Origin of the sequence: Streptomyces coryli, from assembly GCF_011044975.1 — a bacterium.
Lineage (GTDB): Bacteria > Actinomycetota > Actinomycetes > Streptomycetales > Streptomycetaceae > Streptomyces > Streptomyces coryli.
On sequence record NZ_JAAKZV010000016.1, the window covers coordinates 1 to 53983 of the forward strand.

The window sequence follows — 53983 nt, forward strand, 5'->3', positions numbered from 1 at the left end:
CGCCGCTGCCATGTCCCCTGCCCCCCTGCTCCCTCTCCCTCTCTGTTCTCTGTTCTCTCCCCACCACCAAAGCCGCCGCCCGGCAGCGCGAACGTGACCATCCGATGCCAAATCGCCCGCCCGGAACGCAGAAATGCCGCATCCGGAGCACTCAATGAGCGCTCCGGATGCGGCAGTGCCGAGAGCCGTCCCCTCCCGGCAGGTCTCTCAGGCCGTCAGGCCTTCAGCGGGAGGATCGCCGTCGGGGCGTGGCCCGGCTCGGTGGCGATCTCCTCGAACTCCGTGACGTCGGAGATGTCGGCGGTCTTGCTCATCGCGATGTTGGTGATCCGCTCCAGAATCGCCTCGACCACGACCGGCACCTGGTGCTCCTCCGCCAGCTTCTTGGCGTGCTCCAGGGCCTCACCGAGCTGGCTCGGGTCGGTCACCCGCACCGCCTTGCAGCCCAGCCCCTCGGCCACCTTGATGTGGTCGACGCCGTACACACCCAGCTCAGGAGCATTGATGTTCTCGAACTCGAGGTTCACCTCGAAGTTGATGTCGAGAGCGATCTGCGCCTGGCGGATCAGGCCGAGGTAGGCGTTGTTCACCAGCACGTGCACGTACGGGATCTTGTGCTGCGCACCCACCGCCAGCTCCTCGATGAGGAATTGGAAGTCGTAGTCACCCGACAGCGCGACCACCGGCGTCTCCGGGTCGGCCTTCGCCGCACCCAGCGCGGCCGGGATGGTCCAGCCGAGCGGGCCGGCCTGGCCGCAGTTGATCCAGTGCCGCGGCTTGTAGACGTGCAGCATCTGGGCGGCGGCGATCTGCGAGAGGCCGATGGTGGAGACGTAGCGGGCGTCCCGCCCGAACGCCTTGTTCATCTCCTCGTAGACGCGCTGCGGCTTGATCGGGATGTTGTCGAAGTGCGTGCGGCGCTGCAGCGTCGCCTTGCGCTCCAGGTGCGAGGCGACCCACGCCGAGCGGTCCGGCAGCTCGCCCTTGGCCTTGAGCTCCTTGGCGACCTCGACGAACAGCTGCAGCGCGGCCTTGGCGTCGGAGGTGATGCCGTAGTCCGGGGCGAAGATCTTGCCGATCTGGGTCGGCTCGACGTCGACGTGGACGAACTTGCGGCCCTCGCGGTACACGTCCAGCTTGTAGCCGGTGTGGCGGTTGGCCCAGCGGTTGCCGATGCCGAGGACGAAGTCCGACTCCAGGAAGGTGGCGTTGCCGTAGCGGTGGCCGGTCTGCTGGCCGACCATGCCGGCGTTCAGCTCGTGGTCGTCCGGGATGGCGCCCCAGCCCATCAGGGTCGGCACGACGGGGGTGTTGGTGATCTCGGCGAACTCGACCAGCAGGTCGGTGGCGTCGGCGTTGATGATGCCGCCGCCCGCGATGATCAGCGGACGCTCCGACTCGACCAGGAACTTGATCGCCTTCTCGATCTGAGCGCGGGTCGCGGCGGGCTTGTAGACCGGCAGCGGCTCGTACGTCTCCGGGTCGAACTCGATCTCGGTGAGCTGCACGTCGATCGGCAGGTCGATGAGGACCGGACCGGGACGGCCGGAGCGCATCAGGTGGAAGGCCTCGGCGAAGACGCCGGGCACCTGGGCGGCCTCCAGGACGGTCGTCGCCTTCTTGGCCACCGGCTTGGCGATGGAGGCGATGTCGACGGCCTGGAAGTCCTCCTTGTGGAGCTTGTCGGTCGGCGCCTGGCCGGTGATGCACAGGATCGGGATCGAGTCACCGATCGCCGAGTAGAGACCCGTGATCATGTCGGTGCCGGCCGGGCCCGACGTGCCGATGCAGACGCCGATGTTCCCGGCCTTGGCGCGGGTGTACCCCTCGGCCATGTGCGAGGCGCCCTCGACGTGGCGGGCGAGGGTGTGGTCGACGCCGCCGGACTCCTTGAGGGCCTTGTAGAAGGGGTTGATCGCGGCGCCGGGCACGCCGAACGCGTTCGTCACGCCTTCGCGCTTGAGGATCTCCACTGCCGCACGGGCGGCTGTCATACGAGGCATGTGAGTACTCCTGCTGTGTGGTGCGCCTGCACTGCGATTTCCGCCGTACTTTCACGATGCGGAAAGTAGCTTCTACGATATGAAAGCAATGTAGGGCGGAGCTCCGGAGGGCGTCAAGAGTTTTGGGATGCAAAACGGGGCCGGTCCCGTACGCGACGTGCGTACGGGACCGGCCCCGCCGACCTCTCCCGCTAACGGATCAATGGGCCGCCGCCGCCAGCGCCGGCTCCTCCTCCACGGCCTCCTCAGAGCTCTTCCTACGCCCAAGGTGGTTGAAGGCCAGATTCAGCACGATCGCCGTCAGGCACCCCGTGCTGATCCCCGAGTCCAGCACCACCAGCAGGTCCTCCGGCATGTTGTGGTAGAACTCCGGCGCGGCCACCGGGATCATGCCGACGCCGATCGAGACCGCCACGATGATCGCGTTCTCGCCCTTCTCCAGCGCCGCCGAGGCCAGCGTCTGGATGCCGCTCGACGCCACCGAGCCGAAGAGCACGATGCCCGCGCCACCCAGCACCGGCATCGGCACCAGCGACACCACCGACGCCGCCACCGGGAACAGCCCCAGTACGACCAGGATCAACCCACCCGCGGCGACCACAAACCGGCTCCGCACCTTGGTCATGGCCACCAGGCCCACGTTCTGCGCGAACGCAGACGCCATGAAGCCGTTGAACAGCGGGCTCAGCGCGCTGCCGAGGGTGTCCGCCCGCAGGCCGCCCGCGATCGTCTTCTCGTCCGCCGGCTTGTCCACGATCTTGCCGAGCGCCAGCATGTCGGCCGTCGACTCGGTCATGCAGACCAGCATCACGATGCACATCGAGATGATCGCGCCGATCTCGAACTGCGGGGCGCCGAAGTGGAACGGCGTCGGGAAGCCGATGACATCCGCGTCCGAGATCGCGGAGAAGTCCGTAATGCCGACGGGGATGGCGATGAGCGTGCCGATCACCAGCCCGATCAGGATCGCGATCTGCTGCAGGAAGCCGCTCAGCAGGCGCCTCAGCACCAGCACGATGACCATCGTCACCGCGGCCATCGCGATGTTCTCGGTGGAGCCGTAATCCGGCGCCTTGGCATTGCCGCCCTGGGCCCAGTTGAAAGCAACGGGCAACAGTGACAGACCGATCAGGACGATGACCGTCCCGGTGACCAAGGGCGGGAAGAAACGCAGCAATTTACAGAAAACGCCGGAAAATGCGAATCCAAGCAAACCGGCCACGATAATCGCGCCGAAGATGACGGCTATGCCCTCATCGCCCCGGCCCGCGCCTATCGCCACCATGGGCGTTACGGCGGCGAAGGTGACGCCGTTGACGAACGGCAGCCTGGCCCCGATCTTCCAGACCCCGAGCGTCTGGAGGAGAGTGGCAAGACCGGCCGTAAACAAGCTGGCGCCTATCAGGAACGCGGTTTCCTTCGCGTTCAGTCCCACGGCAGGACCGACGATCATCGGCGGGGCGACGACCCCGGCGTACATCGCGGCCACATGTTGCAGGCCATTGGTAAAGAGTTTCCAGGGCGGAAGCACCTCGTCAACAGGGTGCGTCTCGAGAGGCTTCTCGCTCTGGTCTTGCGGGTCTTGCGCAGTGCTTTCGGCGGCCACGAGGCGCCTCCTGTCGATGTACACGTCGTCCTTGACGGCTTTCAGGGAGGTATTGCTGGTGGTGCTTCGGTTGTGCTGCGACTTGCTATTCAGTTGTTGAGCCCGGCCGGGAGCCGTCCCTCCCGGCCGGAGTCTGTGGGATTTCTCTGGATCAGGACTGGGCCGCGATCCGCGCCAGGCGCTGGGCCTGTTCGCGGGCGTCGCGGGCGACGGAGTCCTCGTCGACGGTGGTCAGATGCGAGTCGGTGACGATCTGCCGGCCGTTCACGAACGACGCCGTCACCGGCGCCGCGGCCCCGAAGACCAGCGCCGCCACCGGGTCGGCGATCGTCGAGTGCCCGAGCCCGTCGAGCTTCCAGAGCACGACGTCGGCGAGCTTCCCGGCCTCCAGCGACCCGATCGAGTCGGCCCGGCCGAGCACCTGCGCCCCGCCGTAGGTGCCGAGGCGCAGCGCCTGACGGGCGTTGAGCGCCTTCTCCTTGTGCGGGCCGAGCCGGTTGACCAGCAGCGCGTTACGGAGCTCGGTGTGCAGCTCGCCGGTCTCGTTCGACGCGGTGCCGTCCACGCCGAGGCCGACCGGGACGCCCGCCGCGAGCATGTCCGGCACCCGGGCGATGCCCGCCGCAAGACGCGCGTTGGAGGACGGGCAGTGCGCGACGCCGGTCTTCGTACGGGCGAAGGCGGCGATGTCGGAGTCGTTCATGTGGACGGAGTGCGCCATCCACACGTCCTCGCCCAGCCAGCCCGCCGACTCGAAGTAGTCGGTGGGGCCCATGCCGAAGAGCTCATGGCAGAACTTCTCCTCCTCCACCGTCTCGCTGCCGTGGGTGTGCATGCGCACGCCCTTGCGCCGCGCCAGCTCGGCGCCCTGCTTCAGCAGTTCCGTAGAGATGGAGAAGGGCGAGCACGGCGCGGCCGCGACCTGCGTCATCGAGTCGAAGGAGGCGTCGTGGTACGTGTCGATGGCCGACTCCGTGCCCGCCAGCGCACCCTCCAGCGTCTCCACCGCGAAGTCCGGCGGCAGCCCGCCGTCCTTCTCGCTGCGGTCCATGGAGCCGCGGGCGAGCGTGAAGCGCACGCCCATGTCGCGCGCCGCACCAACGATCGCTCCGGACAGGTCGCCGGAGCCGACCGGATACACGTAGTGGTGGTCCATCGCCGTGGTCACGCCGCCGCGCGCCATCATCGCCAACGACCCTTGCGCGGCCGCCCGTACCATCGGCTCGTCGATCCGCGCCCAGGTCGGGTAGAGGGCGACGAGCCAGTTGAAGAGGTTGTGGTCCTGGGCCAGGCCGCGGGTGATCCACTGGTAGAAGTGGTGATGGGTGTTGACCAGCCCTGGCGTGGCCAGGTGGCCGTCGGCGTCGATGCGCCGGACCACGTTCTCCAGATCGTCGGGGGCCTTGCCGGGGCCCACCGACTCGATCCGGTTGTCCGCGATCACGAGATAACCCGACGCGTACTCGGTGTCGTTCGCGTCCACGGTCGCGATCGCGCAGTTCTCGATGACGATGCGCTGGGGGGTTGCCGAAGGTGCCATGGTGCTTCCTTCTCGGGTTCCGGCGTGGTGGCGGGCACGGCAGGGCCCTACGGAGATTTGAGTGCCGCAGCCGCGGTGACGCCGCTGCGGGTGCCGAGATGGTGGAAGAACAGATTCAGCGATACGGCGACCAGCGCGCCCGCGCTGATCCCGGAGCCGAGCACGGTCTGCGCCCAGGCCGGGAAGTCGGCGTAGAACGTGGGCGCGGCGAGCGGGATGATGCCCGCGCCGAGCGAGATGGCGACCAGGATGATGTTGGAGCTGTCGTCGAGCCCGGCCTCGGAGAGCGTACGGATCCCGCTCACCGCGATCGAGCCGAAGAGGACGATGCCCGCGCCGCCGAGGACCGGCATCGGCACCAGCGACACCACGGCACCCAGCACCGGGAAGGCGCCGAGGACGACGAGCGTCGCGCCGGCGACGGCGACCACGTAGCGGCTGCGCACCCGGGTCAGCGAGACGACGCCGACGTTCTGGGCGAAGGCGGAGGTGGGGAAGCCGCCGAAGACCGGGCCGATGAGCGTGGCGAGGCCGTCCGTACGCAGCCCGCGGGTGATGGTCTTGCCGTCCGTCTTGCGGTCGCAGATCTCGCCGACGGCGATCATCCCGGCCGAGGACTCGGTCATCAGCACCAGCATCACGATGCACAGCGAGAGGATCGCGGCGGGCTGGAAGGTGGGCGCGCCGAAGTCGAAGGGCGTGGGCAGCGCGGCGACCGGGGCCGTGGACAGCGACGAGAAGTCGGCCAGGCCGAACGGGATCGCGGCGAGCGTGCCGATGAACAGGCCCATGAGCAGCGCGATCTGCTTGACGAAGCCGCGCCCGAAGCGCTGGAAGAGCAGGATCACGACGAGCGTGAAGGCGGCGAGGGCCAGGAACTTCATGTCGCCGTGGTGCGGGGATGTCTCGTCGCCGCCCTGCGCCCAGCCGATCGGCACGGGCATCAGCGTCACGCCGATGAGGGTGATGACAACGCCGGTGACCAGCGGCGGGAAGAAGCGCAGCAGTCTGCCGAAGAAGGGGCCGACGGCGAGGCAGAAGACGCCCGCGACCATGACCGCGCCGTAGATGGCGGGGAGTTGGTCGCCTTTGCCGTTGGACTCGGCGATGGCGAGGATGGGGGCGATGCCCGCGGAGGAGGCGGCGTTGACAAAGGGGAGCCGGTTTCCGGCGAAACCTTTCACCCCGAGGGTCTGCAGGAGCGTGGCGAGTCCCGCGAGGAGCAGGCCCGCGGCTATCAGCCGGGTCTGCGCGGCCGGGTCGAGGCCGACGGCCTGGCCGATGATCAGGGGCGGGGTGACGACCCCGGCGTACATCGCGGCTATGTGCTGGAGCGCGGCGGGGACGAGCCGCGAGGGCTGGAGCTTTTCGTCCACCGGGTGGCAGTCGGGCTGCGCATCTTGCCCGTCCGGTGGGGTCGTACACGGGCCTTTTGCCGGCCTCTTTGCAGGCTGAGCCATGTGCTGTCGTTCCCTCGGGTGTGGCACGGCCCCGCCCGCTGCGTTTCGGGCGGGGCCGTGCGGCCGAACGTCAGAGGTTGGTCATGTCGATCGGGATGCGCTGGTCGGCGCCGTCCCGCAGGATCGTGGCCTCGATCAGGCCGTACGGGCGGTCCGCGGCGTAGTAGACGGCCCCGTCCTTGGCCTCGTTGTCGAGGTCGCAGAAGGAGAGGTCCTGGCGGAAGTGGTGCTTGTTGGGCGCCGAGAAGCGGATCTCGTCGACCTCGCCGCGGTTGTTGATGACCCGCGAGCCCATCTGGAACAGCGTCTGCTGCAGCGAGAGGGAGTAGGTCTCGACGAAGGCGTGCAGGATGTTCTTCTTCACCTGGGCGTAGGAACGCTCCCAGTTGGGGTTGCGCTCGTCGTCCTCACCGGTCCAGGTGTGGCGCCACCAGGTGGACAGCGACGTCGCGAGGATGCGGTCGTAGTCCTCCTTCAGCGTCGTGTACTTGTCCTTGATGTAGCCCCAGAACTCGGAGTTCGTGGTGTTCATCACGGTGAGGTCCTTGAAGCCCGAGAGGATCTCGAACTTCTCGCCGTCGTACGTGACCTGGGCGAGCCGGATCTCCTGGCCCTTGCGGACGAAGGAGTGCTTGACCTCGTCGGCGCCGATGAAGTTGGCGTTGGCGTCGGAGCCGGCTATGCGCTCCCACGAGTACTCCTCGAGCCGGATGCGCGCCTTGTGGATGGACGGCTGGCTGTCGACGAAGTGCTTGGCCAGGTGGATGCCGTACTGCTCGATCGACTCGATGCCGTATTCCTTGGCAAAGGCGAAGCAGGTGTTCTTGGTGGTGTCGGTCGGCAGGCAGTTGGCGTTCGACCCGGTGAGGTGGACGTCGTCCAGGTCGCCGCTGAGGGCGACGGAGACGTTCACGTCCTTGATGTGGTGGGTGTCGCCGTCCCGCGTGATCTTGACGACCCGGTTCTCTGCCTTGCCGTACTGGTTCTGTCCCAGAATGGTGGGCATGTCTGCTAGCTCCCTCGGTAAACGGAGTAGCCGAACGGGTTGAGCAGCAGCGGCACGTGGTAGTGCTCGCCCGGCTTGACGGCGAAAGTGATCGCCACCTCCGGGAAAAACGCGTCGCTGTCCCGATGCGCGGGGGCGTCCTGCTGCGTCTCGGCTTGCTGAGTGTTCTTGTTGACGAAGTACGCCTCGGTCTCGAAGTCGAGACGTACATGGGTGGTGCCTTCCGACAGCGCCGGGAGGTCCTTGCAGCGGCCATCGGCGTCGGTCTTGGAACCACCGAGGTTCTGCCACGTCCCGTCGGCGCCCTTGGCCGACAGCGAGATGGCGACGCCCTCGGCGGGGCGGCCGATGCTGGTGTCGAGGATGTGCGTCGACACCGAGGCGGTCGTTGCGGTGCTCATGCGGAGGTTCCCTCTTCCTCTACGAGACGGGCCAGCCGGATGCGATTGATCTTGCCCAGCTGCTCGCGGACGATCTCCCGCTCCTGCTCCGGCGTGTTGCCGATGCGCTCCTTGACCGCGGCGAGCATGTCCTCGCCGGTCAGCCCGGTGGCGCAGATGAGAAAGACGTGCCCGAACTTCTCCTGGTACGCCAGGTTGTTGTCGAGCATTTCCGCCTTGAGCGCCTCCGACGCGCCCGCCATCCCCGCCTGCTCCTTGTTGGAGGTCGGGTCGCCGGGCTTCGGCCTGCCGATCGGCGGGTGGCCCGCCATGGCCTCGTCCAGGTCGGCCGCGGTCAGCTTCGCCATGGCGGCGTCGCTCGCGGCGTACAGGGACTCGGCGTCGGCGTAGGGCCGCCCCGCGGCGACGGTCGCTCCCCACGCGGATGAGCTGCACACCTCGTGCAGCAGCTCGGCCGCGGTGGGGGCGTCGGAGGAGTTGAACCGGGCCAGGCCCGGCGATGCGCTGGAAGTCACAACGGAAAGCTAATTCCGCATTGCGGGAGCGTCAACAGTTTGTTGAAGGGAAGTTTGATCGATCATTTCGGGCCAAGCGGATCGATCAACCCAGGGCGGCCGGCGGACCGGCCGGCCTCACTGCCGGTTCAGATAGTTGTAGACCGTGAAGCGACTCACGCCTAGGGCGGACGCCACAGTCTCGACCCCGTGCCGTACGGAGAAGGCCCCGCGCTGCTCCAGGATCCTGACCACCGACTGCTTGGTCTTGCGGTCCAGCTCGGCCAGCGGCTGGCCGTGCCGGCGCTCCAGGTCGGCCAGGATGTGATCGAGCGAGTCGGAGAGGTGCGGCAGCCGCACGGCGGCGACGTCCTCGCCCTCCCACGTCAGCACGACGTCGTCGCCCTTGGCGTCGCCGGGCGGCACGATCTCCGCGCCCATCGCGTCCACCAGCGGCTTGACCGCCGCGACGAAAGGGTGCTCCCCCAGGCCCCCGGTCATGCGTCCCCGCCCTCTCTCACCACGTTCACCTGAAGCGACACCCGGGTGGCGCCGGCGGCGAGGGATTTACGGAGCAGCGCGTCGACGGCGGTCAGCACCGCGTCCGACTCGCCCTCCGCGGTATTGCCGAACGGGCCGACATCCACCTCGTCCAGCTCCGCCCCCTGGACGACCTCCCGCGCCACCACCGCATGCTCGGGCGCCTCATCGAGGTCGAACGGCTCCGTCGTGAACTCCACTCGCAAACGCACGGCCTCACCCTAGCCCGCTGGGGACGGCTTCCGGGGGGACCCCTTGACACCACCACCCGCCTCCGGCAAGACTTCCGTTAGTCAGAAAGAAACTTCCGCTATACGGAAGGAGCGCGTTACCCCTCATGGGCTTCGAAAACCAGCGCTTCGATGTGAACCTGTCGATCCTCTACACCGAGCTTCCGCTGCTGGAGCGCCCGGCGGCCGCCGCCGCGGCCGGCTTCGACGCGGTCGAGCTCTGGTGGCCCTGGGTCGACGCCGCCGTCCCCGAGCAGAAGGAGCTGGACGCGCTGCGCGACGCGCTGAACGCGGCCGGCACCAAGCTCGTGGGCCTCAACTTTTACGCGGGCCAGCTCCCCGGCCCCGACCGCGGCGCGCTGAGCATCCCCGGCGAGGAGTCGGAGAAGTTCCGCGCGAACCTCAAGGTCGCCGCCGACTTCGCCCAGTCGCTCGGCTGCACCGCGCTGAACGCGCTCTACGGCAACCGCGTCGAGGGCGTGGACCCGGCCGAGCAGGACAAGCTGGCGCTGGAGAACCTGGTTCTCGCCGCCCGCGAGGCCGACCGTATCGGCGCCATCCTGCTGATCGAGGCGCTGAACAAGCCCGAGTCGCCGCTGTGCCCGATCGTCAGCGCCCCGAAGGCCGCCGAGGTCATCGAGCAGGTCAACGCCGCGACCGGCCTCGGCAACGCCAAGTTCCTGATGGACCTGTACCACCTGTCCATGAACGGCGAGAACCTCACCGAGGTCATCGAGAAGTACGCCGACATCACCGGCCACGTACAAATCGCCGACAACCCGGGCCGCGGCGCCCCCGGCACCGGCTCGCTGCCGCTGGCCGACCACCTCGAGCAGCTCCGCAAGGCCGGTTACGACGGCTACGTCGGCCTCGAGTACAAGGCGGGCGACAAGCCCAGCGCCGAGACCTTCGGCTGGCTGCGCGGCTGACCCGGCCCGCCCTTGAAGACTTTCCGCTTTACCCAGAAAGGCAGTACCCCATGAGCAACCTCCCCAAGATCGCCTGGATCGGCCTCGGCATCATGGGCTCCCCGATGTCGGAGCACCTCGTGAAGGCCGGTTACGACGTCACCGGCTACACCCTGGAGCAGGACAAGCTCGACCGGCTCGCCGCCGCCGGCGGCAAGGCCGCGGGCTCCGTCAAGGAGGCCGTGCAGGGCGCCGACGTGATCATCACGATGGTCCCGGCCTCCCCGCACGTCGAGGCCATCGCGTACGGCGAGGACGGCATCCTGGAGAACGCCAAGTCGGGCGCCCTCCTGATCGACATGTCCTCGATCACCCCGCAGACCTCCGTGGACCTGGCCAAGAACGCCGAGGCCAAGGGCATCCGCGTGCTGGACGCCCCGGTCTCCGGCGGCGAGGCCGGCGCCGTCGAGGCGGTTCTGTCGATCATGGTCGGCGGCACCGAGGAGATCTTCGCCGAGGCGAAGCCGATCCTGGAGAAGCTGGGCAAGACCATCATCCTCTGCGGCCCGCACGGTGCCGGTCAGACGGTGAAGGCCGCCAACCAGCTGATCGTGGCCGTGAACATCCAGGCCTGCGCCGAGGCCGTCGTCTTCCTGGAGAAGTCCGGCGCCGACATGGAGGCCGCCCTTCAGGTCCTCAACGGCGGCCTGGCCGGCTCGACCGTCCTGACCCGCAAGATGCAGAACTTCCTGAAGCACGAGTTCGCCCCGGGCTTCAAGATCGACCTGCACCACAAGGACATGGGCATCGTCACCGACGCCGCCCGCAACGTGGGTGCCGCCCTCCCGGTCGGCGCGGTCGTGGCCCAGCTGGTCGCCTCCCTGCGCGCCCAGGGCGACGGCGGCCTGGACCACTCCGCGCTGCTGCGCGCGGTGGAGCGCCTGTCCGGCGACAAGGTCGCGTAAGCAGCTCTGCTGCGGTCCGGAGGGATTCCCGGGGGCTTCGCCCCCGGACCCCCTGCACCGGACCCCCAGACCCCGGGCGGTGTCGCTGACACCTGTCCTGTCGCGCCCAGGCGGCACCGCCCGGTTTCCACCTATTTTTGATTCAACGAACTGTTGAATTTTGCTTCAACAGAGTGTTGACTCGGCCCCACGAAGTCAATGCATCGCATGAAAGGTCCTAACGGTCACATGGCTAAGCCCACGCTGACGACTGAGTCCGGCGCCCCGGTCGCCGACAACCAGAACTCCGCCTCCGCCGGCGTCGGCGGCCCCCTCCTGATCCAGGACCAGCACCTGCTGGAGAAGCTCGCGCGCTTCAACCGCGAGCGGATCCCGGAGCGCGTCGTGCACGCCCGCGGCTCCGGTGCGTACGGCCACTTCGAGGTGACCGACGACGTCACCGGCTTCACCAAGGCCGACTTCCTCAAGGAGATCGGCAAGCGCACCGAGGTCTTCCTGCGCTTCTCCACCGTCGCCGACAACCTGGGCGGCGCGGACGCGGTCCGCGACCCGCGCGGCTTCGCGCTGAAGTTCTACACCGAAGAGGGCAACTACGACCTCGTCGGCAACAACACCCCGGTCTTCTTCATCAAGGACCCGCTGAAGTTCCCGGACTTCATCCACTCGCAGAAGCGCGACCCGTTCACCGGCAAGCAGGAGCCGGACAACGTCTGGGACTTCTGGGCGCACGCCCCCGAGGCCACCCACCAGATCACCTGGCTGATGGGCGACCGCGGCATCCCCGCCTCGTACCGGCACATGAACGGCTACGGCTCGCACACGTACCAGTGGACGAACGCCGAGGGCGAGGCCTTCTTCGTCAAGTACCACTTCAAGACCAACCAGGGCATCCGCTGCCTGTCCGCCGAGCAGGGCGCCGAGCTGGCCGGCAAGGACGCGAACAGCCACCAGACCGACCTGCTGCAGGCCATCGAGCGCGGCGTGCACCCGTCCTGGACGCTGTACGTGCAGATCATGCCCGCGGCCGAGGCGGCGGACTACCGCTTCAACCCGTTCGACCTCACCAAGGTGTGGCCGCACAAGGACTACCCGCTGCAGCGCGTGGGCCGCCTCGTCCTCGACCGCAACCCGGACAACGTCTTCGCCGAGGTCGAGCAGGCCGCCTTCTCGCCGAACAACTTCGTCCCGGGCATCTCCGCCTCGCCGGACAAGATGCTCCAGGGCCGCCTCTTCGCGTACGCCGACGCGCACCGCTACCGCCTGGGCGTCAACCACACCCAGCTGCCGGTGAACGCCCCGAAGGCGACCGACGCCAACAACTACGGCCGCGACGGCTTCATGGCGTCCAACTCCCAGGGCCGTGGCGCGAAGAACTACGAGCCGAACTCCTACGACGGCCCGGTCGAGACCGGCGTCCCCGGCTCCGCCCCGCTGGCGCTGACCGGCTACACCGGCACCCACGTCGCCCCGTCGCACACCAAGGACGACGACTTCTTCCAGGCCGGTGAGCTCTACCGGCTGATGTCGGAGGAGGAGAAGCAGCGCCTGGTGGCGAACATCGCCGGCGGCCTCTCGCAGGTCTCCCGCGACGACGTCATCGAGAAGAACCTCGCCCACTTCCACGCCGCCGACACCGACTACGGCAAGCGCGTCGAGGCCGCGGTGCGGGAGCTTCGCGAGGACTGAGCTGCGCGAGGATCGACGGGAGGTCGGTCACCTTGCGCTTCCCGCCGCGCCGGCCCGGATGAGGGGTGGCCGGTGCGGCGGGAAACATCGTCCGGCGGCGCGAACATCGTGTCGCGCCTGCCTCGCGCCGCCGGACGGCAACCCTCCGCAGAGCGCGGGTCATTCGGGGACGGTCCCCCGAAGGGCCCGCGCTCTGTGCATACATTCGCTGACTCTCTGCATATGCCTCCCGAAAAGCTTGCTCATCGGCGAGCATAGGAAGCCCCCAGCGAGCGAGCGCCAAGGAGTACCCCAGATGGCAGAGAGCGTGCCGGTGCGCTGCCCGGTGTGCCGCCGCGAGCACTCGTTCACCCCGCCGACCTTTCCGTGCGCCTGCGGTGCCCCGCTCACCCTGCCGTTGCTGCACGGCGGCATGCCGGTGGAGCTCAAGCACCGCACCTGGCAGGACTCGTGGGTGAGCGTGCGCTGCCCGTCCTGCTCCCGGCAGGACGAGTGGCCGCAGCCGGAGGTGGCCTGCGGGTGCGGCGCGGTGATACGGGTGCCGGTGGTGCCGCCGCAGCCCCAGGCGCACACCAGGGGCGCGGGCGCCGCGGGCGCAGCGCAGGGGAGCCGCCACGTGAGCGCCCCCGAGACACACAAGCCGCAGTCCCAGCCGGTGTTCCGCCCCGCCTTCCGCCCGGTGACGATCCGTACCGCGAGGGACGCGGTCACCGCCTCGGCCCAGTACCTGAAATGGCTCGGCTACCCGGACATCACCCCGGCCGAGGACCGCCCGGCCTCCGGCGTCGACATCCGCGGCAGCGGCGTCGTCGCCCACGTCGACCCGACCACCACCCCGACCGCGCTGCGGGACGTGGAAACTCTCTGGCTGAACGGCCTCAACCAGTCCGCCGTCTCCGTCTTCTTCTCCCTCGCCGGCTACGCCCGCGACGCCCGCGCCCGCGCGGACGAGCTGCACATCCCGCTCTTCGTCATGGACCTCACCGGCACGCCGCAGCCGGTGAACGACCCGGCGGACGAGCTGGTGCGCAAGGGGGCGGGGGCTTTCTAGCCCGGGAGCCTTCTAGTCCGCGGGCGCCTTCGCCGCGAGGGCGCCGACAGCGGCGCCCAGCACCAGCAGCGCGATGCTGATGTAGATCTCGTAGCCGTCGACGTAGACGAAGCGCGTGAAGCCGAGGAATGGAATCCACTTGTCGAAGGCCTCGTGGACGATGCCCTGGAGGCCCGCGACCACGAGCAGCAGGCTGAGGAAGCTGAGAATGCCTTTCATGCTCCGACCGTAGAAGCCGCAGGTCAGGGCGGGAATCCGCCACCGGTATACACCCCGGCGACTTTCGGATGACAAGCGAAAGCCGTCCCGTTCAGTAAGTTCGTCGATTATGCGCAGCCGCCGCGACTGGTACGTCGACATCGCCTTCTTCCTCTTCGCCGTGGTCTTCTCCCTCGTCACCGCGGACTCGGTGCATCTGGACGAGAACATGTCGCGCACCGCGCTGATCGTCGACCAGGTGGTGGGCGGTCTCGGCTGTGCGGCGATCTTCCTGCGCCGCCGGTGGCCGGTGCCGCTGGCGCTGGTGCTGCTGGTCCTGGGCAGCCCGTTCCACTTCATGACCGGGGCCACGCTGGTGGCGTTCTTCACCGTGGCGGCGCACCGGTCGCTGAAGACGACGGCCTGGGTGTGCGGCGCCTTCCTGCTCGTCCTCGTCACTTTTCTCGTACGGGGCGCCGACCGCGAGCAGGCCGCGATCGAATCCGCCGTGACCTACTTCGTGCTGCTCACCTGCGCCATCAGCTGGGGCCTGTACGTCCGCGCCCGCCGCACCCTGCTGACCGCGCAGAAGCGGCAGGCCGCCGCCGACGCCCGCCGCGAGGCCCGCGAGGAGATCGCCCGGGAGATGCACGACGTGCTCGCGCACCGGCTGTCGCTGCTGAGCGTGCACGCGGGGGCGCTGGAGTTCAATCCGGGCGCCCCGGCGGCCGATGTGCAGCGCGCGGCGGGGGTGATCCGGGAGAGCGCGCATCAGGCGCTGCAGGACCTGCGGGAGGTGATCGGGGTGCTGCGGGCGCCCGCGGCGGGCGTCGACGGCATGGAGGGGCGGCCGCAGCCGACGCTGGCGGATGTGGAGCGGCTGCTGGCGGAGTCGAGGGAGGCGGGCGCGCGCATCACGTACGAGGCGGACGTGGCCGACCCGGGCGCGGTGCCGGCGGCGACCGGGCGCGCGGCGTACCGGATCGTGCAGGAAGGGCTGACCAACGCCCGTAAACACGCGCCAGGGGCCGAGGTCACGGTGCGGATCGCGGGCACGCCGACGGAAGGCCTGACCGTCGAGCTGCGCAACGCGCTGCCGGGCGCGGCAGGGCCGGCGGCCGGAGCGGGGCCGGGCAAGGAGGCCATCCCCGGGGCCCGGCAGGGCCTGATCGGGCTCACCGAACGCGCGCACCTGGCCGGCGGGCGGCTTGAACACGGCCGGGTCGGAGATGAGTTCCGGCTGAGCGCCTGGCTACCCTGGCCCGCGGGCCCGGCGGCGGCCGCCCCGCCGCCGGGCTCCGCCGGCGCCACCCGTTCCCCCGAAGGTGAGGCTCCCGCTCCGTGAACGCCCCGCAGGTCATCCGCGTGCTGCTCGTCGACGACGACCCCCTCGTACGCTCCGGGCTGCGGCTGATGCTGGGCGGCGCGGCCGATGTGGAGGTGGTGGCGGAGGCGACCGACGGCGCCGACGTGCCGGGGCTGGTCGCCCAGCACTCCCCCGACGTCGTGCTGATGGACATCCGGATGCCCGGCATCGACGGCCTCGCCGCGACCGAGACGCTGCGCAAGCGCCAGGACGCACCCGAGGTCCTGGTCCTCACCACCTTCAACACGGACGAGCACGTGCTCCGCGCCCTCCGCGCCGGCGCCGCCGGCTTCGTCCTCAAGGACACCCCGCCGCAGGAGATCGTCACGGCGGTACGGAAGGTCGCCGCGGGCGAGCCGGTCCTCTCCCCTGCGGTGACTCAGCAGCTCATCGCCCAGGTCTCGGAGGGCACGCCCATCCGCGACACCCGCGCCGACCGGGCCCGCGCCCAGCTCGCCCTGCTCGGCGACCGCGAGCGGGAGGTCGCCGTCGCGGTGGGCCAGGGCAAGTCCAACGCCGAGATCGCGGCCGAGCTCTACATGTCCGTACCGACGGTGAAGACCCACGTCTCCCGCATCCTGGCAAAGCTGGAACTCAACAACCGGGTGCAGATCGCGCTGGTGGTGCACGACGCGGGCACAGCGGGCTGAAACCGGCCGCGGCTCAGACCGGTTCGCGGATCATGTCGATCGACGCGCGGCCGCCGGAGTCGGTGAACGCGCCCACCCGCCGGAACCCGTTCTTCTCGTAGAAGCGAAGGGCCCGCGGATTGTCCGCGAGCACGCCGCCCCACAGGATGATCCGCGACCGGCCGAGCCGCCGCGCCACCTCCTCGACCAGCGGAAAGACGGCGGTGCCCACGCCCCGGCCCTGCCAGGCGTCCGCGAGGGTGATGCCGAACCGGACGTCGGTGCGCTCGCCGAGCCGGATCCCGGCGGCCCCGTAGCGCGCCATGTCGTCGGGCATGATCGCGAGGCTGAACTCCACCAGCCCGGCGACCGCGCCCGAGTCCACCTCCAGCACCAGCCGCAGCTTGTCGTAGCGGGCGATGGCGGCGCACAGCTCGCGGGCGGCGGCGAGGTCGTAGCCGTCGTACGTGCTCAGCCGCCGCGTCTCGGCCGAGAGGCCGCCGAGGAATGCCGCCAGGCCGCGCGCGTCGCCGTGCTCCAGCGGCCGCAGCGCGGCCGCCGTCCCGTCCCCGAGCCGCAGCCGCCACGTCAGCAGCTCCGGCTCCGCCGCGATCTGTGCCAGGGTCAGCATTCCCGCAACCTACCGCGCGGGAATCGGAAGCCCGTCCGGTGCTGTTGTTACGACCATGACCAGCGCAGACCTCAAGCTCTCGGTGCTCGACCGCTCGCTCATCCGCCGCGGGCAGGACCCGGCCGACGCGTTGCGCGGGACCGTGCGCTTCGCGCGGGAGCTGGAGCGGCTCGGGTACGAGCGGATCTGGGTGTCCGAGCATCACAGCGTGCCCGGCGTGGCCGGCTCCGCGCCGACCGTGCTGGCCGCGGCGGTGGCGTCGGCGACGTCGCGGATCCGGGTGGGCACCGGCGGGGTCATGCTGCCGAATCACCGGCCGCTGGTGGTGGCGGAGCAGTTCGGGGTGCTGGAGTCGCTGTTCCCGGGGCGTATCGACATGGGGCTCGGGCGGTCCGTCGGCTTTACGGACGGGGTGCGCAAGGCGCTGGGGGTCGGCAAGGACGAGGCGGACGACTTCTCCGAGCGGCTCGGCGAGCTGCTGGGGTGGGTCGACGGATGCCAGTCGGCGTTCCCCGGCGTGCACGCGATACCCGCCGAGGGACTGCGCATCCCCGCGTACGTCCTCGCCATCAGCGGCGGCGCCGACATCGCCGCCGAGCACGGGCTGCCACTGGTGATCGGTGCCGGGCGCGACATCAGCCGCACCCAGGCCGCGATCGAGCGCTATCGCGCCGCCTTCCGCCCGTCCGCGCGGGCCGCCGAGCCGTATGTGACGATCGCCGCGAGCGTCGCCGTCGCCGCGACCGCGGACGAGGCGGCGCTGCTGCAGATCCCGGAGGCGTGGGCCACGGTGTGGTCGCGCACCCGCGGCGTCTTCCCGGAGCTGGAGCCGCCGCGCGAGACCCTCGCCCGCGAGCTGACCGACCGCGAGCGCAAGCTCTTCGACGAGGCGCGGCAGCCGCAGATCCACGGGACGGAGGCGGAGGTCCGTAAGGCCGTCGATGCCCTCGTCGACGCCACCGGCGCCGATGAGTTGCTCGTGTCGCTGCACACGTACGAGCCGGAGCAGCGGCTGGACTCGTACCGGCGGCTGGCGGAGCTGGTGAAGGGCTGAGGCTCAGGCGCGTACGAACGCCTGCGGCTCAGGCGCGTACGAACGGGCGCCGCAGATGCGGATTGCCCAGCCAGGCGCGGTGCTCGCGGGCGCGGGTGAGGAGCGCGGTGCGGGTGGCGCGGGCGGTGTCCGGGTCGGCCTCGTAGCGGTATGCGACGTCCGGGTCGGCGAGTTGGACGGCGTGGACGAGTACGTCGCCGGTGAGCACGACCTCCGTGTCCGCGCCCGCGACCACGACCGACTGGTGGCCCGGGGTGTGCCCCGGGGTCGGCAGCAGGCTGACGGTGCCGGCCCGCCGCCACAGCCGGCAGCCGCCGTCCACCGGGGCCAGCAGCCCGGCCGCGCGCAGCGGCCCGACCACGTACGCGTGCGCCGCGGAGTCGGGTGCGAGACCGTCGAGTTCGCGCTGCTGGACCAGGTGGCGGGCGTCCGGGAAGAAGGGGTCGCCGTCCTCGCCGCGGGTCCAGCCGTAGTGGTCGTCGTGCAGGTGGGTGAGGACGACCGTGTCCACGTCGCGCGGGTCGAGCCCCGCCTCCCGCAGCGCCCGCGGCAGCCGTCCCGGTACCGGCGCCCAGGCCGCGGCCGGGCTGCTCGCCGGTCCGACGCCGGTGTCGACGACGGCCAGGCTGCCGCCGGGGCGGCGGATCACGAAGCACCGGAAGTCCAGCACCCAGACGCCGTCGTCCCCGAAGGCCTCCGGGTCGATGCGGCGCGCGGCCGCCCAGGCGGCGTCGCCGGTGCCGGGGAACGCCTCGCTCGCGGGGAGGAAGAACGGGCCGGTGGCATCGACGAGCGCCATGACCTCGTAGCCGCCGACCCTCAGCGCGGGCACGGCGGCGCCACGGGAGGCGGCCGTCGCCGCGCGGCCGACCCCGGCGAGGCCGAGCGCGGCACTGGCGGCGAGGGTGCCGCGCAGGACGGAGCGGCGGAGGAAGTGCGCGGGGCTGCGGCTCATTCGGGGCCTCCTGGGATACGGGCCGGAGTACCGGCGCTCGGGCCGACGTACGGCGCTCAAGCCCGGCGGACGGGCCGACGGGCCCGCCGGCGCCCCGAGTCGACCAGCGGCCGCCCGTCCGCGGCGAGGGATTCGAGAGGCTTCGAATGGGTGCTGCGAGCGGGCCGGCCGGGAGATGATCCGGGCATGGTCAGGAGGCAGCGTTGATCACCTTCCGCGTGGACGCCGGGCGGTTGGCCCGGTCCCGTTTCGCGCTTTCCCGGCTCGCCGAGCTGAGCTGCGCGCTGGAGGCGCTGGCGTTCCCCGAGCGGGCGCCGTACGCCCGCGCCTGGGTGACGCGCACCCGGCGGCTGCTGGCGCCGGAGCGGGTCGCCGCGCTGCACGCGCTCACCGGGCACTGCGGCCCGTACGTGCCGGACTTCCTCTGTCCCGTCCCGCGCCGCTACGAGCCGTCCCTGGACGAGGAGTTGGCGGAGGTCGCCGCCACCCCGCCCGACGTGGTGACGGCGCAGCTGCGCAACGCCTACGGGCGCGACCCGCTGCCCGCCCCCGTAACAGCCGTCCTCGACAAGGGCGGTGCCGCCGAGCTGGCCCGGGTCTGCGCGGAACAGCTGCGCACGTGCTGGACGGTCGGCCTGCGGGAGACCTGGCCCGAGGTGCGCCGCATCCTGGACGAGGACGTCCGTCACCACAGCGCCCGCGCGGGCCGCACCGGCTTCGCGGGCCTCGTCGGCGGCCTGCACCCGAGCCTCGACTGGGACGGCGAGCAGGTCACCATGGAGCACGCCGCCGACCGCGCCGTGGACGATCTCGCGGACGGGCTGGTGCTGGCTCCCTCCGCCTTCCTGCCGCGGACCGCGCTGTGGGCGGGCGTCCCCGGCCGGGCGATGATCGGCTATCCGGCGCGCGGCCGCGGCCAGGTATGGGCGGCGCCGCGCCCGGGCGCGGAGGACGCGGGTGTACTCGGCCTGCGCAAGGCGGCGTTGCTCTCCGACCTGGCGGTGGCCCGCTCCACCACGGAGCTGGCCCGCCGGCACGCCCTCAGCCCGGCCACGGTCTCGTATCACCTGAGCCGGCTGCACGGCGCCGGTCTGGTGGCGCGCCGCCAGGACGGGCACAGCGTGCTCTACGAGCGGACGTCACGGGCGGCGGCGCTGCTGACGGCGCTGGACGCGGAGGGGTGATCACCCCTCCGACTCGTACAGCGCCGCGGCCACCGCGACCTCCGTGCCCGCGAGGCCGACCGACGAGAACAGCGTGATGTCCGCCGGCCCGCTCCGCCCCGGCGCGGCGCCGGCGAGCACCGCGCCCAGCTCGGTCATCGAGGCCGGGTCGAGGAACGGCTCCTCGAAGGCGGCGGATTGGGCACGTGAGTCGGTGAGGACGACGCTCGCCCGCTCGGCGAGGCCGTCCGGGAGCTCGTGCCGGTCGCGGGTCTTGGGGCCGAGGGCGGTGACATGCGTGCCGGGCCCGATCCAGTCGGCCTCGATCACCGGAGTCGCGCTGCTGGTGGCGAGGATGACGGCGTCGCGGTCCCGTACCGCGTCCGCCGCCACGGGCACGGCCCGTACCGGCAGATCCAGCTCCGCCCGCGCTCGCTCGGCGAAGGCGGCGGCGCGGTCCTGGCGCCGGGCGTGGACCGTGATGTCGGCCAGCTCGCGCACCGCCGCGCACGCCCACAGCTGCGCCCACGCCTGAATCCCGGCGCCGACGAGCCCGAGCCGCAGCGGGCCCGGCCGCGCCGCCGCGTCCAGGGCGACGGCCCCGATGGCGCCGGTCCGCCGCGGGCCCAGCTCGGCGCCGTGCACGACGGCGCGCAGCGTCCCTTCCGTACGCTCCCAGACGGCGACGAGCTGCTCGGCGCCGGCGAACATGTCATACGCGCGAAAGCCGAACAGCCCCGCATCGGCGAGCTCCCCCGCGGTAAAGGCGAGCGGCCCGTCGCCCAGCTCTGCGAAGACCCGCGGCGGTGCGTGCAGCGTGCCGTCGTGATGCGCGAGCAGCGCCCGGCGCACAGCCGCCACCGCCGTCTCCGCGTCCAGCAGCCTGCGTACGTCGTCGTCCCCGAACACCCGCGGCGCCATCAGGAGAACTCCAGCCGCTCGCCCGGCTTCGGCAGCCGCAGCAGATCCGTCGCGCTCGCCGCGGCGAAGGCCTCGGTCAGGGTCTCGGGCCCTTGCGTGAAGTGCGCCCACTGCTCGAAGTGCAGCGGAATGACCTGGCGGGCGCCCAGAATCGCCGCCGCCCGCGCGGCGTTGGCGCTGGACAGCGTCAGATCGGCGTCGCCCACCAGGGGCGTACGGGCCGCACCGGCGAAGAGGACGGCGACATCGATCGGGCCGGTGCGGTCGGCGACCTGGCGGACCACTTCCAGCGAGGCGTTGTCCCCGCTGACGTAGACGGCCGGCAGCCCGAGCCGGTCCGCCCGCAGCACGAAGCCCGTCACCTCGCCGGTCAGGTGCTCGACGCCGTCGGGGCCGTGCTGGGCGGGTACGCCGGTGATGCGGATGTCGCCGATCCCGTGCGTCTCCCAGTTGGCCAGCGCCCGCACCGGCGCACCGAGCCGCTCCTCGGCGGACCGGGTGGAGAGCACGAGCGGGGTACGCAGCGCGAACTCCCGCCCGGCGTCGTCCAGATTGTCCGGATGCTGATCGTGCGAGAGGAGCACCACGTCGACCGCTCCCACCTCCTCCGCACTCAGCGCGGGCCCGCCCAGCTTCACGAGCTTGCGCTCGCCCACCGGATGGTCACCGGGCGGATCAAAGGTCGGGTCGAGCAGCAGCCGCAGTCCGCCGTACTCGACGAGAGCGGTCGGTCCACCGAGGTACGTCAGCGCACTCATGCGCGCGACAACCGGTCGCCCGGCGACCATATTCCCCTTGCCCCCGAAGATCGCCCCGACCGAGGATGAGGCATGTCTATCCAGAGCCCGACCTTCGTCCTCGTCCACGGCGCCTTCTCGAACTCCTTCTCCTTCGCTCCGCTGCAGGCCGAACTCGGCCTGCTCGGGCACCGGTCGGCCGCGGTCGACCTGCCCGGGCACGGGTTCGAGGCGACCTTCCCGGCCGCGTATCAGGCACCGCAGAGACCCGAGGAACTCGCCACCGCGCCCGGCGGCATCAAAGGAGTCACCCTCGCGGAGACCGTGGACCGGGTCATCGAGGCCCTCGAGCGGGCCAAGCGCAACGGGCCCGTCATCCTCGTCGCGCACAGCCGGGGCGGACTGGCCATCAGTATGGCCGCCAATGCCCGGCCCGAGCTGATCGACCGGATCGTGTACGTATCCGCCTGGTGCCCGGTCGAGCTGGCGGTCAACGCCTACTACGCCGAGCCGGAGATGGCGAGCGTCGACCCGAACGCCCTGGCCGGCGCCCTGGCCGGCAATCCCGCCGAACTCGGGCTGCTGCGCTTCAACTTCCGTACCGCGGACCCGGACGCCCTCGCGGGCCTCCGCGAAGCCTTCGCCGCCGACATGACGGACGACGAGTTCCGCAATTTCCTCAACACCTTCCAGCCCGACGAGAACCTCGACGCCGGCACCCCCGACGACAAGGTCAAGCCCGACACCTGGGGCCGGATCCCCCGCTCCTTCATCCGCCTCACGGAAGACGCCAGCATCCCCCTCCCCATGCAGGACCGCATGATCCGCGAGGCGGACACCCTCACCCCGGACAATCCTTTCGACGTCCGCACCCTGCAGAGCGGCCACCTCCGGTGGCTGGTCCATCCCAAGCCCGCCGCGGAGGCGCTCGCCGCCATCGCCGCCCTCTAACTCCCGGCGCGCGGGCGCGCGGGCGGCCGGGCGCGTACGACCGCCTCCGCCGCCAGCCGCGCCCGGTCGCGCTCCGGCCGTACGGTCAGCGCCGCCACCACGCCGCCCGCCATGAGGAGCACCGCGGCCAGGTCGAAGGCGCGGGCGAAGCCCGTCCCGGCGTCAGGGGCCGCGTCGAGCAGGCGGCCGGTGACCGCCGGAGCGGCGATGGTGGCGAGCGCGGCCACCGCATAGCCCGCGCCGAGGGCGGCGCTGCGGCGGGCCGGGGGGCAGCAGTCGGCGAGGGCCGCGTTGTTGAGCGGCGTCTGCGCCGTGCCCGCCGAGAAGGCCACGGCCACCGCGGCGAGCAGCAGCGGCGCGGCGTCCAGCCGTGTCACCAGCAGCAGCGACAGCCCGGCCAGCACCGAGAGGCCGCCGCCCAGCAGCCCTTGCGCGAGACGGCCCGGCACCCCGCGGCGCAGCAGCCGCTGGGAGGCCGCGCCCGCGCCGAGGGCCAGCACGATCGCCCCGGCGCTGGGCAGGCCGGAGAGCAGGCCGACCTGCACCGAGCCGTAGCCGCGCTGCTTCTCCAGGTACAGCGGCAGCCAGGCGGTGGCCAGGGCCAGCGTCCACATCACGGCGAAGGCGCTGAGGACCGACCCGGCCCAGGTGCCGGTGGCGAGGACCCGGGCGAGAGGGACGGGCGGGCCGTCGGCGTCCGCGTCGGCCTCCGCGCCGACAATCGCCTTCCCGTACGGGCCCTCCGCGCCGCCATGCGCCTTCCCGTACGGGCCCTCCCCGCCCCACCGCAGCCAGGCCGCCGCCCACACCAGCCCGGCCACGCCCAGCACGCCGAAGGTGGCCCGCCACCCGTGCGCCGCCAGCACCAGCCCGAGCAGCGGCACGCCGATCACCCCGCCGAGCGCCGCTCCCGTCGTCACCAGCGACGCGGGCAGCGAGCGGGCCCGCTCCGGAAACCAGGTCATCGCGGCGTGCGTGGACATCGGGAAGCCGGGGCCCTCCCCCGCGCCGAGCAGGATGCGGGTGCCCAGCAGCACGCCGGCGCCGGCGGCCGGGAGCAGGACGGGCAGCTGGGCCAGCGACCAGATGACCGCGAGGCCGGCGAGCAGCCACTTCACGGGCAGCCGGTCGCCGAGCAGGCCGACGACCGCGGCGGAGGCCGAGAAGAGGAAGTAGAAGGCGCTGACGATGAGGCCGAAGCCGGTGGCGGTGAGGCCGAGTTCGGCCATGATGTCGTCCGCGGTCAGGCCGATGACGGCCTTGTCCGCGAAGTTGATCATCATGAAGGCCATCAGCAGCGCGAGGACCGCGGCCCGGCGGCTCACCGCGCCTTCAGGCGCGTGTCGAGCCAGTCGAAGAGGCGCTGGTGGAAGACCTGGTGGGCGCCCTCGTGGCAGTGTTCGCCGGAGCCTTCGGCGTGGGCGAAGGACAGGAATTCTTTCTCGCAGCGCAGGGCGTCGTACACCCGGCGGGCCTCGCCGCGGAAGAACTGGTCGTTCTCCGCGTCGAGGACGAGGGTGGGGCAGCCGATCCGCTCGGCGACCCCGTCCAGGGTGTACGGCGCCAGCATCCGCAGCCACTCCTGCGTGGAGGCCGCGCCGAAGGTCCACATGCCGTTTCTGGCGCCCCAGCGCGCCTGGGTGGAGAGCAGCTGCAGCAGACCGATCACCGGCGTGGAGACGTCGTCCCGCTCCTCCCGGACCCAGTCCGCGAGGAAGTCCGGCAGGGAGGCGAGCACCGCGTCGGAGAAGCTGTACAGCCCGTCGTGCAGCACGCATGCGGCCAGCCGCGGCTCGTAGGCGGCGGCGCGGGCCGCCAGTTGGCCGCCGAGGCTGGTGCCGATGAGCACCAGGCGGTCGGCGTCGGTCCCGGGCAGGCCCAGCGCGTAGTCGATTACGGGCGTCACCACCGCCTCCCAGTCGGGCCGGAAGCACAGGCCCTGCTCGCGCCGGACCCCGCCCTGCCCGGGGCCCTCGAAGGCGAGCACGTTCCAGCCGCGGGCCAGGGCGCCGGCGGCGAGGAAGAAGTACAGCTCCTCCAGCGTCGAGTCGAAGCCGCCGAAGTGCACGACGGTCGGCCGCGGTTGGCCCGTGTCGTCCGCCAGGAAGTGATAGCCGGGCAGCGTGGTGTCCTCGTACGGGATCCGCACGGCCCGTACCGGCGTGTCCATCCGCTCGGCCGCGGCGGCGAAGCACTCCTTCGCCGCGCCGGCCAGGCGCGCCGACTCGGCGTCGTGGTCCGGGTCGTCGCGGCGGTAGAAGTCGGCGGTGCGGTAGTAGTTCGAGGCCCGGAGGTAGGCCTGGCGCGCGCTCACCCGGTGGCCCGCCGCCGCGGCGGCCGTGGCGGTGCGGTGGACGCGTTCCGCGGTGCCGGCCCAGGCGCGGTGCCAGGCGGCCTCGTCGCCCTCGGGGACCAGGGCGCAGGTGGCGAGGACCTCGCCCAGTTCGGCGCCGCCGTAGCTGCCGTGGCCGGCCGTGCGCAGCGCCTCGAAGGAGAACGATTCGTCGGTGAAGTGAAATCGCATGCGGCTTAGAATGCGAGCAATCCTCAGGTCTGACAACTCGCATTCGAAGCGTTCGGAGCCCCATGCCAATCCCCCGGAAACAGCCCCGTCAGCAGCGCTCCCAGCACACCTACGACGCGATCCTCGGGGCGGCTGCTCAGCTCTTCGAACGGGACGGTTACGCAAAGGCGACGACGAACCACATCGCCGAGCGGGCCGGGGTGTCGATCGGCTCGCTCTACCAGTACTTCCCGAACAAGGACGCCCTGCTGTACGCCCTGGGCGAGCAGCACATGCGCCACCTGGTGGCGGAGATGGACGGCGTCCTGGAGTCGCTGCGCCGCACCGAACCACCGCTCGAGGACACCGTCCGCCGCTTCGTCGGCGCCCTGGTGGATCTGCACCTCGCCGAGCCGCACACCCACCGCCTGCTCTTCGACCAGGCCCCGCGCCCACCGGAGGCGGCCCGCCAACTGCGCGAGATCCAGCAGGGAATGGCGGCGGAAGTCGCCGGCCACCTCCGCCGCCTGGACGCGGGCGGCCCCGGCTACGACCTCACGGCCCTGCTCCTGGTCCAGTCCGTCGAGGGCATGCTGCACGGCGCCCTCCTCGAACCGCCGACGGGGACCACGACGGCGGAAGTCGCGGAAGCGATGGTGCGGTTCTGTCTACGGGCGCTGGGCCGGTGAGCGCTCGTCGGCCTCCCACCAAGCCCGATTCGCGGCCGCCAGCGCCGTCGGCTCGATGACCTCCCAGCCCTCGGCGATCAAGCCGTCGGCGATCCGCCAGATGTCGGCCACCGTGATCGCCGGGCCGCCGTCGGGAAGCCGGCGGCGGGAGTGCATCACGACGTGATCGCCGTCGGAGAGGAGGTGGTGGACCTCGATTTCCATGCCGGCGAGCGGAGTGAGGGCGGCGTCCACGGCGGCGAGCCATTCCGTCTTGGTCGAGGCGGCCGTGTCCCGGTGGTGGATGAAGTCGTCGCTCAGCAGCGGTGCGAGGGCGTCGATGCTGCGGGTTTCGAGGAGGGTCGTGAGGGCGTGCTGGACGATGGCCTTGTTGTCTGTGGTCATGGCCGCAGTGTTTGTGCCGTCGTCGGCGATTGTCGATGAAGTCGCATTTCATGGCGTACGGCGCCGGGATGAGTACGCTCGATCATCGTGGACACGGTCGGTGAGCTCCTGCGGCAATGGCGGCATCGCCGACGCCTCAGCCAGCTCGATCTGGCGCTCGCGGCCGACGTCTCGGCGCGGCACGTCAGCCTGGTCGAGACCGGGAAGAGCAATCCGAGCGCGGACATGGTGCTGCGGCTGGCCGACCAGCTCGACGTACCGCTGCGGGAGCGCAACCGGCTGCTGCTGGCGGCGGGCTTCGCGCCGCGCTACGCCGAGCGGCCGCTCACCGACGACGCGCTGGCGGCGGCCCGGGAGGCGGTCGAGCGGGTGCTGCGCGCGCATGAGCCGTATCCGGCGCTGGCCTTCGATCGCCGGTGGAACATTCTGCTGGCCAATCGCGCGATCGAGCCGTTCTTCGGGCAGGTCGACCCTGAATTGCTGCGGCCGCCGGTCAATCTGCTGCGGCTGGGCCTCGACCCGCGCGGATTCGCGCCCATGGTCGTCAATCTCGACGATGTCCGGACGGTGTTCGGAGCCCGGGTCAGGCGGCAGCTCGCCGTCAGCCCCGATCCCGAACTCGCCGCGCTCCACGACGAATTGCTGGGCACCGCCGACGAGGAGCCCGCGCACCGCACGTCCGACACCGGCGTCGTGATCCCGATGATCATCCGCATCGACGGCCGCGAGCTGCGGCTGTTCTCGACCATCACCACCTTCGGCACGCCGATGGACATCACCCTGGACGAGGTGGCGATCGAGTCGTACTACCCGGCGGACGCGGCAAGCGCCGCCTACTTCACCCCGCTCCCCCGAACCGCTCCCGGAGCTCCACTTTCCGTACCTTTCCGCTGACCGTCATCGGGAAGGAGTCGACCACCTCCAGGAGCCGCGGCACCTTGTAGTGGGCGAGGCGGCCGCGGCAGAAGTCGGCGACCTCGTCCAGGGTCAGCCCGTCCGCGCCCTCGCGGAGGATGACGCAGGCCAGGATCTCCTCGCCGTATTTGGCGTCCGGCACCCCGACCACCTGCACGTCGGCGATCTTGGGGTGTCCGTACAGGAACTCCTCGATCTCCCGCGGGTAGACGTTCTCGCCCCCGCGGATGATCATGTCTTTGATGCGGCCGACGATCTCGAGATAGCCGTCGTCGCGCATCACGGCCAGGTCCCCGGTGTGCATCCACCGCCCCGCGTCGATCACTTCGCGGGTGCGTTCCGGCTGGTCCCAGTAGCCGAGCATCACGCTGTAGCCACGCGTGCACAGCTCGCCTGAGGTGCCGCGGGGGACGGTGACCCCCGTCGCCGGATCGGTCACCTTGACCTCGATATGCGGGAGCACCCGGCCGACGGTCGACGTCCGGTGCTCCAGGTCGTCCTCGATGCGGGTCTGGGTGGATACGGGCGACGTCTCGGTCATGCCGTAACAGATGGACACCTCGGACATGTGCATCTCGGCGACCACCCGCTTCATCACCTCGACCGGGCACGGCGAGCCGGCCATGATGCCCGTACGGAGCGAGCCCAGGTCGTACGACGCGAAGTCCGGCAACCCGAGCTCGGCGATGAACATCGTGGGCACGCCGTAGAGCGAGGTGCAGCGCTCCTGCTCGACGGCGCGCAGGGTGGCGACCGGGTCGAAGGCCGGGGCCGGGATCACCATGCAGGCGCCGTGGCTGGTGGCGGCCAGATTGCCCATGACCATGCCGAAGCAGTGGTAGAAGGGCACGGGTATGCAGATCCGGTCGGACTCGTCGTAAGCGATCGTCTCGCCCACGAAATAGCCGTTGTTGAGGATGTTGTGGTGCGACAGCGTCGCGCCCTTGGGGAAGCCGGTCGTGCCCGAGGTGTACTGGATGTTGACCGGGTCGTCGCAGGACAGCTCCGCCGCGCGGGCTCGCACCGCGTCGCCGGGCACCTCCGCGCCGGCCGCGACCAGCCGCTCCCAGCTCGGGTCCCCGATGAAGACGACCTCATGCAGCGCCGGACAGCCGCCGCGGACCTCGGCCACCATCCCGCGGTAGTCGCTCGCCTTGTACGCGGTGGACGCCACCAGCACGGACACCCCGGCCTGCTTGAGCACATACTCCAGCTCGTGCACCCGGTACGCCGGATTGATGTTCACCATGACCGCGCCGATCCGCGCCGTCGCGTACTGGATCAGCACCCACTCCGGGCAGTTGACCGCCCAGATGCCCACCCGGTCGCCCTTGCCGACGCCGTATCCGAGCAGCCCGCGCGCCACCTCGTCGACCGCGACGGCGAATTCGGCATACGTCCAGCGGCGCCCGCTCTCCACGTCCACCAGCGCGTCCCGCTCCGGGAAGGCGGCGACGGCCCGGTCCAGATTGGCGCCGATCGTGTCCCCGAGCAGCGGGGTGGTGCCGGTGCCGGACGCGTACGACAGGGCGCTCATGTGTGGTCCTCCTCGCGGTACTCGGCCGCCGAGCCGGCCGCCGTCGCCTCGCGCAGCTGCACCCGGCGGATCTTGCCGGACACGGTCTTGGGCAGTTCGGCGAACTCCAGCCGCCGCACCCGCTTGTACGGCGCCAGCACCGCGCGCGAGTGCGCGAACAGCTCCTTCGCGGTGTCGGCTCCCGGCTCGTAACCGGCCGCCAGCACCACATACGCCTTCGGCACGGCGAGCCGCACCGGGTCGGGCGCGGGCACGACGGCCGCCTCGGCGACGGCGGGGTGCTCCAGCAGGGCGCTTTCGAGCTCGAAGGGGCTGATCTTGTAGTCGGAGGCTTTGAAGACGTCATCGGCCCGCCCCACGTAGGTGACGTAACCCTCGGCGTCCCGCGCCCCGATGTCCCCGGTCCGGTAGTAGCCGCCGGCCATCGCGTCCGCCGTGCGCTCCGGATCGCCGTGGTAGCCGGCGAGCAGGCCGACCGGGCGGGTGGACAGGTCGAGGCAGATCTCGCCCTCGTCGGCGGGCTCGCCCGTCACCGGGTCGAGCAGGACGATGTCGAAGCCGGGGGTGGGACGGCCCATCGAGCCGGGCTTGAGCGGCTGGCCCGGGGTGTTGGCGATCTGCACGGCGGTCTCGGTCTGGCCGAAGCCGTCGCGGATGGTGATGTCCCAGGCGCGGCGGACGGTCTCGATCACCTCGGGGTTGAGTGGCTCGCCGGCGGCGACGACCTCGCGCGGCGGGGTCTTGAGCGCGGTCAGGTCGGACTGGATGAGCATGCGCCATACGGTCGGCGGCGCGCAGAAGGTGGTGACGCCCGCGGCCTCCATGGCCGCCAGCAGCTTGCCGGCGTCGAAGCGCGTGTAGTTGTAGAGGAAGACCGTCGCCTCGGCGTTCCAGGGGGCGAAGAGGTTGGACCAGGCGTGCTTGGCCCAGCCGGGCGAGGAGATGTTGAGGTGCACGTCGCCGGGCCGGAGGCCGATCCAGTACATCGTCGCCAGATGCCCGACCGGATACGAGACGTGGGTGTGCTCGACCAGCTTCGGCTGGGCGGTCGTGCCCGAGGTGAAGTAGAGCATCAGGGTGTCGTCGGCCGCCGTCGGCCCGTCGGGCGTGAAGCCGGCGTCCGCGGTGAACGCGTCGTCGAAGTCCCGCCAGCCGGCGACCGGTTGCGCGCCGGCGGGCTTGACGGCGATCCGGGTGTAGTCGCCCGGCACCTCGTCGAACTTGGCCGTGTCCGCGGCCCGTACGATCACATGCCGCGCCGCGCCGCGGTCGATCCGGTCGCGCAGGTCGGCGGGGCCGAGCAGCGGGGTGGCGGGGATGACTACGGCGCGCAGCTTCATGGCGGCGAGGGCGGTCATCCACAGTTCCTGCTGGTTGCCGAGCATGACGACGATGCGGTCGTCGGCGCGGACGCCCTGGGCGCGCAGCCAGTTGGCCACCTGGTCGGAGCGTACGGCCATCTCGCCGTACGAGATCGTGATCTCGCTGCCGTCCTCCTCGACGATGTGCAGCGCGGTGCGGCCGTTGCCGTGCGCGATCCGGTCGAACCAGTCCAGGGCCCAGTTGAAGCGCTCGGGCCGGGGCCAGCTGAAGCCGGCGCGGGCGGCCTCGTAATCCTCCCGGTGGCTCAGCAGGAAGTCCCTGGCTGCGCGGAACTCCTCCGTCGCCTCGTTTCGCTCGGTCACGGGCCCTCCTCAACGGTGGTGCGGCTCCGTAGCATCGTCGGCGCTGGGTGCCGTACGTCACTACCCCCGGATGGGGGTGGAAGCCGAGGGGAGTCGCTGGTGCCGGACACGGGCGAGGCCGGTGAGATCCGCGCGGCGCTGCTGCAGCTGCGGCGGAGCAGCGGGCTGCCGGTGTCCTTCGGCGGGCTGCTGGCCGGCGGCGGGCGGCAGCTACGGCTCAGCGAGTTCGCGGGCACCCGCTCCGACGCGCTCCGCGGCCTCGGCGTCGGCCACGGCAACGGCCTCGGCGGCAAGGCGATCGCGCTCTCCCGGCCGTGCGCGGTAACGGACTACGCGGCGGCGCGCACCATCAGCCACGAATACGACACCGCGGTGTCGGCTGAGGGCCTGCGCGCGGTCCTCGCCGTGCCGGTGGTGGTACGGGGCCGGGTGCGGGCGGTGCTGTACGGCGCGCTCCGCGAGTCCCTGCAGCTCGGCGACCGCACCCTCACCGCCGCCGTGGAGACGGCCCGCGACCTGGAGCAGGCGCTGGCGGTGCGGGAGGAGACCCGGCGGCTGCTGGCGGCGGCCGCCCGCCCGGCGACGGCTCCGGCGGCGTGGGAGGAGGTCCGCGACACCCACCGCGAGCTGCGAGCACTGGCCCCACGCATCACGGACACGGGCCTGCGCGACGAACTGCTGGCGCTGTGCGACCGATTGGCGGCGGCCCGCACGGGCCCTGCGGCGGGCGTCTCACTGGCGGCACGCGAGCTGGACGTGCTGGCGTGCGTGGCGGGCGGCGCCACGAACGCGACGGCGGCGGAGCACCTGGGCGTACGCCCGGAAACGGTAAAGAGCTACCTACGCTCGGCAATGCGCAAACTGGGCGCCCACACCCGCCTGGAGGCAGTCACGGCCGCGCGACGGGCGGGGCTGCTGCCGTAGGGACGAGCAGACGACAGGACTGGGCGTACTCCTCGGCTCCGCCCTCCCCGTCCGGCTCCACCCGATACAGCCGGGCCTGAGGCGTGCGCGTCACCGAGTCCGTCAACCGCCCGTCGGTGAAGAGGGCACCGACTCCATCCTCCACAGCCCAACCGGCCGGAAGCGCGCCCCGTGCCACGGCCGCTCGGTAGGACGATCGCCGGCCCGGCTCACTGTCGTAGTGGGGACAGACCGAACCGGACAGCAGCGCCAATCCATCAGAGAGATGCGTCAACGGTCCGAAGGAGTCCGTAAGCGAGCCCTCTGCCCAGCAGTTGGCGCCGGCGCTGATCCCGCACAGCAGGACGCCGTGATCGAAGGCCTCACGCAGGAGCCGGTCCACACTGTGCGCACGCCAGACAGCCAACAGATTCGCGGTGTTCCCCCCACCCACGTAGATGACGTCCTGACCGAGCAGGAACGCTCGCAGCGCGTCGTCATCCAGCTCCCGTCGAAACAGGTGCAGAACGGCGGCCTCACAAGCACGTGCCTGAAACGCCGCATGGAACTGGCCTACGTAGTCGGGGGCATCACCACTGGCGGTCGGCACGAAGCACACCTTGGGCCGGGGAGCACGCACCTGACCGAGCACCCAGTCATCCAGCAGGCCATCATCGTCAGTGGAGAAGCCGCCCCCAAGGAGGGCCAAGCGACGTTCCCGGATGGCAGCCATGCAGTCGCCTCTTCAGTGGGTCGAACGACCAAGGTAGCTCTACAGCCGTCTTGGAGAATGCCCGCATGAGCCTGGATGGTGCGTGGCATTGTGCCCTGGGGGTGGTCGGTCACATCGCGCATGCGGAGATCAACGCGCTGGCATCGCTTCCGCCCGTGCGCCACTACGAGGGCCCACGCCGCAGGCACGACGACGGCCACTGACGGTGCTGAGCCCGTTCTGGCTGAACAGCGGCGAGGCCTCCCCGACCTCTACGAGACCGCCCCCCCATCAAGCAACTGAAGACCTGTTCCGCCGACTCAAGAATGTGTCTGCTGATGTCGAGGAAGCCATCGAAGCCGTCCGCGTTGTACGCGCTCGTTCCGGGTGACTGCACGGGTCAGGCGCGCACGACCCGCTTGGTGTAGCGATGGATCTCGACCGGCAGTGTGCCCTCGCCCGCGACCGCCTCGTATGGGTGGGGGCCCTCGTCGTGCCAGCCGTGGCGGGTGTAGAAGTGGCGGGCGCGGGTGTTGCCGGGGACTACTGCTAGCCAGATTTCTTCGTGGCCGGCTTTTGCCAGGTGTTCCTCTGCCGCCGTGAGGAGTTGGGCGGCGAGGCCCGTGCCGCGGTGGGCGCGGTCGACGAAGATCTGCTCGAGCTCCGCGCCATCGGTCATGAAGAAGCCGGCTACGGTGCCGTCCACCTCGATGAGGATCGTGTCGCCGACGCGCTCTCCCGCGCGCGTGCGGAAGGACTCCTCCGTCCTGGCCGCGGCCAGTTCGGCGTCGACGTGGTCGCGCATGCCGTCGTCCCAGCCCTCGCGCCAGATGGTGGCGACGGCAGGGGCGTCGGCCGGGCGGGCGGGGCGCAGGACGGGTGCGGCCACGGTGGTTGCCTCCTGAGGGTTGTTACGTCGTCAGCTGACGCCGCGGTCGCGGCCCGCCCAGTATGGCTGCCGGAGCTTGAACTTCTGGATCTTGCCGGTGGCGGTGCGCGGGATGGCGTCGCGGAATTCGACCGAGGTGGGGGCCTTGTAGCGGGCCAGCCGTTCCTTGCAGTGCGCGATCAGCTCCGCCTCGTCGACCGCGTCCGCATCGCCGTCCGCCGCGAGGACCACCAGCGCCTTGATGGTCTCGCCCCACTTCTCGTCCGGCACGCCGATCACCGCGACCTCGGCGACCGCCGGGTGGCTGAAGAGCACGTCCTCGACCTCGATCGACGACACGTTCTCGCCACCGGTGATGATCACGTCCTTCTTCCGGTCGGAGATCGTCAGATGGCCGTCGCCGGGGTCGAGCGTGCCGCCGTCGCCCGTGTGGAACCAGCCGTCCTCCAGCGCCGCCGCCGTCTCCTCGGGCTTCTCCCAGTAGCCGTCGAGCACGACATTCGAGCGCGCGAGCACCTCCCCGGACTCGGCGACCTTCAGCTTGACGCCGAGCGCCGGCAGCCCGGCCCGGGAGAGCTTGCGGGCGCGCTCCTCCGCCGGGAGGTGGTCGTCGGCCGGCTGCGTGCGGTTGAAGGTGAGCAGCGGCGAGGTCTCGGTCAGGCCGTAGATCTGCATGAACTGCCAGCCCAGCTCCTCCTCGACCCGCTGGATGGTCTTGCTCGGCGGCGGCGCGCCCGCGCACACGACCCGTACCTGATCGCGCCCGGGGATCTCGCCCTGCCAGGACGCGGCCGCGTCCAGCACGGTGTTCCACACCGCGGGCGCCCCGCACATCAGCGTCACGCCGTGCTCGTCCACCCGGCGCAGGATCTCGGCGCCGTCGACCTTGCGCAGCGCGACCTGCTTGACGCCGAGGCCCGCCATCACGAAGGGCATGCCCCACCCGTTGCAGTGGAACATCGGCAGCGTGTGCATGTAGACATCGCGCTCCCAGGCCCGCGTGTGCAGGCCGAAGGTCAGGCCGTTGACCCAGATGTTGCGGTGGGTCAGCTGCACGCCCTTCGGCCTGGCGGTGGTCCCCGAGGTGTAGTTGATCGTCGCGGTGGCGTCCTCGTCGGGGTGCGACCAGGGGCGCGGCTGCACGCCGAAGCGCATCAGCTCGGTCTCGGTCTGCTCGCCGAGTACGAAGCGGTGCCGGGCCTTGACCCCGGACAGCGCGTCGTCCAGCTCGGGGTCCACGAGCAGCACCGAGGCGCCGCTCTGCTGCACGACGTACTGCACCTCGTCGGGCTGCAGCCGGAAGTTCACCGGTACGGCGATCCGCCCGCTCATCGGCACCGCGAAGAGCAGCTCCAGCAGCCGCGCCGAGTTGTGCGACACGACGGCGACCCGCTCGCCCTCCCGCACCCCCAGCGCGTCGAGCCCGGCCTGCCAGGCCCGCACCCGTTCGCCCAGCCGTCCGTACGTCGAATCCGGTACGGGCGGCGCCGGTTGCAGCGGCTCGTCGATCACTCCGGGGCTGCGGGCGAAGCCCAGCTCCGCCCGCTCCAGGAAGTCGGTGATCGTCATCGGAACCCGCATCAGAACTCCCCTACGCCGTGTCCGCTGCCGCCACTCCGCAGCATCGTGCGACGGCGGCCACCTCATCGGCTACCCCCGAACAGGGGTGGATCAACGGGCAGTCGGCTCCGGCGGCGCGGATTCCAGCAGCTCCTTCGCCGCCCGGTGGCTGAGCGGGGCGCCCTTGCGGGCGATCCGCCGGATGCCGGGCGCCAGGGCGCGGCCGGGGCCGCGCCCCTCGAGTTCGAGTCCGAACGTCACCCGGGAGGCGGCGCCGTCGCGCAGCGGCTCGACGTCGATGGTGGCATGCGCCCGTACGGGCCCGTCGATGCCGCGGCAGGCCCAGGCGTGCGGCGGCCGGCACTCGGTGATCCGCTGCGTACCGATGCGCTCCGAGCGCCCGACCCGGCGCGTCGTCGTGAACCGGACGTCGACGGCCGGCTCGGCATCCGCCTCCATGCGCACGCTCACCACATCGCGCTGCCACTCGGGGAAGCGCCGCGGGTCGGTGACGTAAGCGAAGACCACCTCGGGCGGCCGGTCGATCTCGATGGTGTTGACGATGGGGGGCATCGCTTCTCCTCCTCCACGGTCAGGTCGGCTCTACGTGGATGACGGATCGCGGCGAGGGGATGTGACCGGCGAGCCGTTCCGCACCCCGGAAACCCGCGCTGAGCTGGTGGGATAGCAGGGTCGGCCACCCCCGCTTACGGTGGGATCATGCGCGTGCGACACCTCGCGGCCTGCGCCTTCGCGCCGGTCCTCGTGGCCGGGCCGCTGCCCGCCGGGGCGGCGGGCGCCGCGGACGGCGTGAGCCAGTTTTCGTTCGGCAAGGCCGACCGTAGCCAGGCGCTGGCCTACTGGACGCCCGAGCGGATCAGGAAGGCCGACTCCGCCGCCAACGAAGGTGCCACGCCGCGCGGCCAACACCCCTGGAAGGGCCCGGAGATGAAGACGGTCGGCCGGCTCTTCTTCGTCAACGACAAGGGCGAGGACACCTGGTGCACCGCCACCTCCGTGTCCGCGCGCAACCGCTCCGTGGCGCTGACCGCCGCCCACTGCGTGCAGGTCCCTGCCTCGCCCGGCAACCACCACGTCTCCATGGTCTTCGTCCCCGGCTACCACAAGGGCGCCCGCCCGTACGGCACCTATGCCGTCCGCGCCGTCACGATGCCGCGCTCATGGGAGCAGGACGCGAAGACGGATGTCGCCGCGCTGGTGCTCGATACGCACAAGGGGCGCCGGCTCGCGGACGCGGTCGGCGCGCAGCAGGTCGCCTTCCCCGGCAGACCGGCCGGCCGGGTCACGGTCTTCGGTTACCCGGACTCCCGCCCGGAGCAGGGCGAGCAGCTGGTCTCCTGCGACGCGGTCGCGAAGGCCGGCGCCGGACACACCCAGTCGGTCGCCTGCGGAGTCGCCGGCGGCGCGAGCGGCGGCCCCTGGCTGGCGCACTTCGACGCCAGGACCGGCAAGGGCACGGTGGCCGGGCTGACCAGCTTCGGCGATACGGCCACGAACAGCAGGACCACCTCGGCGGAACTGCTCGGGCCGGCCGCCGAGCGGGTCTACGAGCGCGCGCAGGGGCTATGAGCCCCTGCGCCGCGCCGCATCAGCCCCACTGGCCCGGTACGTAGTCGCCGCCGGGGTTCTGCAGCATGACATTGCCGCGGTTGAAGGCGTTGATGACGGCGATCGCGGCCACGAGGGCGCCGAGCTGCTCCTCGTCGTAGTGCTTGGCCGCGCGGTCCCACACCTCGTCCGGGACACCGCCGGCCCCGTCGGCGATACGGGTGCCTTCCTCGGCCAGCTCCAGCGCGGCGCGCTCGGCCTCGGTGAAGACCTTGGCCTCGCGCCAGCCCGCGACCATGTTCAGGCGCTCCCAGGTCTCGCCGCCGGCGACGGCGTCCTTGGCGTGCATGTCGATGCAGACCGAGCAGCTGTTGATCTGGCTGACGCGCAGCAGCACCAGCTCCACCGTCTGCCCCGGCAGCTCGGTGCCGGCGAGGGACTTGCTCGCGGCGATGATGTGCTTGAAGGCCTTGCTCAGGGCGGCGTTTCCAAAGAGGTCCAGACGCGGTTCCATGATCTGCTCCAGTGTCGTCGTTTGCGGTGACACCCCTAAGACGACGCTGCTCCGCACCGTGTGACACGGGGCAGATGTGACCTGGGTCTCGCTAGATCCTGGCGGTGAGATAGGCCCGCTCCGCCGCGTTCTCCGTGAGCCCGGCGGCGCGCTGATACGCCTCCGCCGCCTCGCCGGCGCGGCCGAGCCGGCGCAGCAGATCGGCCCGTACGGCGTGCAGCACGTAGTACGTATCGAGGTCCCCGGCCAGCGCGTCGACCAGCGCGAGCGCGGGCTCAGGCCCCTCGGTCTCGGCCACCGCCACCGCCCGGTTCAGCGCCACCACGGAGCTCGGCGCGAGCGCCATCAGCTGGTCGTAGAGCCGCACGATCTGCCGCCAGTCGGTCTCCGCCGCGACCGCGGCATCGCTGTGCACCGCGTTGATCGCCGCCTGGATCTGATACGGGCCCGGTCGCCCCCGCCTGAGGCACCGGCGGACCAGCTCCTGGCCCTCGGCGATCAGCGCGCGGTCCCAGCGCGACCGGTCCTGCTCGGCGAGCGGGACGAGGGTGCCGCCGGCGCCGGTACGGGCCGGGCGGCGGGACGCGGTCAGCAGCATCAGCGCGAGCAGGCCGACCGCCTCCGGCTCGTCCGGCATCAGCTCGACCAGCAGCCGGCCCAGGCGGACGGCCTCGTCGCACAGGTCGTCGCGGACCAGCTCGCTGCCGGCGGAGGCGGCGTAGCCCTCGTTGAAGACGAGGTAGAGCACCGCCAGCACGCCGCGCAGCCGGTCCGGCAGATCGGCCTCGCGCGGCACCCGGTACGGGATGCCGGCGTCGCGGATCTTGCGCTTGGCGCGGACCAGCCGCTGCGCCATCGTCGGCTCCGGCACCAGGAAGGCGCGGGCGATCTCGGCGGTGGTGAGGCCGCCGAGGAGGCGGAGGGTGAGGGCAACGCGGGCGGCGGGGGCGAGGGACGGATGGCAGCAGGTGAAGATCAGGCGGAGCCGGTCGTCGCGCACGGGGCCCTCCTCGTACGGCTCGTCCTCCTGGGCGTGCAGCAGGGCGGCCTGGGCGTGCTTGTCGGCGCGGGCCGCCTCGCGGCGCAGTCGGTCGATGGCGCGGTTACGGGCGGTGGTGATGATCCAGCCGGCCGGGCTGGGCGGGGCACCGGCATCGGGCCAGCGCTTGACCGCTTCCGCGAAGGCGTCCTGGACCGCCTCCTCGGCGAGGTCTATGTCGCCGAGGACGCGGACCAGGACGGCGACGGCGCGCCCGTACTCCTCCCGGAAGACGCGCTCGATCTCCGTGGGCACCTAGCAGGTTCCGTGGTGCATCGGCCGCACCTCGATCGGGAGCCCGAGCACGTCGGCGTACTTCCGGCCCCACTCCAGGGCGGCGTCGAGGTCCGGCGCCTGGATGATCGTGAAGCCGCCGAGGTGCTCCTTGCCCTCGGCGTACGGGCCGTCCGTGGTGAGCAGCTCGTCGCCCTGGCGGCGGACCACGGTGGCGGTGTCCGGCGGGAACAGGCCGGCGGCGAAGACCCAGGCACCGGCCTCGCGGATCTCCTTGTTGAGGGCGTCCAGATTCTTCATGATCGGCTCCAGCACCTCGGGCGCCGGCTCGGGGCCGTCGGGCTGGATGATGCTGAGCATGTACTGCTTCATTGTCGGTACTCCTAGGTTGCTCGCCGGCCGCTGACGCCGGCGCTCACCCTCTACACGAACGGCATCACGCGAGATCGACACCCGGCGCCGGAAATTTCCGCCGCCACCTGATCTCACCCTCCTGCCGCTCCCCGGTCGGCGCCAGTCCGGCGGCCGCGGCGACGGCGGCGGAGGCGTGGTGATCGGGGTGGATGTGCGCGATCACCTCGGCGGTCCCGCGCTCCCCGAGCCAGTCGACCACCGCGGGCGCGGCCTCGCGGGCGATGCCGCGACCTTGCCAAGCGGTCCCCACCACCCAGGCGACCTCGGCGACATGGCCGCTGACGGTGGCCTGGGCGTATCCGGTCAGGCACGCCTCGTCGCGGAGTCGCAGCACCCAGTTGTGCCAGGTCACGCCGGGTTCGGGGGAGCCCGCGGCGAGGCGTTCGTAACGGGCGGCGAGGTCCTCAAGCGCGGCCGGCTCCCCGCCGGTGTAGCGGTGCAGGGCCGGGTCGGCGAGCACGCCCGCCATCTCAGGGGCATGGTCCGGGTGAAGCGGCAGCAGGTCGAGCCGGGCGGTGCGCAGGCGCGGCGTCACCGGTGGCTGACGACGTTGACGACCTTGCCGTCCGGGTCGCGGACGAAGAAGCGGCGCACGCCCCACTCCTCGTCCGTGATCGGATGCACGATCTCGGCGCCGGTTTCCCGCACCGCCGCGTAGACGGCGTCGACGTCCTCGACCTCGACGCTCATGTCCGGGTTCTCGGGTGCGGTCGCGTCCTTGCCGATGAGGATGACCTGCGCGGTCGGGTTCGACGGCGAGACGAGGTTGATCACCCAGCCGAGGTTCATCTCCTCGCGGAAGCCGAGGAGCTGGTAAAAGGCGCTGCTGGCGGCCATGTCGGCGGGGCTCAGGTCCGGTACGGCACGGTGAACGGTCATGCCGCGGACGCTAACAGCGGGCGATCCGGCGGGCTTGGACAAATCAGCCGTCCGTCGCCCGCAGCCGCCACAGCGACGTCACCTCGGCGCCCCGCGCCGCGTGCAGCGGGTCGTCCGGGTCGGTGGCGCGCGGGTGCCGGGGACGGGTGTCGAGGCGGTCCGTGACCGTCAGCCCCGCCGCCGCGATCCAGCCGAGCAGCTCGTCGCGCGAGCGCAGGCCGAGGTGTTCGGCCAGGTCGGAGACGATCAGCCAGCCTTCGCCGGCCGGCTCCAGGTGGTCCGCGAGGCCGTCGAGGAAGCCGCGGAGCATGCGGCTGCCCGGGTCGTAGACGGCGTACTCGAGCGTCGAGGTCGGCTTGGCGGGGAGCCAGGGCGGATTGCAGACGGCGAGCGGGGCGCGGCCTTCAGGGAAGAGGTCGGCGCGGACCGGCTCGACCTGGTCGCCGTAGCCGAGGCGGTCCGCGTTGGCGCGGGCGCAGGCCAGCGCGCGGTCGTTGAGGTCGGTGGCGACGATGCGGCGGACGCCGCGCCGGGCCAGGACGGCGGCGAGCACGCCGGTGCCCGTACCGACGTCGAAGGCGAGCCGCTCGGCGCCCGGCGGCAGCGGGGCCTCGGCGACGAGGTCGGCGTATTCGCCGCGGACCGGCGCGAAGACGCCGTAGTGCGGGTGGATCCGCTCCCCGCCGAGCGCCGGTACCTCGACGCCGCGCTGCTGCCACTGGTGCGCGCCCAGGACGCCGAGGAGGTCGCGGAGCGCGACGGCGGCGGGCTCGTCGCCGGGGTACGGGCCGTATGCCTCGGTGCAGGCGGCGGCCACGTCAGGGGCGCGGTTGAGCGGGACGTCGTAGCCCGGCTGCAGGGGCACGAGGAGCATGCCGAGGATGCGGGCGCGGTGGCCCTGCTCCTGGCGGTGGCGGTGAAAGGCTGCGGCGGGATCGGCGGCGTGGTCGGCGGCCGGGCCGGCCGGCTCCTTGCCGCGCCGCCGCGACCCGCGCTTGTCCAGCCGGCGCCCCAGCGCGGCGAGCAGCTGCCGCGCCCCGTGGTAGTCGCCGCGCCAGAGCACGGCGGTCCCCTCGCAGGCGAGCTTGTACGCGACGGCGGCCGGCATCCGGTCGTCGCCGGGCTCGACGCGGCGCGGCGGCGGAGCGCCGGTCGCGGACAGCCAGCGGGCGGTGTGAGGACGGTCGTCCTCGGTCCAGGTCAGGACGGTGTGGTCGGGCACCCGGCCATCATCCCCGACCGCGCCTCACAGGTCGTACGCCACCGGGTGCAGCGGCTCGTACAGCCCCACCTCTCCCCCGCCCGGCAGCCGCAGCGACGTCAGCCGCCCCCAGCCCTGATCGCTCACCTGCGCGGTGAACTCCACGCCCTTGGCGCTCAGCTCGGCGACGGTCGCCTCGACGTCGTCGCACATGAAGTACAGCTGGTGCTGCGGATCACCATCCGTCGGATGGACGGCCACCTCCGCCGGCGGCAGCTTGAAGATCAGCCAGCCGCCGCCCGCGTCCACATTCTTCGCGCCCAGCACGTCGCGCAGAAAGACCCGGTCCGCCTCGGCATCGCGGCTGTAGAGAATGACGTGCGCTCCATTGATCATGCCGCCGAGCCTATTCCTCCGGCCCCCACAGCTCAGGGAAGAGCCGGTTGCCGAGCCGGGCCCGCAGGTGGGCGACGCCGCTCGTGCCGCCGGTGCCCGCCGCGGCACCGATCTGCCGCCCCGCCACGGTCACGTGCAGATCCCGCCACGCGCCCCAGCCGCGGTCGAAGCCGAGCAGCGCCTCCGCGACCGCGCCGGCGCCGGGCAGCTCGCGCACCTTCAGATAGCCGTCCCATACGGACGGCTCTGCCAGCCGCCGCTCCAGCCGGCCCCGCTCGGCCGCGCTCGGCCAGTCCAGCCCCAGCACCCGCCCGGCGCCCCGGCGCCCGCACAGCGCCTCGATCTCGTGGAACTGCGCCGACTGCGCCCCGCTCGACTCCCCCAGCAGCCCGCGGAACTCCGCGAACGCGGCGGGCGGCATGGTGTCGAGCACGTCGAGGGTGCCGCGCAGCGCCCCGGTGATCGCGGTGCAGCGCCGCAGCCGGTCGGCCGGGGTGCGTAGCTCCCCGGCGAGCAGCCGGTCGCGGGCGTCGGCGAGCTCGGTGAGCAGCTGCCGGAACCACAGCTCGTGCACCTGGTGCGCGGCGATGAAGAGATGCTCGTCGTGGGTGGCGGACAGCGGCGCGTGCTGGGCGAGGAGCTGCGGGAGGCGGGCGTAATCCCCGTAGGTTCGGTCTCCGTGCATGGCACCGACCCTGCCCGGCCGGAACGCCCCGGAACAGGGCCAATGCGTCGCGCCGTACGGGGACCACCTCGCCGCCGGGCCCCGCCCCGTCTCGCATGCCGGAATCCGGCGACGCGGCGGGTGGGACGCCCGTACCGTCGGCACCGGACGGCCCTGCCGACCGCCCGACCTCACCGCGAAGGAACCGACATGACGCAGCCCCTGCTGTACGTCCCCGTTCACTCCGGGCCCGGCGGCGGTTGCGCGATGCGAATGTTCCGTACGCCCCTGGGGACGCGGACCGCGGTGGCCTTCACCAGCGAGATGGCCTTGAGCCGGGTGCTCGGGCCCGCCCAGCCGTGGATCCGGCTCGGCGAGGCGGCGCTGCGCGCGATGGCGCTGCCGCTGGGCGCGGACCGGATCACGGTCGACCCGCTGCTGACCGCCCGCCGTCCCCGGCCGGTCTCCCCGGCCGCGCCGCCGGAGTCCGCGAAACGGCCGGTCGTCGCCTGCTGACGGCGGCATTCCGCCGGTAAAGCTGCGGGGTATGGAATCAACCTCCGGTATTTCCCCGTTCCTTCGGCGCAAGCTCGCCCGCCGCTTCCAGACCTACGACACGGACCGCGACGGCTATGTCGACCGCACCGACTTCCAGTCCGCCTGCGACCGGCTCGGCACCGCCTTCGGCCTCGGCCCCGACTCCGCCGAGCTGAAGCATCTGCGGGAGCTCAGCGACGGCCTGTGGCAGCACCTGGCGCGGGCGGCGGACACGAACGCCGACGGGCGCATCGACCTGGGCGAGTACCAGGCCGCGTTCGCCGCCGGGCTGCTGGTCACGCCGGACTCCTTCGACGCCGGCTATGTGCCCTTCCTCGACGCCCTGATGGACATCGCCGACACCGACGGCGACGGTCGGCTCACCCGCGACGAACAGGTCCGCTGGACCGGCGCCCTGATGAGCCTCCCGGAGCCGGACGCCCGCGAGGTCTTCGGCCGGCTCGACCGCGACGCGGACGGCCTGATCACCCGCGACGACATGCTGGAGGCGATCCGCGAGTTCTACTTCAGCGAGGACCCGGCGTCGACGGGCGTCTGGCTGCTCGGCCCGCTGGACGCGGACTGATCGATTCAGGCCTGCGCGATGCGTACGCCGCCCCCCGGCGCCGCCGGCTCCAGCACCCGCGCCGCCTCCGCCTCGACCGCGTCGCGCTCGGCGCGGCTCAGCGGCGTGAACGGCTCCACGACCATCGTGCCCTCCTCGACCCGCCAGATCCCGCGCAGGAAGCCGTCGACCAGGAAGACGCAGTACGCGCTGTTGCCCTGCCAGGTGCGGCCGCGGAACTCCGGCGGGACGACGCGCGTCCGGTCGGCGTGCGAGAGGAGCACGTTGTCGTATTCGGGGAGGAAGCGCGGCGGCGCCGGGACGTCCGGGCCGGGGCGCGGGGCGTCCGGCAGGTCGAAGAGCTCGACCCCTGACGGGTCGCGGAAGGTGCGGAGTTCGCCCCGCAGCCGCTCGAAGGCCGGGCGCAGCCGCGTCACGCCCGCCCAGGTCTGCATGTCCTTCACCGAGGCCGGGCCGAAGGCGGCGAGATAGCGGCGGACCAGGGCGTCGACGTCCGGTTCCGCGACCGCCGCCATGTCCCGCCCCACCCACGATCGCAGCGTGGCCAGCGCCACCTGCCCGCCTTGGCCCCACAGCCCGCGCGGCGTCGTCTGCACCAGCGGCAGCAGCACCCGGGCCGCGATCTTCAGCGCGAGCCGGTCGGCGTCCGGCCACTCCTGCGCCAGCTCCTCCCCCAGCACCTTCAGCGGCATCCCGGCGCCCGTGCACCGCTCGGCCGCCAGCGCCACCACCCGGTCGAGGTCCACGCCGTCGAGCCCCTTGCGGAACATCTTCAGCTCCCGGTCCAGCGCCGGCTGGCTGAACGGCCGCAGCACCAGGGCGTCTTCGACGCTCATCAGATGAATGGTCGAGCGCATCGCGGGCAGCCGCACCACCTCGCGCCGCTCCAGCAGCCCGGACAGCTCGTCCGGGTCGAAGTCCGCAAGTCGCGCCGCCAGCGCGTGATACGGCGGCTTCGGGTTCTGCGCCTGCAGGCCGAGCAGATGCTCGGTGGCGTCGAGCGCCGGCCGCCGCGCGCGGCGCAGCAGCAGCTGGCGCGCCAGCGTGGCACGGTTCAGCGCGCGGGTACTCAGGACCTCTTGCCCGGCTGCCGTCTTCGTCATGCGTCAAAGGTACGGGCGATTGCGGACAGTTCCGGTCCGCAAGTCACCGGCATGGCGGGCCGGATGGCCGGGATCCCCTTTCGGTGAGGCAGGATGCAGTGTCTAATAGCGGGCTCCGCCCGCGGAGCCAGCAGAGACGGACGGGGGCGAGCGTGGGGACAGTCACGGAGAGCCGGGAGGCCGACGAGCGCCCGGACGCCCCGCGCGGAGCCGCCGCCGCGCTGCGCGCCGGGGTCCGGCCGCCCCGCGGAAAGGTGCGGCTGACCATGGCGATCGTGGCCTCCCTGGTGCTGATCGCGGTATGCATTCCGCTCGCGGTACGGGCCGCGGACGCCGACGGCGTCACCCCGATACCGCAAGTGATCTCCTTCATGCCGTGGTTCCTGCTGCCGGCCGGCTTCGGACTGCTGATGGCGGCGCTGGCCCGGTGGCCGCTCGGCGTGGCATGGGCACTGCTGACGCTGGCCTGCACGGCGTGGTTCATGCGCCCGTACGAGACGGCCGCCGACGCGCCGTCGGGTCCGGTGGCGGCGCGCATCACGCTGCTGTCGTCCAACCTGAAGTTCGGCAATGCCACCGACGGGCTGCTGGCGGCCCTGCGCGAGCACAAGCCCGATCTCGTATCGGTGCAGGAGTGCGACGCCCGCTGCGCCGCCGCGCTGCGCACGCCGGAACTGCGCGAGGCGTATCCGTACCGGGTGATCGCCGACGGCAATCCGTCGGAGGGCTCGGCGCTGCTGAGCAAGTTCCCGCTGGCCAAGGGCCCGACGATCCCCAGCGAGCTGAAGATGCCCGGCGGCACCGCCGAGATCGCCGGCCAGCGGGTCCGGATCCAGGTCGCGCACCCGCTGCCGCCGCTGCCCGAGCGCGCGTACATGAACGGCTGGCGCACCGAGCTGGAGCGGCTGCGGGACTTCGCCGCGGACGCCGGGAACGGGCCGCTGATCATCGCCGGCGACTTCAACTCCTCCCAGGACCATGCCGCGTTCCGCCGGATCCTGGACACCGGCCTGCGCGACAGCGCCCTGCTGCTGGACCGTTCCCGGACCCCGACCTGGCCGCAGCGCACCGCGCCGGCGTTCGGCGCGCAGATCGACCACGTGCTGGTCGGCGACCGCCTGGCGCCGACCGCGATCCGCTTCCTCGACCTCGCACACACCGACCACCGCTCGGTGCTGGTGGAGCTGGACCTGCACGAACGCCGGGACACCGCCCCGGCTGCCAACTGAAGAAACCGAAGGAGAACCACAGATGCCCGTACGGGACGAACCGGTCGGCGGCTTCCTCGAGCAGCTCGCCGCCCGGGTGCCCGCCCCCGGCGGCGGGGCCGCCGCCGCGGTGCACGCGGCGCACGCGGCCGCGCTGCTCGCGATGGTCGCGCGCTACTCCTCCGGCGAGAAGTACGCGGAGCATGCCGCCGCCATCGGCCGGATCACCGAGGAGGCCGACCGGCTGCGGGAAGAGGCGCTGCGGCTCGCCGACGACGACGTGACGGCCTTCTCGGCGGTGACGCGGGCGTACGGGATGCCGAAGGGCGAGGACGGCGAGAACGCCGAGGCGGAGAAGGCGTCCCGCTCCGCCGCCATCGCCACCGCGCTGGCCGGCGCGGCGCGGCCGCCCGCCGAGGTGATCGCCACCGCCCGGCGGGCGGTGGAGCTGGCCGAAGAGCTGCTTGCGGAGCCGGGCCGGGCGAACCGTAATGTGATCACCGACGTGGCCGCGGCCGCCGAGGCGGCCCGCGCGGCGGCCACGACGGCGCAGGTCAATGTCGAGGTCAATCTCTCCGGCATCCGGGACGAGTCGCTGCGCGCCACGCTGGCCGCCGCGGCCGCCGGGGTGAAGGAGATCGCGGCGCGGGCGGAGGAGATCACGGCCGCGGTACGGAAGGAGATCAACGCATGACGGGGGCGGCAGCCAAGACCGCACGGGCGGACGCACCGACGCTGTCGGTGCGCGGGAACGGGACCAGGGAGCTGTCCGGGCGCGAGTTCGCGGCGCAGCTGCGCCTCGAGGTCGGCGCCCGCGCCACCGAGCTGACCGCGGCCGGGACGCCGCCGCGGCTCGCGGTGGTGGTGGCGACCGCGGACGACTCCAGCGCCTGGTACGTACGCTCCATCAAGCGGGCCGCGGAGCAGGCGGGCATCGCCTGCGACATCCGCGACCTGGGCGCGGACGCCACCCCCGGCGCGATCCGCGCCGAACTCACCGCGCTGGGCGCCGATCCGGCCGTCCACGGCATCATCCTGCAGACCCCACTCCCGGACGGGCTGGCGCTGCAGGACCTGGCGGACGCGATCCCGCCGGCGAAGGACATCGACGGCGCGAACCCGCTCTCGCTCGGCCGCCTCGTCACGGGCCTGCCGGCGTACGCGCCCGCGACCGCCGCCGCGGTGGTGGCGCTGCTCGAGCACCACAAGGTCGAGCTCAACGGCCGGTACGTCGCGGTCATCGGCCGCTCGTCGGTGGTCGGCAAGCCGCTCGCCCACCTGCTGCTCGACCGCAACGCCACGGTGACGGTGTGCCATTCGCGCACCCGCGACCTGGCGGCCCTCACCTCGGCGGCGGACGTGGTCGTCGCGGCGGTGGGCCGGGCCGGTCTGGTACGGGCGGAGCACGTCCGCGACGGCGCCGTGGTCATCGACGTCGGCACGAACCCGACCGCCGACGGCGGCCTGGCCGGCGACGCCGACGCCGCCTCGGTGGCCACCCGCGCCTCGGCCCTGACCCCGGTCCCGGGCGGCGTCGGCCCGGTCACGACGGCACTGCTGCTACGGCACACGGTGCAGGCGGCGGAGCGCGCCCGGGAGTAGGGCCTGTCTTTCGGATCTTGCCGGGTCCCACGCCGCCCGGCACGCACCCTCGCCGCACGCCGCCCCCGGACCGGTGGCTCCGCCACAGGACCGGGGACAGCGCACGCCGAGGCCACGCACCGAACGACGCTCCCATGCCCACAGCCAGTCCGTACGCCGACCCGCTCGCGGCACCGCCCCGTGCTCGCCGACAAGATCCGAAAGACAGGCCCTGCCGGGCGCGGCTGCCGTCAACGGGAGTAGCTGGAGGCCGGGTTCGTCAGCAGGGCGCGGGCGGTCCCGGTCTGCAGGGCGGTGAGGCCGTGGAGCACCGGTACGGCGGTCAGGGCCAGTACGACGCCGATGCCGGTGTGGAAGCCGATGTCGGCGGCGCGCGAGGAGATGCCGAACATCAAGTCCAGCAGCCCGCCCTCGCCGCCGTCCCGCGGGAGCGCCCAGGACCAGGTGATGTACAGCAGCTCGCCGACGGCGCCCAGCGTCCAGGTGAGGGCGAGGCTGAAGGACACGACGCGCAGCGGGAAGGCGACCAGCATGTGGCCGAGGTCGCGCCACGACTGCGGGTCCTTCAGGGCGCTCAGCATGCGGCCGAGCCCGCTGCCGGCCGCCTTGCGGTAGCGGGGCTCGGGCACCGGGCGCCCGGTGACGGCCGCGACCCGGGCCCGCTCGCCGCGGGCGAAGAAACGGGCGGCGGCGAGGGCGCCGGCCAGCACCGGCAGCCCGAGCACGACGGCGAAGCTCGCCGCGCCGACGGCCACGCCGGTGACCGCGACCACGAACGCGGCGATGCCGATCGGCAGCCCGGCGAGGAGATAGCCCAGTTCGCGCCAGAAGCGGTCGGCGCGGCCCGAGTGGCTTGCCCGCCCGGTCTCGTACGCGGCGGAGCGGGGGGTCATCTGAGGTGCTGCGGTCATCGAGGTCATGACCACGATCCTCCGCCGCCAGGCCCGCTCACCCCATCCGGCCCACCGGCCGACCGCGAGTGGGGTTAACCCCCCGCTACGCCACCAGCGGCCGCACGTCCTCCGCCACGAAGCGCATGAATCCCGCCGGGTCCGGCTCGTCCGCGGTCGGCTGCAGCACCACCGTGTCCGCCCCGGCCGCCACCAGCCGCTCGATGCCCTTGGCCACCTCGGCCGCGTCGCCCGCGATGCCCATGTCGGCGGTGGGGTCGTGGCCCCAGGCGGCGAGTTCGCGGTGCAGCCGCTCGGTGGCGTCGGGGCCGGTGGCGGCGTGCACGTACACGGTGAAGTGGTGCGGTCCGGTACGGCCGGCCGCCGCCCGCGCCTCGTTGATCAGCTCGACGGCCCGGCCCACCCGCTCCACCGTGAGGTCGGCGTCGAGGATCGTGCCGTCGGCGGCCTCGCCTGTCAGCTTCAGGGTGCGCGGCCCGGTGCCGCCCGCGTAGATGCGCGTCGGCGTGGCCGGCGGCCAGTCCAGCTGGACGCCGTCGAGCCGGACGTAGCGCCCCTCGCGGCTGACCCGCTCACCTGCGAGCAGCGCCCGCAGCCCGTCGAGATACTCGCGCAGCAGCGTCAGCGGCGACTCCGCCCGCGCCCCGACCTGCCCCATCCAGTCCTGCACGCCGTGCCCGACGCCGAGCTGGAAGCGCCCGGGGAAGAGCCGGTCGAGCGTCGCCGTCTCCATCGCGGTGAGGGCGACGTTCCGCAGCGGCACGGGCGTCAGCCCGACCCCGACCCGCAGCCGCTCGCTCCAGGCGAGCGCCGCGGCCGCGGTGGCGAGCCCGCTCTCCAGGAAGCAGTCCTCCCACAGCCACAGCTCCTCGAGCCCGGACTCCTCGGCGGCGCGCACCACCTCGCGCAGCCGCTCGGGCGGGTACTGGGGACGGAATACGGCGCCGAGTGTCGTCATGATCCCCATCCTCACCCGCCGCCGGCGCCCCGGGCAACGACGCACCCGGCTTCGACGCCCAGCTCGTGTGCGTCCCGTACGACGACGAGCCCGGCGTCGTGCAGCACCCGCGCCGCCGCGCCCACCACGCCCGCCTGGGTGACGCCCTTCCACGGCGGCAGTTGATAGAAGGCGAAGAAGCGGCCGCCGGGGGCGAGGACGTCGCGCACCGCGCGGGCGGCGGTCACGTCGGCGGTGAGCAGCTGCACGCTGAAGGAGTACACGGCGTCGTACCGCTCGTCCCCGAGATCGACGGGCCACTCGGCGGTACGGAACTCGGCCCGCCCCGCGGCCACTTCCGCCTCGTTCCGGCGCCCGGCGGCGGCCGTCATCTTCGCCGACCGGTCGACCCCCAGCAGCCGCCCGTCCTCCCCGAGACCCGCCAGCACATGCGACGCGGTCACGCCGTGCCCGCAGCCGACCTCCAGCACCCGGTCCCCGCCCCGCGCCGCGACGACTCCGGCGGCCCACTCATGTCGGTCCATGCTCCCCGAGTATGGCCGCCACCCCGTCGAGATACCGCGCAAGCCCGTACCCGAAAAGCGACTCCACGCCGACGTCTACGCCCGGCCGCCGCCGGACCGCCGCGAAGGCCGGGAAGTCGCCGAGGGCGAACACCGCGCTCAGCGGCCGCTCCTGCGCGTCCAGCCACTCCTCGCCGTCGAGCCCGGTGTCCTGGGCGGCCCGCGCCTCGGTCTCCAGGTCGGCGGCGGCGCCGCGGACGTAGCCGAAGAGGGCGATGGCGGTGTGCAGGCGGGTGTTGTCGTCCAGGCCGAGGCCGTCGAGGGCGGTGAGGGTGAACTCGATGTGCGCCATGCCGCTGGGGATGATCAGCGGCCGGTTCATGTTGATGGTGCGGGGGAGCCAGGGGTGGGCGCGGTAGAGCTGCCACTGGGTGCGGGCGGCGAGCTCCAGCCGGGGCCGCCAGCCCGGCGGCGGGTCGGCGGGCAGCGGCCGTTCGGCGAAGGCGGCTTCGGCCATCCGGGCCTCGAGCTCGCCCTTGCCGCGGAGGTGGCGGTACAGCGACATGGTGGCGACGTCGAGCTCGCTGCCGATGCGGCGCATGGTGAGCGCCGCGAGCCCCTCGGCGTCGGCGATCCGGATCGCGGCGCGCACGATGCGGTCGCGGACCGGGTCGGCGGCGGCGCCACCGCTCGCGGACCGCGGGGGCGCCTGCTGAGCGGCGACCACCGTCCCGACGCCGGGCACGGCCCGTACCAGACCCTCCTGCCGCAGCGCGGCGAGCGCGCGGGTGGCGGTGGCGATGGCGACGCCCCATTCGCGGGTGATCGCGCGGGCGGACGGGACGTGATCGCCGGTCCGCAGCTCGCCGTCGGTGATGCGCTGCCGGATCTCGGCGGCGATGCGGAGATAGGGCGGCGTTCCCGCCATCGTGGCCTCCCCTCCTGTACTAGTACGCCAAGCATGGCGCACTAGTACACCTGTTGCCACTCCGCATGTGCAGGGCCGAGGTTGAGGGGGCCAACGTACGCATCCACCAGCTCCCGGAGGCTCCCATGGACATCCTCATCTCAGGCGCCAGTGTCGCCGGTCCCGCGCTCGCCTACTGGCTGCGCCGCCACGGCTTCAACCCCACCGTCGTCGAGCGCGCCCCGCGGCTGCGCGACGGCGGCTTCGCGGTCGACTTCCGCGGCGAGGCGCTAGACGTGCTCGACCGGATGGGCCTGCTGGAGCAGGTCCGCGCGCTGGATACCGGCATGGGCGATGCCGCGCTGGTCGACGGGGACGGGCGCCGGTACGCCACGCTCCCCGCCGTCGTCTTCGCGGGCGAGCTGGAGATCCTGAAGGGCGACCTGACCCGGCTGCTGTACGAGGCGACGAGCGACGGCACCGAGTACCTCTTCGACGACTCCATCGCCTCCCTGGAGCAGGACGCGGACGGCGTCCACGTCACCTTCGAGCGCTCGGCGCCCCGCACCTTCGACCTGGTCGTCGGCGCCGACGGCCTGCACTCCCGCACCCGGGCGCTGGCCTTCGGCCCGGAGGAGAAGTACCTGCGCCATCTCGGCATCTACAGCGCGATCTTCACCCTCGACAACTACCTCGACCTCCGGCACACCGGACAGCTCTACAGCGTCCCCGGCCGCGCCGCGAACATCTTCAGCGCCCGCGGCAACACCGAGGCCCGCGCCGCCCTGCACTTCGCCTCGGAGCCCCTGGCCTACGACCGCCGCGACCCGGATGCCACGAAGCGCCTGCTGACCGAGCGCTTCGCCGCCGAGGGCTGGGAGGTGCCGCGGCTGCTGCGCGAGCTGGCGGCCGCCGACGACGTGTACTTCGATGCCAACGCCCAGGTGGAGATGGACACTTGGAGCACCGGCCGGGTCGCCCTCCTCGGCGACGCCGGCTACTGCGCCGCGCCGACCTCGGGCCGCGGCACCTCCCAGGCGCTGATCGGCGCGTACGTCCTCGCCGGCGAACTCGCCGCCGCGCGCGGCGATCACACCCGGGCCTTCACCGCGTACGAGCGCGAACTCCGCCCGTACGTCGCCGAGCACCAGCAGGCGGGCCGGAAAGGCGCCGAGCACTTCTTCATGGGCTCCCCCACCCAGGAGATGCTCGACGCCATCGCCGCGCAGGCGGCCGCGGGACCGCGCACCGAGCTGGTGCGGCTGCGCGACTACCGCTGACCGGCCCCGTCAGTCCACCGTCACCACGATCTTCCCGACGTGCTCGTTGGAGTCGAGCAGCCGGTGGGCCTCGACGATGTCGTCCAGCGGGAAGGTCCGGTCGATCACCGGCGCCAGCCAACCGCCGCGCAGCCCGGCCTCCAGGTACGCGCCCGCGCGACGGAGGCGGTCGGGGTGGTCGGTCAGGTACGTGTTGGCGTACGTGAACAGCTCCAGCGGCCACGTGTACGGCAGCGGATTCTCCTCGCCCAGCAGCCAGCCGTAGACGATGAGCAGGCCGCCCGGCGCCAGCGCGGCCGCCGCGGTGTGCAGGAAGCTGCCGCCCAGCGGGTCGAAGACGACGTCGGCGCCGCGGTCGGCCGTCAGCTCCCTGACCCGCTTCAGCACGTCCTCGTCCTCGGTGACGATCACCTCGGCGGCGCCCGCGTCCAGCAGCCGCTGCCGCTTCGCCGCGCGGCGGGTGGTGACGATCGGGACGGCGCCCGCGGTCCGTACCATCTGGATCGCCGCCAGGCCGACGCCGCCCGCGCCCGCGGTGATCAGCACGGTGTCGCCGGGCTGGACCCGGGCGCGGTGGATCAGCGCGCCGTACGCCGTCATGTAGGTGAGCGGGATCGCCGCGGCGGTGACCGGCTCGAGGCCTGCGGGGCGGTGCAGCAGGGCGGTGGCTGCGGGGACCACCGCGTGCTCGCCGTAGACGCCGTGGTCCTCCATCAAGAGGCCGGAGGTGGTGATGACTTCGTCGCCGGGCGCGAAGCCCTCGACCCCTTCGCCCACCGCCTCCACCACGCCCGCGGCCTCGTAGCCGAGCCGGGCCTCCGGGAGCCGGGGCTGGTAGTAGTACGTGCCGGAACGGAGCATCGACTCGGCCCGGTTGAGGCCGAAGGCCTGCACCCGCAGCGCCACCTCGCCCTTGCCGGGGGCGCGCGGCTCGCGGTCGGCCAGCGTGAGCACCTCGGGGCCGCCGAGCTCGTGGAACAGCACTGTCTTCGCCATGGTTGAACGTCCATATCCGTGGTCGCGGCGCCGCGTTCCCGGGCCGGGAAGGCGGCTTGATCACCACTGTCCGGCGGCTCCCGCCCCGGGGACACAGCCGCGCTTGCCAACCCTCCGGAGGATGTGGCCATGGCCGACGAGACCCGCCCGCACCGCGTCGCCCTGCTGGTGAGCGCCCCGCTGTCGACGTTCGACATGGCCGCCGCCACGATGGCCTTCACGCAGGCGAGCACGGCGGACGGACGGCCCGCGTACGAGATCGAGGTGTGCACGGCCCGGCCGGGCACCCTCGCCGGCTATGAAGGCGTCGAGGTGGTCGTACGGGGCGGCCTCGACACCCTCGCCGAGGCAGACACCGTGCTGGTGAGCGGCCACGCCGAGGGTCCCGGCGCCGACGAGACACATGCCGCCCTGCGCGCGGCGGCGGCCCGCGGGGCGCGCCTCGCCTCGCTCTGCGGCGGGGCGGTCACGCTCGCCGAGGCCGGACTGCTGCCGCACGGCTCCGAGGCCGCCGTCAACTGGCGCTTCGCGGACGACTTCCGCCGCCGCTTCCCTGACATCCGGGTGCGTACGGACATCCTCTACACCGAGACCGCCCCCTACATCGGCTCGGGCCACGGCGGCGCCGCCGACCTGTGCTTCGCCCTGATCCGCAACGACTACGGCACGGCCGTGGCCAACGACCTCGGCCGCCGCATCATCGCCGCACCCGCCCGGCACGCCTCGGCCGGGCAGCCCCTTCCGACCGCCGCCCAGGCCCGTTCAGCGCTCTCCCTCGCCGCCACCCGCGCCTGGGCGAGCGCGCACCTCGACGAGCCGCTGACCCTGGCCGCGCTGGCCCGGCACGCCCGCACCAGCGTGCGCACGCTCAGCCGCCGCTGGCAGGAGGAGACCGGCAGCAGCCCACTGCGCTGGGTGCTGCAGCAACGCCTGAACCTGGCCCAGGAGTTGCTGGAGTCCACCGACCTCACGGTGGAGCGGATCGCCCGCCGCACCGGCCTCGGCTCCCCCGACTCCCTCCGCCACCACCTGGTCGCGGCCACCGGCCTGACCCCGACCGGCTACCGGAAGCGCAGCGCTAGTCCTGCTCCCCCGCTCCCGGCGTGATCAGCCCCGTCTCGTACGCGACGATCACCGCCTGGGCGCGGTCGCGGAGGTCGAGCTTGGAGAGGATGCGGGCGACGTGGGTCTTGACCGTGGCCTCGCTCAGGCTGAAGCGGGCGGCGAGTTCGGCGTTGCTGCGGCCGCGGGCGAGGGCGGTGAGGACCTCCAGTTCGCGCGGGGTGAGGGCGGCCAGGTCGGCGTGCGGGGCCGCGGGGCGGTCGGCGCGGGACGCGAAGCGTTCGACCAGGCGGCGGGTGATCGCGGGGGCGAGCAGGGCGTCGCCGGAGCGGACCAGGCGGACGGCGGCGGTGAGGTGTTCGGGGGTGACGTCCTTCAGCAGGAAGCCGCTGGCGCCGGCGGCGAGCGCCGCGTAGACGTACTGGTCGAGGTCGTACGTGGTGAGGATGACGACCCGCGGCGGATCGGCGGCGGCCATGATGCGGCGGGTGGCCTCCAGGCCATCCGTATCCGGCATCCGGATGTCCATCAGCACGACGTCGGGCTGGGTGCGGCGGACCGCCGCCACCGCCTCGTCCCCGTCCGCGGCCTCGCCGACGACGTCGATGCCGTCGGCGGTGAGGATCATGCGGAAGCCGGTGCGGACGAGCGACTGGTCGTCCGCGATCACGACCCGGGGTACCGCGTCGCTCACGTCGTCTCCTGCAATTCCGAGTGCTGCACCGGGATCTCGGCGCGGACCCGGTAGCCGCCGCGCGGGCGGCCGCCCGCCTGGAGCGTACCGCCGTAGACGGCCAGCCGTTCGCGCAGGCCGATCAGTCCGCGCCCGTTCCCGGCGGCGGCCCCGGCCGCGCGGTGGCCGCCGGTGTCGCTCACCTCGACCCGGATCGCGTCGGCCGCGTGCTCGACGCGGACTTCGACCCGCGCGCCCGCGGCGTGCTTCACGGCGTTCGTCAGCGCCTCCTGGACCACCCGGTACGCGGCCAGGTCGACGCCGGCGGGCAGCTCGGCCGCGGGCGTGCCGGTGACCGTCAGCTCGACCGGGACGCCGGCGTCGCGGACCCGGTCGGCGAGGGCGGGGAGGCGGTCGAGGCCGGGCTGCGGGGCGAGTTCCACCGACGCCGCCGGGTCGGGTCCGTTGGCCGCCA

Annotated in this window: 59 protein-coding genes (1 of these 59 cut by a window edge); 20 read left to right on the plus strand and 39 right to left on the minus strand. The window is 72.2% G+C overall.

Annotation, left to right across the window (positions count from 1 at the left end; all coding sequences use genetic code 11):
- Positions 1–215: 215 nt before the first annotated feature.
- The 9 genes from gcl to G5C51_RS06235 all read right to left on the minus strand — a co-directional run bounded on the left by gcl (position 216) and on the right by G5C51_RS06235 (position 9262).
- Complete coding sequence (gene gcl / locus G5C51_RS06195) at positions 216–2003, minus strand: glyoxylate carboligase (RefSeq protein WP_206313504.1); 1788 nt, start codon at positions 2001–2003, stop codon at positions 216–218.
- A 199-nt stretch (positions 2004–2202) separates the two neighbouring features.
- Positions 2203–3609: a solute carrier family 23 protein gene (locus G5C51_RS06200; RefSeq protein ID WP_165232990.1), complete on the minus strand. Its 1407-nt coding sequence runs from the start codon at positions 3607–3609 to the stop codon at positions 2203–2205.
- Positions 3610–3760: 151 nt separating this feature from the next.
- Complete coding sequence (locus G5C51_RS06205) at positions 3761–5149, minus strand: 8-oxoguanine deaminase (RefSeq protein ID WP_165232992.1); 1389 nt, start codon at positions 5147–5149, stop codon at positions 3761–3763.
- Positions 5150–5196: 47 nt separating this feature from the next.
- A complete protein-coding gene (locus G5C51_RS06210; protein ID WP_165232995.1) occupies positions 5197–6609 on the minus strand; it encodes a nucleobase:cation symporter-2 family protein in 1413 nt (470 codons plus the stop codon).
- A gap of 70 nt (positions 6610–6679) precedes the next feature.
- Positions 6680–7615: a factor-independent urate hydroxylase gene (gene pucL, locus G5C51_RS06215; RefSeq protein ID WP_165232997.1), complete on the minus strand. Its 936-nt coding sequence runs from the start codon at positions 7613–7615 to the stop codon at positions 6680–6682.
- 5 nt (positions 7616–7620) lie between these two features.
- The gene (gene uraH, locus G5C51_RS06220) at positions 7621–8016 is read right to left on the minus strand and encodes a hydroxyisourate hydrolase (protein WP_165232999.1); all 396 of its coding nucleotides are present in this window, start codon (positions 8014–8016) and stop codon (positions 7621–7623) included.
- A complete protein-coding gene (uraD, locus tag G5C51_RS06225; protein ID WP_165233002.1) occupies positions 8013–8531 on the minus strand; it encodes a 2-oxo-4-hydroxy-4-carboxy-5-ureidoimidazoline decarboxylase in 519 nt (172 codons plus the stop codon). Before uraD ends, uraH begins: the two co-directional genes overlap by 4 nt.
- Positions 8532–8648: 117 nt before the next feature.
- Complete coding sequence (locus G5C51_RS06230; RefSeq protein WP_165233004.1) at positions 8649–9011, minus strand: helix-turn-helix domain-containing protein; 363 nt, start codon at positions 9009–9011, stop codon at positions 8649–8651.
- A complete protein-coding gene (locus tag G5C51_RS06235) occupies positions 9008–9262 on the minus strand; it encodes a YkoF family thiamine-binding protein (protein WP_165233007.1) in 255 nt (84 codons plus the stop codon). The genes G5C51_RS06230 and G5C51_RS06235 overlap by 4 nt, the downstream gene beginning before the upstream one ends.
- A 125-nt stretch (positions 9263–9387) precedes the next feature.
- Here G5C51_RS06235 and G5C51_RS06240 point away from each other — a divergent pair, with 125 nt between their 5' ends.
- The 4 genes from G5C51_RS06240 to G5C51_RS06255 all read left to right on the plus strand — a co-directional run bounded on the left by G5C51_RS06240 (position 9388) and on the right by G5C51_RS06255 (position 13890).
- Complete coding sequence (locus G5C51_RS06240; RefSeq protein WP_165233010.1) at positions 9388–10209, plus strand: TIM barrel protein; 822 nt, start codon at positions 9388–9390, stop codon at positions 10207–10209.
- Positions 10210–10259: 50 nt separating this feature from the next.
- On the plus strand, positions 10260–11153 hold the full coding sequence (locus tag G5C51_RS06245; protein ID WP_165233027.1) for a 2-hydroxy-3-oxopropionate reductase: 894 nt from the start codon (positions 10260–10262) through the stop codon (positions 11151–11153).
- 228 nt (positions 11154–11381) lie between these two features.
- Positions 11382–12839 carry a catalase gene (locus tag G5C51_RS06250; RefSeq protein ID WP_165233030.1) on the plus strand — a complete coding sequence of 486 codons (1458 nt, stop codon included), beginning with the start codon at positions 11382–11384 and terminating at the stop codon, positions 12837–12839.
- 295 nt (positions 12840–13134) lie between these two features.
- Entirely contained in the window at positions 13135–13890 is a 756-nt protein-coding gene (locus G5C51_RS06255) for a hypothetical protein (RefSeq protein WP_165233033.1), read from the plus strand.
- Positions 13891–13902: 12 nt separating this feature from the next.
- Here the strand turns inward: G5C51_RS06255 and G5C51_RS06260 are convergent, their stop codons facing one another.
- On the minus strand, positions 13903–14109 hold the full coding sequence (locus tag G5C51_RS06260) for a hypothetical protein (RefSeq protein ID WP_165233035.1): 207 nt from the start codon (positions 14107–14109) through the stop codon (positions 13903–13905).
- A gap of 109 nt (positions 14110–14218) precedes the next feature.
- Between G5C51_RS06260 and G5C51_RS06265 the strand changes: the two genes are divergently transcribed.
- Positions 14219–15433: a sensor histidine kinase gene (locus G5C51_RS06265; protein WP_165233037.1), complete on the plus strand. Its 1215-nt coding sequence runs from the start codon at positions 14219–14221 to the stop codon at positions 15431–15433.
- A gap of 68 nt (positions 15434–15501) precedes the next feature.
- On the plus strand, positions 15502–16104 hold the full coding sequence (locus G5C51_RS06270) for a response regulator (RefSeq protein WP_240929429.1): 603 nt from the start codon (positions 15502–15504) through the stop codon (positions 16102–16104).
- A gap of 13 nt (positions 16105–16117) precedes the next feature.
- Here G5C51_RS06270 and G5C51_RS06275 read toward each other — a convergent pair whose 3' ends face one another.
- Entirely contained in the window at positions 16118–16714 is a 597-nt protein-coding gene (locus tag G5C51_RS06275; RefSeq protein ID WP_165233041.1) for a GNAT family N-acetyltransferase, read from the minus strand.
- A gap of 55 nt (positions 16715–16769) precedes the next feature.
- On the opposite strand from G5C51_RS06275, the gene G5C51_RS06280 reads away from it, so the two are divergent.
- On the plus strand, positions 16770–17768 hold the full coding sequence (locus G5C51_RS06280; RefSeq protein WP_165233043.1) for an LLM class flavin-dependent oxidoreductase: 999 nt from the start codon (positions 16770–16772) through the stop codon (positions 17766–17768).
- A gap of 28 nt (positions 17769–17796) precedes the next feature.
- On the opposite strand, the gene G5C51_RS06285 is transcribed toward G5C51_RS06280, so the two are convergent.
- On the minus strand, positions 17797–18723 hold the full coding sequence (locus G5C51_RS06285) for an MBL fold metallo-hydrolase (RefSeq protein WP_165233046.1): 927 nt from the start codon (positions 18721–18723) through the stop codon (positions 17797–17799).
- 203 nt (positions 18724–18926) lie between these two features.
- Between G5C51_RS06285 and G5C51_RS06290 the strand changes: the two genes are divergently transcribed.
- Positions 18927–19907 carry a DUF5937 family protein gene (locus tag G5C51_RS06290; RefSeq protein WP_165233049.1) on the plus strand — a complete coding sequence of 327 codons (981 nt, stop codon included), beginning with the start codon at positions 18927–18929 and terminating at the stop codon, positions 19905–19907.
- On the opposite strand, the gene G5C51_RS06295 is transcribed toward G5C51_RS06290, so the two are convergent.
- Both G5C51_RS06295 and G5C51_RS06300 read right to left on the minus strand, forming a co-directional pair.
- Positions 19908–20807 (minus strand): ornithine cyclodeaminase family protein, encoded by a 900-nt coding sequence (locus G5C51_RS06295; RefSeq protein ID WP_165233052.1) that lies wholly within the window; start codon positions 20805–20807, stop codon positions 19908–19910.
- Complete coding sequence (locus G5C51_RS06300) at positions 20807–21565, minus strand: MBL fold metallo-hydrolase (RefSeq protein ID WP_165233055.1); 759 nt, start codon at positions 21563–21565, stop codon at positions 20807–20809. Before G5C51_RS06300 ends, G5C51_RS06295 begins: the two co-directional genes overlap by 1 nt.
- 72 nt (positions 21566–21637) lie before the next feature.
- On the opposite strand from G5C51_RS06300, the gene G5C51_RS06305 reads away from it, so the two are divergent.
- On the plus strand, positions 21638–22495 hold the full coding sequence (locus G5C51_RS06305) for an alpha/beta fold hydrolase (protein WP_165233058.1): 858 nt from the start codon (positions 21638–21640) through the stop codon (positions 22493–22495).
- Here G5C51_RS06305 and G5C51_RS06310 read toward each other — a convergent pair.
- Complete coding sequence (locus tag G5C51_RS06310) at positions 22492–23820, minus strand: MFS transporter (protein WP_206313505.1); 1329 nt, start codon at positions 23818–23820, stop codon at positions 22492–22494. The two genes, G5C51_RS06305 and G5C51_RS06310, sit on opposite strands and share 4 nt — an antisense overlap.
- Positions 23817–25019: an alpha/beta hydrolase family protein gene (locus G5C51_RS06315; protein ID WP_165233061.1), complete on the minus strand. Its 1203-nt coding sequence runs from the start codon at positions 25017–25019 to the stop codon at positions 23817–23819. Before G5C51_RS06315 ends, G5C51_RS06310 begins: the two co-directional genes overlap by 4 nt.
- Before the next feature lie 62 nt (positions 25020–25081).
- On the opposite strand from G5C51_RS06315, the gene G5C51_RS06320 reads away from it, so the two are divergent.
- A complete protein-coding gene (locus G5C51_RS06320; protein WP_206313506.1) occupies positions 25082–25687 on the plus strand; it encodes a TetR/AcrR family transcriptional regulator in 606 nt (201 codons plus the stop codon).
- Here the strand turns inward: G5C51_RS06320 and G5C51_RS06325 are convergent.
- Positions 25667–26071 carry a nuclear transport factor 2 family protein gene (locus G5C51_RS06325; RefSeq protein WP_165233064.1) on the minus strand — a complete coding sequence of 135 codons (405 nt, stop codon included), beginning with the start codon at positions 26069–26071 and terminating at the stop codon, positions 25667–25669. The two genes, G5C51_RS06320 and G5C51_RS06325, sit on opposite strands and share 21 nt — an antisense overlap.
- Positions 26072–26158: 87 nt before the next feature.
- Here G5C51_RS06325 and G5C51_RS06330 point away from each other — a divergent pair, with 87 nt between their 5' ends.
- Entirely contained in the window at positions 26159–26965 is an 807-nt protein-coding gene (locus G5C51_RS06330; protein WP_165233067.1) for an MmyB family transcriptional regulator, read from the plus strand.
- Here the strand turns inward: G5C51_RS06330 and G5C51_RS06335 are convergent.
- Together G5C51_RS06335 and G5C51_RS06340 are read right to left on the minus strand one after the other, a co-directional pair.
- Positions 26910–28523, minus strand: coding sequence for an AMP-binding protein (locus G5C51_RS06335; RefSeq protein WP_165233070.1), 1614 nt, complete (start codon positions 28521–28523; stop codon positions 26910–26912). The two genes, G5C51_RS06330 and G5C51_RS06335, sit on opposite strands and share 56 nt — an antisense overlap.
- Positions 28520–30208: an AMP-binding protein gene (locus tag G5C51_RS06340; protein ID WP_165233073.1), complete on the minus strand. Its 1689-nt coding sequence runs from the start codon at positions 30206–30208 to the stop codon at positions 28520–28522. Before G5C51_RS06340 ends, G5C51_RS06335 begins: the two co-directional genes overlap by 4 nt.
- 99 nt (positions 30209–30307) lie before the next feature.
- On the opposite strand from G5C51_RS06340, the gene G5C51_RS06345 reads away from it, so the two are divergent.
- Positions 30308–31132, plus strand: a complete 825-nt coding sequence (locus G5C51_RS06345; protein WP_165233075.1) for a LuxR C-terminal-related transcriptional regulator — start codon at positions 30308–30310, stop codon at positions 31130–31132.
- On the opposite strand, the gene G5C51_RS06350 is transcribed toward G5C51_RS06345, so the two are convergent.
- From G5C51_RS06350 to G5C51_RS06365, 4 genes are all read right to left on the minus strand, one after another.
- Entirely contained in the window at positions 31098–31844 is a 747-nt protein-coding gene (locus G5C51_RS06350; RefSeq protein ID WP_165233077.1) for a Type 1 glutamine amidotransferase-like domain-containing protein, read from the minus strand. The two genes, G5C51_RS06345 and G5C51_RS06350, sit on opposite strands and share 35 nt — an antisense overlap.
- 379 nt (positions 31845–32223) lie before the next feature.
- Positions 32224–32712, minus strand: a complete 489-nt coding sequence (locus tag G5C51_RS06355) for a GNAT family N-acetyltransferase (RefSeq protein WP_165233079.1) — start codon at positions 32710–32712, stop codon at positions 32224–32226.
- A gap of 30 nt (positions 32713–32742) precedes the next feature.
- Positions 32743–34293 (minus strand): AMP-binding protein, encoded by a 1551-nt coding sequence (locus G5C51_RS06360; protein ID WP_165233081.1) that lies wholly within the window; start codon positions 34291–34293, stop codon positions 32743–32745.
- A 90-nt stretch (positions 34294–34383) separates the two neighbouring features.
- Complete coding sequence (locus G5C51_RS06365) at positions 34384–34845, minus strand: SRPBCC family protein (protein WP_165233083.1); 462 nt, start codon at positions 34843–34845, stop codon at positions 34384–34386.
- 147 nt (positions 34846–34992) lie between these two features.
- Between G5C51_RS06365 and G5C51_RS06370 the strand changes: the two genes are divergently transcribed.
- Complete coding sequence (locus G5C51_RS06370) at positions 34993–35862, plus strand: trypsin-like serine peptidase (RefSeq protein WP_165233087.1); 870 nt, start codon at positions 34993–34995, stop codon at positions 35860–35862.
- Between the two features lie 19 nt (positions 35863–35881).
- Here G5C51_RS06370 and G5C51_RS06375 read toward each other — a convergent pair whose 3' ends face one another.
- The 8 genes from G5C51_RS06375 to G5C51_RS06410 all read right to left on the minus strand — a co-directional run bounded on the left by G5C51_RS06375 (position 35882) and on the right by G5C51_RS06410 (position 41203).
- Positions 35882–36355, minus strand: coding sequence for a carboxymuconolactone decarboxylase family protein (locus tag G5C51_RS06375; RefSeq protein ID WP_165233090.1), 474 nt, complete (start codon positions 36353–36355; stop codon positions 35882–35884).
- 91 nt (positions 36356–36446) lie between these two features.
- A complete protein-coding gene (locus G5C51_RS06380; RefSeq protein WP_165233093.1) occupies positions 36447–37649 on the minus strand; it encodes a sigma-70 family RNA polymerase sigma factor in 1203 nt (400 codons plus the stop codon).
- Positions 37650–38000: a YciI family protein gene (locus G5C51_RS06385; RefSeq protein ID WP_165233096.1), complete on the minus strand. Its 351-nt coding sequence runs from the start codon at positions 37998–38000 to the stop codon at positions 37650–37652.
- A gap of 64 nt (positions 38001–38064) precedes the next feature.
- Complete coding sequence (locus G5C51_RS06390) at positions 38065–38577, minus strand: GNAT family N-acetyltransferase (protein WP_165233099.1); 513 nt, start codon at positions 38575–38577, stop codon at positions 38065–38067.
- Entirely contained in the window at positions 38574–38921 is a 348-nt protein-coding gene (locus tag G5C51_RS06395) for a VOC family protein (RefSeq protein ID WP_165233102.1), read from the minus strand. The genes G5C51_RS06390 and G5C51_RS06395 overlap by 4 nt, the downstream gene beginning before the upstream one ends.
- A 43-nt stretch (positions 38922–38964) precedes the next feature.
- Positions 38965–40143 carry a methyltransferase gene (locus tag G5C51_RS06400; protein WP_165233105.1) on the minus strand — a complete coding sequence of 393 codons (1179 nt, stop codon included), beginning with the start codon at positions 40141–40143 and terminating at the stop codon, positions 38965–38967.
- 24 nt (positions 40144–40167) lie between these two features.
- Complete coding sequence (locus G5C51_RS06405; protein ID WP_165233108.1) at positions 40168–40518, minus strand: VOC family protein; 351 nt, start codon at positions 40516–40518, stop codon at positions 40168–40170.
- 10 nt (positions 40519–40528) lie between these two features.
- Positions 40529–41203: a tryptophan 2,3-dioxygenase family protein gene (locus tag G5C51_RS06410; protein WP_165233112.1), complete on the minus strand. Its 675-nt coding sequence runs from the start codon at positions 41201–41203 to the stop codon at positions 40529–40531.
- A 189-nt stretch (positions 41204–41392) separates the two neighbouring features.
- Here G5C51_RS06410 and G5C51_RS06415 point away from each other — a divergent pair, with 189 nt between their 5' ends.
- Both G5C51_RS06415 and G5C51_RS06420 read left to right on the plus strand, forming a co-directional pair.
- Positions 41393–41698, plus strand: coding sequence for an SAV_915 family protein (locus G5C51_RS06415; protein ID WP_240929427.1), 306 nt, complete (start codon positions 41393–41395; stop codon positions 41696–41698).
- Positions 41699–41729: 31 nt separating this feature from the next.
- Entirely contained in the window at positions 41730–42305 is a 576-nt protein-coding gene (locus G5C51_RS06420) for an EF-hand domain-containing protein (RefSeq protein ID WP_165233115.1), read from the plus strand.
- Between the two features lie 5 nt (positions 42306–42310).
- On the opposite strand, the gene G5C51_RS06425 is transcribed toward G5C51_RS06420, so the two are convergent.
- Positions 42311–43408, minus strand: coding sequence for a winged helix DNA-binding domain-containing protein (locus G5C51_RS06425; RefSeq protein ID WP_165233117.1), 1098 nt, complete (start codon positions 43406–43408; stop codon positions 42311–42313).
- A gap of 152 nt (positions 43409–43560) precedes the next feature.
- On the opposite strand from G5C51_RS06425, the gene G5C51_RS06430 reads away from it, so the two are divergent.
- From G5C51_RS06430 to G5C51_RS06440, 3 genes are read left to right on the plus strand one after another with little or no spacing between them, the layout of a single operon-like run.
- Positions 43561–44637: an endonuclease/exonuclease/phosphatase family protein gene (locus G5C51_RS06430; protein ID WP_338118031.1), complete on the plus strand. Its 1077-nt coding sequence runs from the start codon at positions 43561–43563 to the stop codon at positions 44635–44637.
- A gap of 22 nt (positions 44638–44659) precedes the next feature.
- Positions 44660–45310, plus strand: a complete 651-nt coding sequence (locus G5C51_RS06435) for a cyclodeaminase/cyclohydrolase family protein (protein WP_165233121.1) — start codon at positions 44660–44662, stop codon at positions 45308–45310.
- On the plus strand, positions 45307–46218 hold the full coding sequence (locus G5C51_RS06440; RefSeq protein WP_165233124.1) for a bifunctional 5,10-methylenetetrahydrofolate dehydrogenase/5,10-methenyltetrahydrofolate cyclohydrolase: 912 nt from the start codon (positions 45307–45309) through the stop codon (positions 46216–46218). Before G5C51_RS06435 ends, G5C51_RS06440 begins: the two co-directional genes overlap by 4 nt.
- Positions 46219–46448: 230 nt before the next feature.
- Here the strand turns inward: G5C51_RS06440 and G5C51_RS06445 are convergent, their stop codons facing one another.
- From G5C51_RS06445 to G5C51_RS06460, 4 genes are all read right to left on the minus strand, one after another.
- Positions 46449–47138: a sensor domain-containing protein gene (locus G5C51_RS06445; protein ID WP_240929428.1), complete on the minus strand. Its 690-nt coding sequence runs from the start codon at positions 47136–47138 to the stop codon at positions 46449–46451.
- A 76-nt stretch (positions 47139–47214) separates the two neighbouring features.
- Positions 47215–48087, minus strand: coding sequence for an LLM class flavin-dependent oxidoreductase (locus G5C51_RS06450; RefSeq protein WP_165233126.1), 873 nt, complete (start codon positions 48085–48087; stop codon positions 47215–47217).
- An 11-nt stretch (positions 48088–48098) separates the two neighbouring features.
- On the minus strand, positions 48099–48611 hold the full coding sequence (locus tag G5C51_RS06455) for a class I SAM-dependent methyltransferase (RefSeq protein WP_165233128.1): 513 nt from the start codon (positions 48609–48611) through the stop codon (positions 48099–48101).
- Positions 48598–49518 carry a TetR/AcrR family transcriptional regulator gene (locus G5C51_RS06460; protein WP_165233130.1) on the minus strand — a complete coding sequence of 307 codons (921 nt, stop codon included), beginning with the start codon at positions 49516–49518 and terminating at the stop codon, positions 48598–48600. The genes G5C51_RS06455 and G5C51_RS06460 overlap by 14 nt, the downstream gene beginning before the upstream one ends.
- 125 nt (positions 49519–49643) lie before the next feature.
- Between G5C51_RS06460 and G5C51_RS06465 the strand changes: the two genes are divergently transcribed.
- Entirely contained in the window at positions 49644–50777 is a 1134-nt protein-coding gene (locus tag G5C51_RS06465; protein ID WP_165233132.1) for an FAD-dependent monooxygenase, read from the plus strand.
- Between the two features lie 9 nt (positions 50778–50786).
- On the opposite strand, the gene G5C51_RS06470 is transcribed toward G5C51_RS06465, so the two are convergent.
- A complete protein-coding gene (locus G5C51_RS06470; RefSeq protein ID WP_165233134.1) occupies positions 50787–51773 on the minus strand; it encodes a zinc-dependent alcohol dehydrogenase family protein in 987 nt (328 codons plus the stop codon).
- A gap of 129 nt (positions 51774–51902) precedes the next feature.
- On the opposite strand from G5C51_RS06470, the gene G5C51_RS06475 reads away from it, so the two are divergent.
- Positions 51903–52880 carry a GlxA family transcriptional regulator gene (locus tag G5C51_RS06475; protein ID WP_165233136.1) on the plus strand — a complete coding sequence of 326 codons (978 nt, stop codon included), beginning with the start codon at positions 51903–51905 and terminating at the stop codon, positions 52878–52880.
- Here G5C51_RS06475 and G5C51_RS06480 read toward each other — a convergent pair.
- Both G5C51_RS06480 and G5C51_RS06485 read right to left on the minus strand, forming a co-directional pair.
- The gene (locus G5C51_RS06480) at positions 52852–53529 is read right to left on the minus strand and encodes a response regulator (RefSeq protein ID WP_165233138.1); all 678 of its coding nucleotides are present in this window, start codon (positions 53527–53529) and stop codon (positions 52852–52854) included. The genes G5C51_RS06475 and G5C51_RS06480 overlap by 29 nt on opposite strands.
- Positions 53526–53983, minus strand: partial view of a sensor histidine kinase gene (locus G5C51_RS06485; RefSeq protein WP_165233140.1) — the end only. Its footprint extends 973 nt past the window's final position; only the last 458 of its 1431 coding nucleotides appear in the window; the start codon falls outside the window, past its right edge; its stop codon occupies positions 53526–53528. The genes G5C51_RS06480 and G5C51_RS06485 overlap by 4 nt, the downstream gene beginning before the upstream one ends.

Bases quoted from the DNA above. Each gene is read 5' to 3' on its own strand.
- G5C51_RS06325 (WP_165233064.1), bottom strand. From the start codon at position 26,071: ATGACCACAGACAACAAGGCCATCGTCCAGCACGCCCTCACGACCCTC.
- G5C51_RS06315 (WP_165233061.1), bottom strand. From the start codon at position 25,019: ATGCGATTTCACTTCACCGACGAATCGTTCTCCTTCGAGGCGCTGCGC.
- G5C51_RS06350 (WP_165233077.1), bottom strand. From the start codon at position 31,844: ATGGCTGCCATCCGGGAACGTCGCTTGGCCCTCCTTGGGGGCGGCTTC.
- G5C51_RS06295 (WP_165233052.1), bottom strand. From the start codon at position 20,807: ATGGCGCCGCGGGTGTTCGGGGACGACGACGTACGCAGGCTGCTGGAC.
- G5C51_RS06450 (WP_165233126.1), bottom strand. From the start codon at position 48,087: ATGACGACACTCGGCGCCGTATTCCGTCCCCAGTACCCGCCCGAGCGG.
- G5C51_RS06475 (WP_165233136.1), top strand. From the start codon at position 51,903: ATGGCCGACGAGACCCGCCCGCACCGCGTCGCCCTGCTGGTGAGCGCC.
- G5C51_RS06470 (WP_165233134.1), bottom strand. From the start codon at position 51,773: ATGGCGAAGACAGTGCTGTTCCACGAGCTCGGCGGCCCCGAGGTGCTC.
- G5C51_RS06240 (WP_165233010.1), top strand. From the start codon at position 9,388: ATGGGCTTCGAAAACCAGCGCTTCGATGTGAACCTGTCGATCCTCTAC.
- G5C51_RS06245 (WP_165233027.1), top strand. From the start codon at position 10,260: ATGAGCAACCTCCCCAAGATCGCCTGGATCGGCCTCGGCATCATGGGC.
- G5C51_RS06230 (WP_165233004.1), bottom strand. From the start codon at position 9,011: ATGACCGGGGGCCTGGGGGAGCACCCTTTCGTCGCGGCGGTCAAGCCG.
- G5C51_RS06275 (WP_165233041.1), bottom strand. From the start codon at position 16,714: ATGCTGACCCTGGCACAGATCGCGGCGGAGCCGGAGCTGCTGACGTGG.
- G5C51_RS06255 (WP_165233033.1), top strand. From the start codon at position 13,135: ATGGCAGAGAGCGTGCCGGTGCGCTGCCCGGTGTGCCGCCGCGAGCAC.
- G5C51_RS06415 (WP_240929427.1), top strand. From the start codon at position 41,393: ATGACGCAGCCCCTGCTGTACGTCCCCGTTCACTCCGGGCCCGGCGGC.
- G5C51_RS06375 (WP_165233090.1), bottom strand. From the start codon at position 36,355: ATGGAACCGCGTCTGGACCTCTTTGGAAACGCCGCCCTGAGCAAGGCC.
- G5C51_RS06205 (WP_165232992.1), bottom strand. From the start codon at position 5,149: ATGGCACCTTCGGCAACCCCCCAGCGCATCGTCATCGAGAACTGCGCG.
- G5C51_RS06410 (WP_165233112.1), bottom strand. From the start codon at position 41,203: ATGCACGGAGACCGAACCTACGGGGATTACGCCCGCCTCCCGCAGCTC.
- G5C51_RS06460 (WP_165233130.1), bottom strand. From the start codon at position 49,518: ATGGCGGGAACGCCGCCCTATCTCCGCATCGCCGCCGAGATCCGGCAG.
- G5C51_RS06440 (WP_165233124.1), top strand. From the start codon at position 45,307: ATGACGGGGGCGGCAGCCAAGACCGCACGGGCGGACGCACCGACGCTG.
- G5C51_RS06360 (WP_165233081.1), bottom strand. From the start codon at position 34,293: ATGCGGGTTCCGATGACGATCACCGACTTCCTGGAGCGGGCGGAGCTG.
- G5C51_RS06465 (WP_165233132.1), top strand. From the start codon at position 49,644: ATGGACATCCTCATCTCAGGCGCCAGTGTCGCCGGTCCCGCGCTCGCC.
- G5C51_RS06420 (WP_165233115.1), top strand. From the start codon at position 41,730: ATGGAATCAACCTCCGGTATTTCCCCGTTCCTTCGGCGCAAGCTCGCC.
- gcl (WP_206313504.1), bottom strand. From the start codon at position 2,003: ATGCCTCGTATGACAGCCGCCCGTGCGGCAGTGGAGATCCTCAAGCGC.
- G5C51_RS06210 (WP_165232995.1), bottom strand. From the start codon at position 6,609: ATGGCTCAGCCTGCAAAGAGGCCGGCAAAAGGCCCGTGTACGACCCCA.
- uraH (WP_165232999.1), bottom strand. From the start codon at position 8,016: ATGAGCACCGCAACGACCGCCTCGGTGTCGACGCACATCCTCGACACC.
- G5C51_RS06370 (WP_165233087.1), top strand. From the start codon at position 34,993: ATGCGCGTGCGACACCTCGCGGCCTGCGCCTTCGCGCCGGTCCTCGTG.
- G5C51_RS06385 (WP_165233096.1), bottom strand. From the start codon at position 38,000: ATGAAGCAGTACATGCTCAGCATCATCCAGCCCGACGGCCCCGAGCCG.
- G5C51_RS06280 (WP_165233043.1), top strand. From the start codon at position 16,770: ATGACCAGCGCAGACCTCAAGCTCTCGGTGCTCGACCGCTCGCTCATC.
- G5C51_RS06335 (WP_165233070.1), bottom strand. From the start codon at position 28,523: ATGAGCGCCCTGTCGTACGCGTCCGGCACCGGCACCACCCCGCTGCTC.
- G5C51_RS06435 (WP_165233121.1), top strand. From the start codon at position 44,660: ATGCCCGTACGGGACGAACCGGTCGGCGGCTTCCTCGAGCAGCTCGCC.
- G5C51_RS06455 (WP_165233128.1), bottom strand. From the start codon at position 48,611: ATGGACCGACATGAGTGGGCCGCCGGAGTCGTCGCGGCGCGGGGCGGG.
- G5C51_RS06425 (WP_165233117.1), bottom strand. From the start codon at position 43,408: ATGACGAAGACGGCAGCCGGGCAAGAGGTCCTGAGTACCCGCGCGCTG.
- pucL (WP_165232997.1), bottom strand. From the start codon at position 7,615: ATGCCCACCATTCTGGGACAGAACCAGTACGGCAAGGCAGAGAACCGG.
- G5C51_RS06265 (WP_165233037.1), top strand. From the start codon at position 14,219: ATGCGCAGCCGCCGCGACTGGTACGTCGACATCGCCTTCTTCCTCTTC.
- G5C51_RS06285 (WP_165233046.1), bottom strand. From the start codon at position 18,723: ATGAGCCGCAGCCCCGCGCACTTCCTCCGCCGCTCCGTCCTGCGCGGC.
- G5C51_RS06305 (WP_165233058.1), top strand. From the start codon at position 21,638: ATGTCTATCCAGAGCCCGACCTTCGTCCTCGTCCACGGCGCCTTCTCG.
- G5C51_RS06250 (WP_165233030.1), top strand. From the start codon at position 11,382: ATGGCTAAGCCCACGCTGACGACTGAGTCCGGCGCCCCGGTCGCCGAC.
- G5C51_RS06405 (WP_165233108.1), bottom strand. From the start codon at position 40,518: ATGATCAATGGAGCGCACGTCATTCTCTACAGCCGCGATGCCGAGGCG.
- G5C51_RS06445 (WP_240929428.1), bottom strand. From the start codon at position 47,138: ATGACCTCGATGACCGCAGCACCTCAGATGACCCCCCGCTCCGCCGCG.
- G5C51_RS06300 (WP_165233055.1), bottom strand. From the start codon at position 21,565: ATGAGTGCGCTGACGTACCTCGGTGGACCGACCGCTCTCGTCGAGTAC.
- G5C51_RS06320 (WP_206313506.1), top strand. From the start codon at position 25,082: ATGCCAATCCCCCGGAAACAGCCCCGTCAGCAGCGCTCCCAGCACACC.
- G5C51_RS06260 (WP_165233035.1), bottom strand. From the start codon at position 14,109: ATGAAAGGCATTCTCAGCTTCCTCAGCCTGCTGCTCGTGGTCGCGGGC.
- G5C51_RS06365 (WP_165233083.1), bottom strand. From the start codon at position 34,845: ATGCCCCCCATCGTCAACACCATCGAGATCGACCGGCCGCCCGAGGTG.
- G5C51_RS06270 (WP_240929429.1), top strand. From the start codon at position 15,502: ATGCTGGGCGGCGCGGCCGATGTGGAGGTGGTGGCGGAGGCGACCGAC.
- G5C51_RS06395 (WP_165233102.1), bottom strand. From the start codon at position 38,921: ATGACCGTTCACCGTGCCGTACCGGACCTGAGCCCCGCCGACATGGCC.